60 protein-coding genes and 1 riboswitch (2 of these 61 only partly in view) are annotated in these 55,854 nt (G+C 69.4%); of the genes, 26 read left to right on the plus strand and 34 right to left on the minus strand.

Annotated features, from left to right (window positions below; all coding sequences use genetic code 11):
• The 6 genes from H5398_RS03920 to pstB form a co-directional block, all read left to right on the plus strand.
• On the plus strand, positions 1–848 hold the 3' end of the coding sequence (locus tag H5398_RS03920; protein ID WP_182782188.1) for an RNA degradosome polyphosphate kinase. It extends 1,231 nt beyond the left edge of the window; only the last 848 of its 2,079 coding nucleotides appear in the window; the start codon falls outside the window, past its left edge; its stop codon occupies positions 846–848.
• On the plus strand, positions 845–1,717 hold the full coding sequence (locus tag H5398_RS03925) for an NUDIX hydrolase (protein ID WP_182799091.1): 873 nt from the start codon (positions 845–847) through the stop codon (positions 1,715–1,717). Before H5398_RS03920 ends, H5398_RS03925 begins: the two co-directional genes overlap by 4 nt.
• Before the next feature lie 201 nt (positions 1,718–1,918).
• The gene (pstS, locus tag H5398_RS03930; protein ID WP_182799092.1) at positions 1,919–3,016 is read left to right on the plus strand and encodes a phosphate ABC transporter substrate-binding protein PstS; all 1,098 of its coding nucleotides are present in this window, start codon (positions 1,919–1,921) and stop codon (positions 3,014–3,016) included.
• Between the two features lie 107 nt (positions 3,017–3,123).
• Positions 3,124–4,128 carry a phosphate ABC transporter permease subunit PstC gene (gene pstC / locus H5398_RS03935; RefSeq protein WP_182782185.1) on the plus strand — a complete coding sequence of 335 codons (1,005 nt, stop codon included), beginning with the start codon at positions 3,124–3,126 and terminating at the stop codon, positions 4,126–4,128.
• Positions 4,128–5,192, plus strand: coding sequence for a phosphate ABC transporter permease PstA (pstA, locus tag H5398_RS03940; RefSeq protein ID WP_182799093.1), 1,065 nt, complete (start codon positions 4,128–4,130; stop codon positions 5,190–5,192). The genes pstC and pstA overlap by 1 nt, the downstream gene beginning before the upstream one ends.
• An 18-nt stretch (positions 5,193–5,210) precedes the next feature.
• On the plus strand, positions 5,211–5,990 hold the full coding sequence (gene pstB / locus H5398_RS03945; RefSeq protein ID WP_182782183.1) for a phosphate ABC transporter ATP-binding protein PstB: 780 nt from the start codon (positions 5,211–5,213) through the stop codon (positions 5,988–5,990).
• Between the two features lie 778 nt (positions 5,991–6,768).
• On the opposite strand, the gene H5398_RS03950 is transcribed toward pstB, so the two are convergent.
• Genes H5398_RS03950 through H5398_RS03960 form a run of 3 tightly spaced genes read right to left on the minus strand, consistent with a single transcriptional unit; the run spans position 6,769 to position 10,311 of the window.
• Complete coding sequence (locus H5398_RS03950) at positions 6,769–7,653, minus strand: sucrase ferredoxin (RefSeq protein ID WP_182799094.1); 885 nt, start codon at positions 7,651–7,653, stop codon at positions 6,769–6,771.
• A gap of 36 nt (positions 7,654–7,689) precedes the next feature.
• Positions 7,690–8,904 (minus strand): glycoside hydrolase family 3 protein, encoded by a 1,215-nt coding sequence (locus H5398_RS03955; RefSeq protein WP_182799095.1) that lies wholly within the window; start codon positions 8,902–8,904, stop codon positions 7,690–7,692.
• Entirely contained in the window at positions 8,905–10,311 is a 1,407-nt protein-coding gene (locus tag H5398_RS03960) for a mycothione reductase (protein ID WP_182799096.1), read from the minus strand.
• An 89-nt stretch (positions 10,312–10,400) separates the two neighbouring features.
• Between H5398_RS03960 and H5398_RS03965 the strand changes: the two genes are divergently transcribed.
• Positions 10,401–11,162 (plus strand): SDR family oxidoreductase, encoded by a 762-nt coding sequence (locus H5398_RS03965; RefSeq protein WP_220489119.1) that lies wholly within the window; start codon positions 10,401–10,403, stop codon positions 11,160–11,162.
• A gap of 604 nt (positions 11,163–11,766) precedes the next feature.
• Here H5398_RS03965 and H5398_RS03970 read toward each other — a convergent pair.
• The 11 genes from H5398_RS03970 to H5398_RS04020 form a co-directional block, all read right to left on the minus strand.
• A complete protein-coding gene (locus H5398_RS03970) occupies positions 11,767–13,221 on the minus strand; it encodes a hypothetical protein (RefSeq protein ID WP_182799097.1) in 1,455 nt (484 codons plus the stop codon).
• A 3-nt stretch (positions 13,222–13,224) separates the two neighbouring features.
• Complete coding sequence (gene ccsB / locus H5398_RS03975) at positions 13,225–14,136, minus strand: c-type cytochrome biogenesis protein CcsB (protein WP_370586044.1); 912 nt, start codon at positions 14,134–14,136, stop codon at positions 13,225–13,227.
• The gene (locus H5398_RS03980; protein WP_182799098.1) at positions 14,133–15,722 is read right to left on the minus strand and encodes a cytochrome c biogenesis protein ResB; all 1,590 of its coding nucleotides are present in this window, start codon (positions 15,720–15,722) and stop codon (positions 14,133–14,135) included. Before H5398_RS03980 ends, ccsB begins: the two co-directional genes overlap by 4 nt.
• A complete protein-coding gene (locus tag H5398_RS03985) occupies positions 15,692–16,402 on the minus strand; it encodes a cytochrome c biogenesis CcdA family protein (protein WP_182799273.1) in 711 nt (236 codons plus the stop codon). Before H5398_RS03985 ends, H5398_RS03980 begins: the two co-directional genes overlap by 31 nt.
• Before the next feature lie 41 nt (positions 16,403–16,443).
• Complete coding sequence (locus tag H5398_RS03990) at positions 16,444–16,995, minus strand: TlpA disulfide reductase family protein (protein WP_182782177.1); 552 nt, start codon at positions 16,993–16,995, stop codon at positions 16,444–16,446.
• Entirely contained in the window at positions 16,992–17,654 is a 663-nt protein-coding gene (locus H5398_RS03995) for a histidine phosphatase family protein (protein ID WP_182782176.1), read from the minus strand. The genes H5398_RS03990 and H5398_RS03995 overlap by 4 nt, the downstream gene beginning before the upstream one ends.
• A gap of 4 nt (positions 17,655–17,658) precedes the next feature.
• Positions 17,659–19,257, minus strand: coding sequence for a uroporphyrinogen-III synthase (locus H5398_RS04000; RefSeq protein ID WP_182799099.1), 1,599 nt, complete (start codon positions 19,255–19,257; stop codon positions 17,659–17,661).
• 15 nt (positions 19,258–19,272) lie between these two features.
• Positions 19,273–19,572, minus strand: a complete 300-nt coding sequence (locus H5398_RS04005) for a glutaredoxin family protein (RefSeq protein ID WP_182782174.1) — start codon at positions 19,570–19,572, stop codon at positions 19,273–19,275.
• Positions 19,572–19,673, minus strand: a complete 102-nt coding sequence (locus H5398_RS04010; RefSeq protein WP_002550589.1) for a 30S ribosomal protein bS22 — start codon at positions 19,671–19,673, stop codon at positions 19,572–19,574. Before H5398_RS04010 ends, H5398_RS04005 begins: the two co-directional genes overlap by 1 nt.
• 106 nt (positions 19,674–19,779) lie before the next feature.
• Positions 19,780–20,577, minus strand: coding sequence for a pyrroline-5-carboxylate reductase (gene proC, locus H5398_RS04015; RefSeq protein ID WP_182782173.1), 798 nt, complete (start codon positions 20,575–20,577; stop codon positions 19,780–19,782).
• Entirely contained in the window at positions 20,574–21,593 is a 1,020-nt protein-coding gene (locus H5398_RS04020) for an aspartate-semialdehyde dehydrogenase (protein ID WP_182782172.1), read from the minus strand. The genes proC and H5398_RS04020 overlap by 4 nt, the downstream gene beginning before the upstream one ends.
• Before the next feature lie 117 nt (positions 21,594–21,710).
• On the opposite strand from H5398_RS04020, the gene H5398_RS04025 reads away from it, so the two are divergent.
• From H5398_RS04025 to H5398_RS04035, 3 genes are read left to right on the plus strand one after another with little or no spacing between them, the layout of a single operon-like run.
• Complete coding sequence (locus tag H5398_RS04025) at positions 21,711–22,250, plus strand: universal stress protein (protein WP_182782171.1); 540 nt, start codon at positions 21,711–21,713, stop codon at positions 22,248–22,250.
• Entirely contained in the window at positions 22,247–22,687 is a 441-nt protein-coding gene (locus tag H5398_RS04030) for a CrcB family protein (RefSeq protein WP_220489120.1), read from the plus strand. Before H5398_RS04025 ends, H5398_RS04030 begins: the two co-directional genes overlap by 4 nt.
• Positions 22,684–23,049: a CrcB family protein gene (locus H5398_RS04035; protein WP_182782169.1), complete on the plus strand. Its 366-nt coding sequence runs from the start codon at positions 22,684–22,686 to the stop codon at positions 23,047–23,049. Before H5398_RS04030 ends, H5398_RS04035 begins: the two co-directional genes overlap by 4 nt.
• A gap of 11 nt (positions 23,050–23,060) precedes the next feature.
• Here H5398_RS04035 and H5398_RS04040 read toward each other — a convergent pair whose 3' ends face one another.
• The 3 genes from H5398_RS04040 to H5398_RS04050 are packed head-to-tail and all read right to left on the minus strand — an operon-like array spanning position 23,061 to position 25,559.
• A complete protein-coding gene (locus H5398_RS04040) occupies positions 23,061–23,855 on the minus strand; it encodes a CPBP family intramembrane glutamic endopeptidase (protein ID WP_370586045.1) in 795 nt (264 codons plus the stop codon).
• Positions 23,852–24,760 carry a proline dehydrogenase family protein gene (locus H5398_RS04045; RefSeq protein WP_182799100.1) on the minus strand — a complete coding sequence of 303 codons (909 nt, stop codon included), beginning with the start codon at positions 24,758–24,760 and terminating at the stop codon, positions 23,852–23,854. Before H5398_RS04045 ends, H5398_RS04040 begins: the two co-directional genes overlap by 4 nt.
• Positions 24,747–25,559 (minus strand): sugar phosphate isomerase/epimerase, encoded by an 813-nt coding sequence (locus H5398_RS04050; protein WP_182799101.1) that lies wholly within the window; start codon positions 25,557–25,559, stop codon positions 24,747–24,749. Before H5398_RS04050 ends, H5398_RS04045 begins: the two co-directional genes overlap by 14 nt.
• Before the next feature lie 80 nt (positions 25,560–25,639).
• On the opposite strand from H5398_RS04050, the gene H5398_RS04055 reads away from it, so the two are divergent.
• The 3 genes from H5398_RS04055 to H5398_RS04065 are packed head-to-tail and all read left to right on the plus strand — an operon-like array spanning position 25,640 to position 28,828.
• A complete protein-coding gene (locus H5398_RS04055; RefSeq protein WP_182782166.1) occupies positions 25,640–26,275 on the plus strand; it encodes a VOC family protein in 636 nt (211 codons plus the stop codon).
• 35 nt (positions 26,276–26,310) lie between these two features.
• Positions 26,311–27,696: a DNA repair protein RadA gene (gene radA, locus H5398_RS04060; RefSeq protein WP_182782165.1), complete on the plus strand. Its 1,386-nt coding sequence runs from the start codon at positions 26,311–26,313 to the stop codon at positions 27,694–27,696.
• A gap of 7 nt (positions 27,697–27,703) precedes the next feature.
• A complete protein-coding gene (locus H5398_RS04065) occupies positions 27,704–28,828 on the plus strand; it encodes a HEAT repeat domain-containing protein (RefSeq protein ID WP_182782164.1) in 1,125 nt (374 codons plus the stop codon).
• On the opposite strand, the gene H5398_RS04070 is transcribed toward H5398_RS04065, so the two are convergent.
• Positions 28,771–29,538 (minus strand): HEAT repeat domain-containing protein, encoded by a 768-nt coding sequence (locus H5398_RS04070; protein WP_182782163.1) that lies wholly within the window; start codon positions 29,536–29,538, stop codon positions 28,771–28,773. The two genes, H5398_RS04065 and H5398_RS04070, sit on opposite strands and share 58 nt — an antisense overlap.
• Before the next feature lie 132 nt (positions 29,539–29,670).
• Between H5398_RS04070 and H5398_RS04075 the strand changes: the two genes are divergently transcribed.
• From H5398_RS04075 to H5398_RS04095, 5 genes are all read left to right on the plus strand, one after another.
• Positions 29,671–31,356, plus strand: coding sequence for an AarF/ABC1/UbiB kinase family protein (locus tag H5398_RS04075; protein WP_182799102.1), 1,686 nt, complete (start codon positions 29,671–29,673; stop codon positions 31,354–31,356).
• A gap of 26 nt (positions 31,357–31,382) precedes the next feature.
• Complete coding sequence (gene disA, locus H5398_RS04080; RefSeq protein ID WP_182799103.1) at positions 31,383–32,420, plus strand: DNA integrity scanning diadenylate cyclase DisA; 1,038 nt, start codon at positions 31,383–31,385, stop codon at positions 32,418–32,420.
• A 52-nt stretch (positions 32,421–32,472) separates the two neighbouring features.
• Positions 32,473–32,578: riboswitch (TPP riboswitch) on the plus strand.
• Positions 32,579–32,608: 30 nt separating this feature from the next.
• Positions 32,609–33,655 (plus strand): thiamine ABC transporter substrate binding subunit, encoded by a 1,047-nt coding sequence (locus H5398_RS04085; RefSeq protein ID WP_182799104.1) that lies wholly within the window; start codon positions 32,609–32,611, stop codon positions 33,653–33,655.
• Entirely contained in the window at positions 33,634–35,298 is a 1,665-nt protein-coding gene (locus H5398_RS04090) for an iron ABC transporter permease (RefSeq protein ID WP_182799105.1), read from the plus strand. Before H5398_RS04085 ends, H5398_RS04090 begins: the two co-directional genes overlap by 22 nt.
• On the plus strand, positions 35,292–36,263 hold the full coding sequence (locus tag H5398_RS04095) for an ABC transporter ATP-binding protein (RefSeq protein ID WP_182799106.1): 972 nt from the start codon (positions 35,292–35,294) through the stop codon (positions 36,261–36,263). Before H5398_RS04090 ends, H5398_RS04095 begins: the two co-directional genes overlap by 7 nt.
• Before the next feature lie 14 nt (positions 36,264–36,277).
• Here the strand turns inward: H5398_RS04095 and pgsA are convergent, their stop codons facing one another.
• Entirely contained in the window at positions 36,278–36,880 is a 603-nt protein-coding gene (gene pgsA / locus H5398_RS04100; RefSeq protein WP_182782157.1) for a phosphatidylinositol phosphate synthase, read from the minus strand.
• 150 nt (positions 36,881–37,030) lie between these two features.
• On the opposite strand from pgsA, the gene H5398_RS04105 reads away from it, so the two are divergent.
• Positions 37,031–38,539 (plus strand): IS1634 family transposase, encoded by a 1,509-nt coding sequence (locus H5398_RS04105; protein ID WP_182799107.1) that lies wholly within the window; start codon positions 37,031–37,033, stop codon positions 38,537–38,539.
• A 955-nt stretch (positions 38,540–39,494) separates the two neighbouring features.
• Here H5398_RS04105 and H5398_RS04110 read toward each other — a convergent pair.
• From H5398_RS04110 to H5398_RS04120, 3 genes are read right to left on the minus strand one after another with little or no spacing between them, the layout of a single operon-like run.
• Complete coding sequence (locus H5398_RS04110; protein WP_182799108.1) at positions 39,495–39,986, minus strand: histidine phosphatase family protein; 492 nt, start codon at positions 39,984–39,986, stop codon at positions 39,495–39,497.
• 56 nt (positions 39,987–40,042) lie between these two features.
• Complete coding sequence (locus H5398_RS04115; protein WP_182799109.1) at positions 40,043–40,387, minus strand: hypothetical protein; 345 nt, start codon at positions 40,385–40,387, stop codon at positions 40,043–40,045.
• The gene (locus tag H5398_RS04120; protein ID WP_182799110.1) at positions 40,288–41,307 is read right to left on the minus strand and encodes a hypothetical protein; all 1,020 of its coding nucleotides are present in this window, start codon (positions 41,305–41,307) and stop codon (positions 40,288–40,290) included. The genes H5398_RS04115 and H5398_RS04120 overlap by 100 nt, the downstream gene beginning before the upstream one ends.
• Positions 41,308–41,345: 38 nt before the next feature.
• On the opposite strand from H5398_RS04120, the gene H5398_RS04125 reads away from it, so the two are divergent.
• Positions 41,346–41,945 carry an O-methyltransferase gene (locus tag H5398_RS04125; protein WP_182799111.1) on the plus strand — a complete coding sequence of 200 codons (600 nt, stop codon included), beginning with the start codon at positions 41,346–41,348 and terminating at the stop codon, positions 41,943–41,945.
• Position 41,946: 1 nt separating this feature from the next.
• On the opposite strand, the gene H5398_RS04130 is transcribed toward H5398_RS04125, so the two are convergent.
• Entirely contained in the window at positions 41,947–42,366 is a 420-nt protein-coding gene (locus H5398_RS04130) for a VOC family protein (RefSeq protein ID WP_182799112.1), read from the minus strand.
• Positions 42,367–42,554: 188 nt separating this feature from the next.
• Here H5398_RS04130 and H5398_RS04135 point away from each other — a divergent pair, with 188 nt between their 5' ends.
• A complete protein-coding gene (locus H5398_RS04135; protein ID WP_182799113.1) occupies positions 42,555–44,480 on the plus strand; it encodes a cation-translocating P-type ATPase in 1,926 nt (641 codons plus the stop codon).
• Between the two features lie 78 nt (positions 44,481–44,558).
• A complete protein-coding gene (locus H5398_RS04140; RefSeq protein ID WP_182799114.1) occupies positions 44,559–44,792 on the plus strand; it encodes a heavy-metal-associated domain-containing protein in 234 nt (77 codons plus the stop codon).
• Positions 44,793–44,850: 58 nt separating this feature from the next.
• On the opposite strand, the gene H5398_RS04145 is transcribed toward H5398_RS04140, so the two are convergent.
• On the minus strand, positions 44,851–45,675 hold the full coding sequence (locus H5398_RS04145; protein WP_182799115.1) for a cyclopropane-fatty-acyl-phospholipid synthase family protein: 825 nt from the start codon (positions 45,673–45,675) through the stop codon (positions 44,851–44,853).
• Between the two features lie 93 nt (positions 45,676–45,768).
• On the opposite strand from H5398_RS04145, the gene H5398_RS04150 reads away from it, so the two are divergent.
• Positions 45,769–46,134, plus strand: a complete 366-nt coding sequence (locus H5398_RS04150) for a VOC family protein (protein WP_182799116.1) — start codon at positions 45,769–45,771, stop codon at positions 46,132–46,134.
• Positions 46,135–46,548: 414 nt separating this feature from the next.
• Here H5398_RS04150 and H5398_RS04155 read toward each other — a convergent pair whose 3' ends face one another.
• A complete protein-coding gene (locus H5398_RS04155; protein WP_182799117.1) occupies positions 46,549–46,950 on the minus strand; it encodes a cytochrome P450 in 402 nt (133 codons plus the stop codon).
• Between the two features lie 135 nt (positions 46,951–47,085).
• Here H5398_RS04155 and H5398_RS04160 point away from each other — a divergent pair, with 135 nt between their 5' ends.
• Both H5398_RS04160 and H5398_RS04165 read left to right on the plus strand, forming a co-directional pair.
• A complete protein-coding gene (locus H5398_RS04160) occupies positions 47,086–47,448 on the plus strand; it encodes a DUF202 domain-containing protein (RefSeq protein ID WP_182782156.1) in 363 nt (120 codons plus the stop codon).
• Positions 47,445–47,786: a DUF202 domain-containing protein gene (locus H5398_RS04165; protein ID WP_182782155.1), complete on the plus strand. Its 342-nt coding sequence runs from the start codon at positions 47,445–47,447 to the stop codon at positions 47,784–47,786. Before H5398_RS04160 ends, H5398_RS04165 begins: the two co-directional genes overlap by 4 nt.
• Before the next feature lie 133 nt (positions 47,787–47,919).
• On the opposite strand, the gene H5398_RS04170 is transcribed toward H5398_RS04165, so the two are convergent.
• Positions 47,920–50,430, minus strand: a complete 2,511-nt coding sequence (locus tag H5398_RS04170; RefSeq protein WP_182782154.1) for an ATP-dependent Clp protease ATP-binding subunit — start codon at positions 50,428–50,430, stop codon at positions 47,920–47,922.
• Between the two features lie 110 nt (positions 50,431–50,540).
• A complete protein-coding gene (locus H5398_RS04175) occupies positions 50,541–50,861 on the minus strand; it encodes an Lsr2 family protein (RefSeq protein ID WP_182782153.1) in 321 nt (106 codons plus the stop codon).
• 88 nt (positions 50,862–50,949) lie between these two features.
• Here H5398_RS04175 and H5398_RS04180 point away from each other — a divergent pair, with 88 nt between their 5' ends.
• Positions 50,950–52,050, plus strand: coding sequence for an NADH-quinone oxidoreductase subunit D (locus tag H5398_RS04180; RefSeq protein ID WP_182799118.1), 1,101 nt, complete (start codon positions 50,950–50,952; stop codon positions 52,048–52,050).
• 11 nt (positions 52,051–52,061) lie between these two features.
• Here the strand turns inward: H5398_RS04180 and H5398_RS04185 are convergent, their stop codons facing one another.
• The 7 genes in view from H5398_RS04185 to ftsH are tightly spaced (at most 58 nt apart) and all read right to left on the minus strand, a layout consistent with a single transcriptional unit that may run on beyond the window.
• Positions 52,062–52,667 carry a hypothetical protein gene (locus tag H5398_RS04185; RefSeq protein WP_182782151.1) on the minus strand — a complete coding sequence of 202 codons (606 nt, stop codon included), beginning with the start codon at positions 52,665–52,667 and terminating at the stop codon, positions 52,062–52,064.
• A gap of 58 nt (positions 52,668–52,725) precedes the next feature.
• Positions 52,726–53,217, minus strand: coding sequence for a DUF3180 domain-containing protein (locus H5398_RS04190; RefSeq protein WP_182782150.1), 492 nt, complete (start codon positions 53,215–53,217; stop codon positions 52,726–52,728).
• The gene (gene folK / locus H5398_RS04195; RefSeq protein WP_182799119.1) at positions 53,214–53,777 is read right to left on the minus strand and encodes a 2-amino-4-hydroxy-6-hydroxymethyldihydropteridine diphosphokinase; all 564 of its coding nucleotides are present in this window, start codon (positions 53,775–53,777) and stop codon (positions 53,214–53,216) included. The genes H5398_RS04190 and folK overlap by 4 nt, the downstream gene beginning before the upstream one ends.
• Positions 53,770–54,294, minus strand: coding sequence for a dihydroneopterin aldolase (gene folB, locus H5398_RS04200; protein ID WP_370586046.1), 525 nt, complete (start codon positions 54,292–54,294; stop codon positions 53,770–53,772). Before folB ends, folK begins: the two co-directional genes overlap by 8 nt.
• The gene (gene folP / locus H5398_RS04205; RefSeq protein WP_182782147.1) at positions 54,197–55,006 is read right to left on the minus strand and encodes a dihydropteroate synthase; all 810 of its coding nucleotides are present in this window, start codon (positions 55,004–55,006) and stop codon (positions 54,197–54,199) included. The genes folB and folP overlap by 98 nt, the downstream gene beginning before the upstream one ends.
• A 4-nt stretch (positions 55,007–55,010) precedes the next feature.
• Positions 55,011–55,577 (minus strand): GTP cyclohydrolase I FolE, encoded by a 567-nt coding sequence (gene folE, locus H5398_RS04210; RefSeq protein ID WP_182799121.1) that lies wholly within the window; start codon positions 55,575–55,577, stop codon positions 55,011–55,013.
• Between the two features lies 1 nt (position 55,578).
• On the minus strand, positions 55,579–55,854 hold the 3' portion of the coding sequence (gene ftsH / locus H5398_RS04215) for an ATP-dependent zinc metalloprotease FtsH (protein WP_182799274.1). 1,755 nt of this gene lie beyond the right edge of the window; 276 of the gene's 2,031 nt are visible here — the last part of the coding sequence; the start codon falls outside the window, past its right edge; its stop codon occupies positions 55,579–55,581.

The following is a 55,854-nucleotide window of genomic DNA, read 5'->3' on the forward strand; positions in this document are numbered from 1 at the left end:
AGCAGGCCAATATCGGCTGGGCCCGCAAGCTCGAGAAGTCGGGGGTGCATGTCGTCTACGGCATGCTGGGCCTGAAGACACATTGCAAGCTCTCCCTGGTGGTGCGCGAGGAGTCCGACGGGCTGCGCCGGTATGCCCACATCGGCACCGGGAACTACAACCCGAAGACCGCGCGACAGTACGAGGACATGGGACTGCTGACGTCCAACCCCGTCATCAGCGACGACGTGGCCCGGCTCTTCAACCACCTCTCCGGCATGACGCAGGAGACCAACTACCGCCGTCTGCTGGTGGCGCCCCACGGCATCCGCCAGGGGCTGCTCGCCTACGTCGACGGGGAGATCGCCAACCACCTCGCCGGCAAGGTCTCCGGCATCAAGATCAAGGTCAACTCGTTGGTCGACGAGGCTCTCATCGACGCTCTGTACCGCGCCTCTCAGATCGGCGTTCCCGTGGATATCTGGGTGCGGGGCATCTGTACCATTCGCCCGGGTGTCCCCGGCCTGAGCGACAACATCCGCGTCCGCTCCATCCTCGGCCGGTTCCTGGAGCACTCGCGGGTGCTGTGGTTTGCGGGGGGTGGCAGACCGATCGTCGGCATCGGGTCCGCGGACATGATGCACCGCAACCTGGACCGCCGGGTGGAAGCGATCGTCGGCATCAGCAACCCGGCCCACGTGAAGCAGGTGGAGGACCTCTTCGAGATGGCGTTCGCGGACAGCACCGTCCACTGGGAGCTGACCGACGCAACCTGGACGGCGCACACCACTGACGACGCGGGTACCCCGCTCCTGGACCTCCAGGAGTGGCTCATCCAGCAGACAGCGGCCCGACGCTCCTCGCGATGACCAAGAGAGCCAAGATCCGGGCCGCCGGAGCCGTCGTCCTGCGCGGCTCCGGCGATGACTCCGAAGTCCTGCTGATCCACCGCCCCCGCTACGACGACTGGTCGCTGCCGAAGGGCAAGGGCGAGGCCGACGAGTTGGCGCCGCAGACGGCAGTGCGGGAGGTCTTTGAGGAGACCGGAGTGGTGATCCGGCTGGGCCTACGGCTGCCGACGATCCGATACCAGCTCCAGAAGGGGCCCAAGTCCGTCGAGTACTGGCGCGCCGAGGTGCTGGAGGAGATGCCACGCGAACCCGATGCCGAGGTGGACAGGGTGCGTTGGTTCCGGATCGACAAGGCGATGCGGCGGCTCACCTACGCCGACGAGCGCAGGGTCCTCTCGGCCGCCCTCCTCACGCAGCGCACCACCCCGCTCCTCCTGGTCAGGCACGCCAAGGCCATGCTTCGCAAGGATTGGACAGGCCCGGACCAGGAGCGACGGTTGGCCGGTCGCGGCAGGCGCCAGGCGAAGGAACTCGCCCAGCTGTTCTCGGCGTACGGCATCGAGAGCCTGGTGTCGTCGTCCTCGACGCGCTGCGTGGACACGTTGAGGCCCTACGCGGATCAGCGTGGCCTCACCATCGAGACCCTCGATGTGCTGACCGAGGAGAAGGGCACCGTGCACCCGGACGAGGTCACCTCCTACACTCGTGAGCTGTTCCGGACCTTTGAGGTGCCCACCGCGCTGTGCGGGCACCGGCCGGTCCTCCCGGCGATGTTCAGCGGCGTGGATCTCTCGCCGCGGCCAATGGTGGTCGCGGAGGTGGTCGTGGTGCACCGCGACGACGCCGGCGACAAGGTGGCCGTCGAGATCCACAAGCCCACCGCTTGACGGCATCCCGCGACCCCCCCCCAATTACCCGATCGTGGGGTTCGCCGCGTGAGAACTCGACCACCGTTCATCTTCTGTTAACCGAACTGGACTCATCGCGTTACTTCGATTCTTTACCGTCCGATGCAGGAACGAACCGAAACACATCGAGTTCCGGGGCCGCACGCAAGCCCCACCCCCCTCTCGGAAGGCACTCCCCGAATGAAGATTCGTCTGACCGCTGCTCTCGGCCTCTCTGCCGCGCTCCTCCTGTCGGCCTGCGCGGCCAACGAGGGCACCACCACGCCGGACACCACTGATTCCGCCACCGCCGATTCCTCGGCCGTCTCCACCCTCGAGGGCACCCTCGCCGGCAAGGGCTCCTCCGCCATGAACTCCGCGCAGACCACCTGGATCGCGAAGTTCCAGGACGCCAACCCGGGCATGACCGTCAACTACGCGCCCGACGGTTCCGGCGCCGGCCGCGAGGCCTTCATGGGCGCAGGCGTGGACTTCGCCGGCTCTGACCGCGCCTTCACCCTTGAGGAGAACGTGGCCGGCGCCTCGTCGCTGTGCGCCGATGACTCCATCGCCTACAACCTCCCGATCTACGTCTCACCCATCGCTGTGATCTTCAACCTCGAGGGTGTCACTGAGCTCAACCTCAACCCCGACACGCTGGCCGGCATCTTCAACGGCTCCATCACCAAGTGGAATGACCCGGGCATCGTCGCCACCAACGAGGGCGTCGAGCTCCCGGACATGGACATCACCCCCGTGCACCGCTCGGATGACTCGGGCACCACCGAGAACTTCACCGACTACCTCAACAAGACCGCCCCCTCCGTGTGGACCAACGAGGCCGACGGCGAGTGGACCTACGAGGGCGGCGAGGCCGCCAAGGGCACCTCCGGCGTCGTCGCAGCCGTCACCGGCGGCACCGGCACCATCGGCTACGCCGACTCCTCGCAGGCCGGGGAGCTCGCCGTCGCCAAGATCGGTGACGACAACTTCTACGGCCCCACCGCTGAGGACGCCGCCGCCGCGGTGGACGTCTCCCCGATGGAGGAGGGTCGCGAGGCCAACGACCTCGCGATCAACCTCGACCGCAGCGCCGAGGGCTACGGCATCGTGCTGGTCGCCTACGGCATGGCGTGCGCGGAGTACGCGGATCCGGCCAAGGCCGAACTGGTGAAGGCGTACCTCGGGTACGTCGCCTCCGAGCAGGGCCAGCTCGACGCGGCCGAGGGTGCGGGCTCCGCTCCCCTGGCCCCCGCCCTGCGCGACAAGGTGCTTGCCGCCATCGACTCGATCAAGTGATCGTAGGATCCCAGTAATCCCAGGAGTCGCGCCTCTCGTTTGCGGGAGGCGCGACTCTTAGGGCTCAGGGCAGCCGCCCGGCCCCATCGGTCAACAGCAGGAGAACCATGTCGACGACGGACGCGGAGGCGCCCACCACGCCGCAGAAGGACTCGCTCCCCCACCGGGAGGACGAGAGTCACGCCCTCCACCACAGCAGCAAGCGATTCGGGGACAAGCTCTACAAGGCGATCTCCACCGGATCCGGCACCCTGATCCTCGTGATCCTCGCCGCCGTCGCCACGTTCCTCGTCGGGTTGTCGATCCCGGCGCTGACCGCAGACGCCGAGGACCTGCAGTACGGCGAGTTCTGGAGCTACGCGCTCCCCTTCGCTTTCGGCACCGTCTGGGCCGCCTCGCTGGCGATGGTGTTCGCTGTTCCCGTGGCGATCGGGATCGCGCTGTTCATCAGCCACTACGCCCCACGGAGGCTCGCAGCCGGTCTCGGCTACATCATCGACCTGTTGGCAGCAGTGCCGTCGGTGGTCTTCGGCCTGTGGGGCATCAACACCCTGGCCCCGCTGATGCGCCCCATGTACGTATGGCTGGCGGACAATTTGGGACCGCTTCCCGTCTTCGGCTGGTTCTTCTCCGGTCCGGTCTCCGGCACGGGTCGCACCGTTCTGACGGCTGCCGTCGTGCTGGCAGTCATGGTGCTGCCCATCATCACGGCCATCTCACGCGAGGTGTTCCTGCAGACCCCGCGGCTTCACGAGGAGGCGTCACTCGCCCTGGGCGCCACCCGCTGGGAGATGATCCGCCAGGCGGTGATCCCGTTCGGGACGCCCGGAATCGTCTCTGCGTGCATGCTCGGGCTCGGTCGCGCCCTCGGCGAGACGATGGCTATCGCCATGGTGCTCTCGCCCGCGGCGATCATCCACTTCCAGATGCTGACCTCCAGCAACCCCAACACCATCGCGGGCAACATCGCGCTCGCCTTCCCAGAGGCCTTCGGCCTGGGCATCAACCAGCTGATCGCGACAGGCCTCGTGCTGTTCGTCATCACCCTGGCCGTGAACATGACGGCGCGCTGGGTCCTGTCCCTGCGCAAGGAATTCTCGGGAGCCAACTGATGAGCGCCACCACATTGACCACGCGCACCAGCGAGTTGACCGCCGGCCAGCTGCCCCGCTTCACCACGCCCGCGATGCTCGTCGTCGCCTTCGCGGTCACGTCGGCGGTCCTGGCCCTCTTCAGCGCCGCGGGCATCGGCAGCGTCCTGATCATCGGCGTACTCGTCTTCCTGGTCGCCATGTTCGCGCTGTCCTGGTCGGTCGAGGGCATGCGCAAGGCCAAGGACCGCAACGCGCGCCACATCGTCACCGGCGCCTTCCTGATCGCCCTGTTCCCCCTGGTCTCCCTGATCTGGCAGACAGTGGCCAAGGGCCTCGAGCGGATGGACATCAACTTCTTCACCTACTCGATGCGCAGCGTCATCGGTGAAGGCGGCGGGGCTGTGCACGCCATCTGGGGCACGCTGATCGTCACCGGCATCGCCAGCCTGATCTCCGTTCCGATCGGGCTGTTCACAGCCATCTACCTCGTCGAGTACAGCGCAGGCAGCAAGCTGGCCTCGGCGATCCGTTTCTTCGTCGACGTGATGACCGGCATCCCGTCGATCGTCGCGGGGCTGTTCGCCTACACCGTCTTCAGCCTGATCTTCGGGCCTGGCACCAACAACGGCGTCTCCGGAGCGGTAGCCCTGTCGGTGTTGATGATCCCGACCGTGGTGCGCTCCACGGAAGAGATGCTGAGGTTGGTGCCCAACGAGCTGCGCGAGGCCTCGTACGCGCTGGGGGTGCCGAAGTGGCGCACCATCGCCAAGGTGGTGCTTCCCACCGCCCTGGCCGGCATCGTCACAGGCGTGGTGCTGTCCGTCGCACGCGTCATCGGCGAGACCGCCCCGCTGCTGGTCACCGCCGGCATCACGGCGTCGATGAACGTCAACCCGTTCTCCAACCCGATGGCCACGCTGCCCGTGTTCGTGTACTACCAGTACGTGACCCCCGGCATCCCCCAGGATCCCTTCTACGCCCGCGCCTGGGCAGGGGCCCTCACCCTCATTCTCATCGTCATGGGCCTCAACGCGATCGGTCGACTCATCGCGTGGAAATTCGCCCCCAAGTCCGGCCGCTGATCAGGAAGACGCAGGAAAATGTCCAAGCGAATTGAGCTCAAGGATCTCGACATCTACTACGGCAAGTTCCACGCCGTGAAGTCGGTCAGCATGACCATCGAGCCGCGCGCCGTGACGGCCTTCATCGGCTCGTCCGGGTGTGGCAAATCCACGGTGCTGCGGTCCATCAACCGCATGCACGAGGTGATCGACGGCGCCTACGTCGACGGCCAGGTGCTGCTCGACGGGGTGGACCTGTACGACAAGTCGGTGGATCCGGTGCGCGTGCGCCGCCACATCGGCATGGTTTTCCAGCGCCCGAACCCCTTCCCCACCATGTCGATCAAGGAAAACATCCTGGCCGGCGTGCGACTCAACAACGACAGGATGAGCAAGTCGGAGTCCGATGACCTGGTGGAGCAGTCCCTGAAGGGGGCCAACCTCTGGAACGAGGTGAAGGACCGCCTGGACAAGCCGGGATCCGGCCTCTCCGGCGGGCAGCAGCAGCGCCTCTGCATCGCCCGCGCGATCGCGGTGTCGCCGGATGTGCTGCTGATGGACGAGCCCTGCTCCGCCCTCGACCCCATCTCGACGCTGGCCATCGAGGACCTGATCAAGGAGTTGAAGGAGACGTACACCGTCGTGATCGTCACCCACAACATGCAGCAGGCCGCGCGCGTCTCGGACCAGACGGCGTTCTTCAACCTCAAGGCGCACGGGCAGCCGGGCGAGCTGATCGAGTACGGGCCCACCGAGAAGATCTTCCACAACCCGGATCAGAAGTCCACTGAGGATTACATCACCGGCCGCTTCGGCTGATCCCCTACCGCTCCGCCCACAGGTGTGAGCGTCGTGACGTTCCGCTGTCCTAGCCCCATGGTCGGGGGCCGCGTGTGCGGGGATCCGGGATCCGATGCCCGGACGGCCCGTGGTGGTCGAGTGAGTAGGGTCTCCGCGACTGACGAGGTGGTCGGGGCCTGCGGCGCTTCTGAGGGCCGCCCGGGCATCGGATCCCGGTTCCCCGCAGACTCCTTCTGTGGCGTGGCCGGGTCCGGGCGCCACTGGTCGGGGCGGCCTTGGGTCGGGATGGTCCTGGGCGGCATGCCAGCTGGGTGATCCTCGAGTTGGGCACCGCTGCGCAGTGCCGCCCCGACCACCGTCCCCCTGACGCAGAGGGCAACGCGCGCTCGCTGAGCTTCCGCGCTTCATCGTGGGGTCGATGGCGCCGATCGCCGATTTGAGATCCAGCGAAGGGCTGGCCACGCGAAGCGCCGACGAAGGCTTCGACGCGGTCGGCGGCGCTCCGCGCCCGACCCGCTCACCCACGGGCACGCGAGGTGTGCGCCAGGCGGCGGGGGGGGGGGGGCGGGGCCGGGTGGGGGGGGGGGGGTTGAGGGGCCCCCCCCCCGCGCCCCCCCCCCCCCCCCCCACCGGCCCCCCCCCCCCCCCCCCCCCCCCCGCCAACCCGACCACGACAGGCGACTCCGGCCAACCCGACCACGACACCCGACCACCGGCCAACCCGGCCCCACCACAGGCCCGCCGAACCGGGGCACGGCCACCGAACCCGACCACACGCCGGGCCTGCAGGTTGGGGCTAGTCCTGGACCGGCTCGACGGACCAGTACGTCATCGGCTCCGACTCCTTGCCGCAGCTCAGCGGCGCCTCGTCGCCCATGTCGATCCGCGACACCCGCACGATGACGCGACGCTCACCGTGGCGCACCTCCACCGCGTCTCCCTCAATCCGGCTGCCGAGGTCCTGAGAGCGAGCCGCTCCGAACCGGGCCAGCGCCCACGCCTCCGCCGCCTGCCGTTCCGGGGGCAGGTGGCTGCGTCCCCTGTCGCGGCGCTCACCGCCGGGCCAGAGCAGCCCGACGCCCGCGTCCCGGTACGCCGCGAGGGCCTCCCCCGCGACCATCCTCCCGAGCACCTGCCCCGTCGGCAGGAGGAGTGCGGTGGGCGCGAACCGGTGACCCCCCAGGTGGGAGCACTCCCACAACGACTCCACTCCCAGCTCCCCTTCGAGTTCCTCGAGGATGGGGCGGCCCTCCAGCGCGCAGCACCGGTCCCGCTTGGCGTGCGTGCACACGAGCAGCACCGGCTCAGCGACGGTGTCCTGTGGCGATGGCATGCCCGCCTGCCGCCAGCTGTCCAGCCACTCGACGAGTCCCTTGGCATCGCCCACCTCGAACCGCGTGAGCCAGCCCTCCTCGTCGAATCCTCCGGAGACGAGGACCGTGAGGGGGTCGTCGCCGACGGTGTTGCGCGCTGCCTGGCGGATCAGCAGCAGGCGGCCGCCCATCTCTTCGATCAGCCGCTCGAGCCGCGCCCCCACCGCCGGGTCAAGCGCTCGGGCGCTGGTGGCGGCCTTGGCGCCCCAGGGGCCGGGTGCCTCGAGGCAGACCCAGAAGTCCGCGCGGGCCGCGGTGCCCCAGGCGGGGAGACCGGCGGCGGACCACAGCACGGAGCAGCGCGACATGACCGTCAGCCTAGCCGTCGACGACGGGCGGGACGGTCAGCCGCAGTCGACGAGCCCCACTGAGGCCTTGAGCCGCAGGACCCGTTCGGCGGAGTCCAGCACGCGTTCACTGAAGTCCTCGTCTGTGGCCTCCCTGGCCGCGGTGGCGTCGATCATGGCGCTCATCAGGGTGGGATCGGCGTTGATGACGAGGTCACCGCCGGCGTCGAGGAAGCGCACCGCCCGGTCTGCCGGCGTGACCCCCGCCACGGATCGGGCGGCGCCGAGATCATCGGCGATGACCACGCCGTCGAAGCCCAGGTCGGAGCGCAACAGCTCCGAGATGATCACCTGGCTGAAGACGCCCTCCACGCCGGGGTCGAGCTGGGTGAACACCGCGGAGGAGATCATCACGGAGCTCGCGCCCGCCTCGATGCCCGCACGGAACGGCTCCAAGGAGGGGTGGTCGGCGGTGATGTCGTCGTCCGTGGCGGCGCCGAAGTCCGTGTTGGTGACCACCTCACCCAAACCGGGGAAGTGTTTGAGGGAGGTGGCGATTCCAGCCTCCCCCATCCCCTCGACGAACTCGACGACGGAGCGCGAGACCGTCGGTGCATCGTTGCCGTAGTTGCGAGACAGGAGCCCGATCGGCTCGTTGCTGCGCTGCTTGTCCGCCGGGACGACGTCTGCCACGGGCGCGAGGTTGTAGTGGACGCCTGCGATGCTCAACTGATCCCCCCACAGGCTGCTGGCGGCCCTCAGCTCGCCCTCGCTGAGCTCGCCCTGATCCGTGGCGGCCGGTATCGCATCGAACCCTTGGCCCCGGAGCCGTTGCACCTGTCCGCCCTCCTGGTCGACGGCGATCATCAGCGGGAGCTCGGCGGTGCCGAGGCTGCCCAGCTCTGCGGTCAAGGCGCGGATCCCGTCGACACCAGAAGTGGTGTTCCCCAGCAGCACCACTGACCCCACCCGGCCCAGCGAAATGGCGGAGCGGGTGGTCTGGTCCAGGCCGCCGGTCGAGACGCCCACCATGAAGAGCTGGCCCACCCTGGTGGGCCCGTCGAGGCCCTCGGCGATGCTGCGGCAGCTGGTGAGCGTGGGTGTGGGTTCAGGGGTGGGGGGCGGGGGCGACGCCTCTGTGGCCTGGGATGCGGCCGCCGGGGAGGCCTGGGTGGTTGTCATCGACGGCGGCAGCGTGGGGCCGGGTGCGCAACCGGCGGCGGCGAGAGCCGCCGCGCAGACCAGCGACAGCCGCAGAGATGGGGCCGGCATTCAGCGGTCCAGGTAGATGGGGTGGTGCGAGTCCACCAGACCCAGCAGCGCGTTCTCAACCACCTCGGGCAGCGCAGGATGGATCCAGTACTGTCCCCGCGACATCTGGGTCACCGGTAGCCCGAAGCTCATGGCCTGGATGAGGGGCTGGAGCAGTGTCGGCGCCTGGGGGCCGAGGATGTGCGCGCCGAGGAGGTGCCAGGTGTGGGGGTCCGCAAGAAGCTTCACGAAGTGGCCCTCGTCCTCCATGGCCCAGCCGTAGGCCACGTCCGCGTATCGCTGGCGCGCCACCACGAAGGGCACGCCCCATGCCTTCAGCTGCTCCTCCGTGGCGCCCACGCTGGCGATCTGGGGGTCGCTGAACACGGCGTGCGGCACGTAGCGGTGGTCGGTCTCGACGAGGTTGTCGGGGTGCAGGAGGTTGTGCTGGACGGTGCGCATCTCGGCGTTGGCGACGTGCTTGAGCAGGTAGTCCGACGATGCGTCACCCATCGCCCAGACGCCTCGCACGTTGGTGCGCTGCTGGGCGTCGACCTGAATCTGTCCATCCGCCCTGACGTTGATGCCGGCCGCGGCCAGGTCCAGCGCGTCCGCATTGCGCACCCGCCCGACGGCCAGCAGGAGTGCGTCTGCGAAGTACTCGTACTCGACGCCGTTGCGGTCCTTGGTGATCACAGTCATGGCCCCGTGACCGGCGGCCTCCAGGGAGCTGAGCTGCTGGTTGAGGCGCACATGCACCCGCCGCGACAGCTGGGCGGCGAAGTGTTCCGCCACTTCCCTGTCGTGATGGCGCAGCAGGACGTCCGAGCGGTTGATGAGGGTGACGTCTGTGCCGAGCGCTGAGAAGATGTGCGCGAATTCTGCCGCGATGTAGCCGCCGCCCACGATCACGAGGCGACGTGGCCGTTCGTCGATCCGCATGATGGTGTCCGACGTGTGGACCAGCCCCGCGACGTCATCGAGGCCAGGCACGTCGACGGTTCGCGGTCGTGATCCGGTGGCGATGACGATGTGGTCCGCGCTGATCCGGTCCTCTCCCACCTGCAGGGTCTGCGGTCCGACGAACCGGGCCTCGCCGTGGAAGACCGTGACGTTGCCGGAGCGCTCACGCCACTGCAGCCCACCGGCCGAGATGGGGTCGATGCGCCCGAAGATGCGGTCGCGGATGGCCTTCCAATCCGAGCCGCGGTACTGGAGATCGACGCCGAGGCGCCGTGCGTCGGAGGGCGCGGCGGCGTGGTCCGCCGGCAGCACGAACATCTTGGTGGGGATGCAGCCGCGATTCAGGCAGGTGCCTCCAAAAGTCTCGTCACGCTCGATCAATGCCACGTTCCAGGTGGCGAAGCGCTCGTCGATCAGCGAGTTCCCTGAGCCTGAACCGATGACCACCAGATCAAAATGCTGCATGGCGCCATTGTTCCATGGACGGGCCGTGGAGCAGTGGGTGCCGCCGCGCGCCGGGGTGGGGGTCGATCCCGGCCCGTAAGCTGGGGGCCATGAGCAGATCCTGGGCAGTGGTCACCGGTGCGTCGAGCGGTCTCGGGGTGGGGTACGCCGAGAGGTTGGCGGCCGAAGGCAACAACGTCCTTCTGGTGGCACGCCGACGTGACCTGCTCGAATCCGTGGCCTCCTCCATCCGGGCCACTTCGGGGGTGGCGGCGGAGATCTGGCCGGCGGATCTGACGGATCGGGATGAGCGCGCCAAGCTCGCGGCGCGGATGGCAGAGCTGGACGTGAGCCATCTGGTCAACAACGCAGGCTTCGGGACCATGGGCCACTTCAAGGACGCCTCCCCGGATCGGGTCAGCGACGAGATGGAACTCAACATGGTGGCTCTGACTGAGCTGACCAGGTCCGTTCTCCCCCACATGGTGGCGCGCGGCGCCGGGGCGATCATCAATGTGGCCTCCACCGCGGCCTTCCAGCCCATCCCCACCATGGCTGTGTACGCCGCCTCGAAGGCCTATGTGATGCGGTTCACGATCGCGCTCTGGGAGGAGCTGTACTCGACGGGGGTCCGCGCCATCGTGATCTGCCCCGGCCCCACGGACACCGAGTTCTTCGCCAACGCCGGCGACGACGGGGTCATGCGGCGTCGCCGGACCATCTCCCAGGTGGTGGAGACCACCTTTGCTGGGTTGCGTGCGCATCGGCCTTTGGTGGTCGACGGGCCACAGAACGCGGCGATGGCGTTGGCCACCCGTCTGGTCCCGGTGCATCTCCAGGCGCGGTTCGCGCGGATGGTGGCCACCAGCTGAACGGCTGGTCATCGGTGAGCCCCACCTGGGGGCTGCCTGTCCGAGCCAAGTGATCCCGTCGAGACAGCAAGGGTGGGGGACGGCAGGGCGGCACTGCGCAGCGGTGCCCAACCCGACGACCACCCAACCGGCATCCCGCCCAAGCAGACCCGGCCCCAACGCCGCCCTGCCGGCCCGCACCCGGGACAAGGCAACGCCACATGAGGACCGAGTGCGGGGAGACGGGAGGCGATGCCCGGGCGGCCTCACCACCCGACCACCGACCCGGCTGACCGGAACATCGAGACCATGGACAACGGCCGCCCGGGCATCGACTCCCGGCTCACCGCACCCGACCACAAGAACTGCGTCAAGGTGGCAGTCACGACCCTTCGAGACGGTCCACGCCGCTCCGCGGGCGGCCCTCCTCAGGGAGCGAAAGGGGACGGTCCTCGCCGCTCCGCGGGCGGCCCTCCTCAGGGAGCGAAACAGACAGGGCACGCCGCTCCGCGGGCGGCCCTCCTCAGGGAGCGAAACAGACGGTCCACGCCGCTCCGCGGGCGGCCCCCCTCAGGGAGCGAAGGGACGGGCGGCCCTCCTCAGGGGACGATGGGCTCGGGCCGCGCTAGCGAACGCGGATGGACTTGTTCTCCGAGGAAACCGTCGGAGGGGTACCGCCCCGCACGCTGGCGCTCAGATCGTAGTCGCCCGGCTGCAGCTGAAGGCTGACCGACCACACCCGCCAGCCGTCGGAGTTCACGCCGGTCGAGGTCTGAGCGGAGGTCTCGGCCACGACCCGGTCGGTGTCGATGTCCGTGATGCGGACCACCGGGACTCCCCAGCCGGGCTTGACGGTGCCGACGATCACCACCGGTCCGGGCGCGAGCCGGGCGGCGTTCTTCGGTGAGGTGATCCACAGCGACGGCATCGGGCCGAGTCCCGTGCGGGTGAAGCCGGCCTCGCTGATGAGCTCGGCGGGGGGCGGTCCGCCGTCAGAGAGGAACTGGACCCTCAGCTCGGGGTCCCCCATGATCTCCGAGGCCGTGTACACGACCTGGTTGCGGGCCCTGGCCGTGAGTTCCGGGGAGGTCAGGTCCGCGAACGCATCGCCGGAGAGATCCACGATGAGCGTCTCCCCGGACATCTCGGTGCCGATGAGCTGGCCGGGACCCCAGGCGGACTCGTAGTCGGGATCGAGCGGCGCGAGGGTCAGGAGCGCCGTGAGCGCACCCTCCACCAGGTTGGGGCTGGCTGGAAGATCCCGGAGCTCCTGGAACAGCTTCCCGTCCTGGCGGTCCACGTAGTAGAGCGGAACGCCGCGGACCTGCGCCGGCAGCGACGCGGCGGCCGCCGCCGTCGGGGACACTGTGGGGGCCGGGGAGCCGGCCTCGGTGGTGGCTGCGGTGGGGCGCGTCAGCGCCGCCAGCCCCAGGCCCGACAGCACGGCCACCATCGTGATCAGCGCCACCACCTTCGGGCCGAGGCCCGAGGTGCGCAGCGAGGTCAGGTTCAGCAGCTCACCCTCGAGGGTGTCGGTTCCGGGCGCCTGGACGAGGCGGGCGGCTGACCGGAGTGCGGCCGTGACCTCCTGGGACAGCGACTCGAGCACTCCGGGGAAGGTTCCCGGCGCAGGGTCGCCCACGCGGGCCCGCAGCGTCTCCAAAGCCACCTCAAGCCGCTGGTTGCACCCATTCACCGACATCCGCATGATTCCGGCCAGCTCGGGGCCGAAGACGGACAGGTAGTGGCTGACGATGAGGAGCTCGGCCATCCGCGGGGGCATCGCCGAGATGGCGCGGAGGACCTCCTGTTGCCTGGCCTCCGCGACGTCTGGAAGCTGGATGGGCGCCTGCGCGGGCCGGACGGCGTGGGCAAGGTGGACCACGTGCTCGTGCAGGAACTCGACGCGCTCCACCGGATCGATGAGCCGGTGACCCCGCCGGTGGAGGGCCAGCAGAGCACTGCGCACGATCCGCCCGGACTGTTCTTCGGCGTCGAGGAGCACGACGAGACGGTGCAGGGTGGCCCCCTGCTCCTCGTACACCCGGACGAGCCAGTCCAGGTCCTCCTCAGACGCCACGGCTCAGATGCCCGCGTACGAGTGGAGGCCACTGAACAGGAGGTTGACCCCGATGAAGTTGAACCAGAAGGTGACCAGCCCGAGGAGCGCGATGATGGCGACGGGGCGGCCTCGCCACCCGGCCGTCGCGCGCGCATGCAGGTAGGCGACGTAGACGATCCAGGTGATGAAGGACCACGTCTCCTTGGGGTCCCAGTTCCAGAACCGTCCCCACGCGTACTGCGCCCAGATGGCGCCCGCGGCGATGGTGAACGTCCACAACGGCACGGCGAAGGCGTGCAGTCGGTAGGAGATCAGGTCCAGCTTCTGGGCGGTGGGCACCTTGGCGAGGTAGCCGTTGATCACGGTCCCCCGGGCGGCGGCCCGCCGCTCCGCTGCGTCTCGGACGAGGAAGAGAGCGGACGCGACGGCTCCCACGTTGAACGCCGCGCCGGAGATGGCTGCAGCCACGATGTGGATGACGAACCACACGCTGTGCAGCGCGGGCACCAGCGGCGACACCTCGACGTAGAACTGGGTCACGGCCAGGCCGAGGCCGACCGTGAAGAGCAGGGTGAGCCCGAGCCCGAGCCAGCGCATGCCGAAACGGGCGACGCAGAACAGGTAGATGATCACCGCGAACGCGAGGGCGGAGGTGACGAACTCGTACATGTTGCCCCACGGTGGGCGCTCCGCGGCGACACCGCGCAGGACCACCGCGCCCACGTGCAGCAGGGCTGAGATCACTGTGGCTGCTACCGCCAACCGCCCCCACAGGTCCACCCTCGTGCGTTGGGTGTCCTCAGAACCATCGGCTGGCCTGGCGGGTGCGAGCCCTCGGGCCGACGCCCACTCCAGCGCATGGAGGGCGAAGGCGAGGAGGTACCCGACGGCCGCGTAGACCATCGCGGTGTAGGACCATTCGGACAACGTCACGTCTCGGGTCCCTCCTTCATCTGCTGGCTGGGCGCGCCCCCATTGTGCACACGATCTGTCACGGAGGCCAACACGCCGGCCACCTCGTCGTCGAGTCCGCTGGCCGCGTCCGCGCGGTCCAGGCCACCTGCGAGCGCCTCGCCGTCGACGATTCTGACGAACAGGCGACGGGGCCGGACGATGAGCGACACCGACAGGCCTGCCACCCCCACGATCAGCGAGATGAGCGTCATGGTGTTGCCTGGTGTCTGGCTGACCTGCAGCTTCACCCAGCGGTCCCAGCCGTCGAAACTGATGGATCCCAGCCCCTCCGGCAGCGCGAATCCGGCGCCCGGCAGCATCCTGGCCCGCAGCACCTCTCCGTCGTCTCCCTGCACGGGGGCGAGGCCGGTGGTGGTCAATGTGTAGACGCTCTCGGGAACACCGGTCTCCTCCGCGGGGGGCCCGGACCAGGCGTTGAGGTAGACCTCCGGGCTGAGCGCGTCGGGGAAGACCGAGTGGGGGCCGGTCTCGTCCAGCACGGCCGTCGGGAAGAAGAAGGCCTCGAACGCCAACCGCTGAGGGCGGGCGTCGGGCACCTTGATTACGCCCACCGACGCGAAGTTGCCGTCCTGGGGCAGGAAGACCACCGGGCCGCTGAAGGCCACGTCCCCGTTGCCGTCGGTGACCGTGAAGGCGGGTGCGTAGCCGTGTCCGATCAGGTTGACCTGCGTCCCACCGCTGGTGATGAGCGGCTCGTTGACTGTCAGCAGCGCGTCGCGGGCGCCGGAGGAATCCTCCAGCACCACGTCCGCGTCGAACTGACGGGCCGCCCCCCGCTGCACCTCACCGGTCTCGAAGGCGACGCGGAACTGCTCGATGCCGACCGAGAAGGGCTCCAGCCCGTCGGTGTCCACCAGGGAGCCGGAGGTGAAGTCGTCGTACTGGGTGATGACGTTGGCGAAGGCGCGGCCTTCGACCACGACGACGGTGCCGTGGAATCCCCACAGGTTGGACCAGGCCATGCCGATCAGCATCGCCACCAGGGATATGTGGAAGATGAGGTTGCCGGCCTCGCGGATGTAGCCGCGTTCGGCCGACAGCCCGTCATCGAAGCGCCGGACCCGGTACCGCTTGGACCGCAACCACTGTTCCCCGGCGTCGAGCGCCTGAGCGGTGGGTGCCTCGAGGGTGCCACGGCCGGTGGCGGGAAGCCTCTCGATCCGCGCGGGCAGCGACGGCGGCGGCTTGCGCACAGCGTCCAGGTACTTGCTGATCCGCGGGAGGATGCACCCGATCAGCGAGACGAAGAGAAGCAGATAGACGGCTGAGAAGGCAGGCGAGGTGTAGACGTCGTAGAACCCCAATGGCTCGAAGATCGAGTCCCAGAACGGGTTGGCGCGCTTGAAGTCCAGCACTGAGATGGGGGAGGCGCTCTGTTGGGGGATCATGGAGCCCGGGATGGCGGCCAGGGCCAGCAGGAAGAGCATCATGAGGGCGGTCCGCATCGAGGTCAACTGCCCCCAAGCCCACCTCACCAGCTCCACCGGGCCCAGCGCCTTGCGCGACCCCTCAGTCACAGGATGGTTCCGAAGCTCGAAGCCCATTGGCGCAGCACCGCGATGAGCGCGTCCCACCAACCCACCACCATGGCGAGACCCACCACCATCATCGCGACGCCGCCCAACCGCTGCAGCAGCTGCCCGTGGCGCTTCATCCACTCGAAGCGGGGCGCCAGCGCGGTGAACGCGACGGCGAAGGCGAGGAAGGGGATGCCCAGGCCAAGCGCATATGCGAAGGCCAGGATCCCGCCTCTGGCCGCAGACCCCTCGTTGAGGGCCAGGGTCAACACCACCGAGAGCGCGGGGCCGATGCACGGCGTCCAGCCCAACCCGAAGACCATCCCCAGGAGGGGCGATGCCCACACCCCGAACCTGGGCGCCACGCTCGGGCGCCATCCGCTGGGGACCGGTAGCCAGCCCGCGAACCCCGCGCCGAGCACCATGATGATCACGCCGAGCGCCACCGTGATGGCCCTGGCGTTGGTCAGCAGGGCGGCCCCGACGCCCCCGATGAGAGCACCGGTGAGGACGAAGACAATTGAGAAACCCAGAATGAAGCCGAGTGTTCCACCCACGAGGAGCCGCTTGGATGCGGTTCCTCCCGTGATTTGGGCCGAGCCCAGGCCTGAGGCGTAGGACAGGTAGCCGGGGAGCAGCGGCAGCACGCAGGGGGACGCGAACGACACCAGCCCGGCCAGCATCGCCACCGGGATGGCCACCAGCATGGACGACGTCAGGGCAGTCCCCGCCCAGGACTCGAGGAGGATCACCCGCCGGCCTCCACATCGGCGACGATACCCGTGAGCGTGGTGGCGTCCACCTCACCCAGCACCCGGGCCGCGACACGCCCCTCGGAGTCGATGACCACGGTGCTGGGGATGGCCTTGGGAGGCAGCTGCCCGAATCCGAGCAGCAGTTCACCGTCCGGATCGAAGATGCTGGGGTAGGTGAGGCCGAAAGCCCGTTCGAAGGCCTGCGCCGGGGCCACATCGAGGTCACGGGTGTTGAGGCCGATGAAGGAGACGTCCTCGCCCAACTCCCGTGCGGCCTCCACCAGCTCGGGCGCCTCGGCCCGGCACGGGGCGCACCAGGACCCCCACACGTTGACCACGATGATCTTCCCGGTGTGGTCCGCCGTCGAGACCTCAGTCCCGTCAAGGGCCGTCCCGGCGAGTGTGGGCGCCGGTTGGCGCGCCTCTGCGGGCACGATCGTGACCGTGCCGTCGCCGCCCTCGAAGCCGACTCCGTCAGAGGATCCCTGCGCGCCACAGCCCGCCAGGAGCACGGTGGCGGCCCCTGCGACGAGGAGAAGCCTCACGTGCCGACCTTGAACCGCCGACCACGCACGGCGGGCAGGAGGTGCGCGACAGGCTCGGCGTAGTCCACCGCCGTCACGACGCCGTCGCGGAGCGTGAAGCTGGTCACGGAGCACAGGGTGCACTGCCGGCGGCGCGGGTCGTGGACCAACGGCCGGCCCTCCGCGTCGCTGCGGGCGATCCAGATGGGCAGCTGGTGGCTCACCACGAGCGCCTGCCCACCGGGGCCGGCGGCGAGGGCGGCATCGGAGATGGCGGCCCTCATCCGGGCGACGACCTGCGTGTACGGCTCGCCCCAGCTGGGCTGCAGCGGGTTGCGCATGTGCCAGAACATCCTGGGGTCCCGAAGTGCGCGGTTCCCCTTGCCGAACACCATGCCCTCGAACTTGTTGTCTGCCTCGATCACCCGCTCGTCTGTGGTGACGTCCAGCGCGGGAAAGAGTGCGGCGGTGGGAGCCATGGTCTCCTGCGCACGCTGGAGGGGCGAACAGCGCAGATGGGTCAAGGGCACGTCTCGCCAGTGTTGCGCCATCCGGGCCGCCATCCGTTGCCCGAGCTCTGAGAGCCCGAAGCCAGGGAGGCGCCCGTAGAGGACGGCGCCGGGATTCTCCACCTGTCCGTGCCGCATGACGTGCACGATCGTTGCGTCTGCCACGCCCATCACCCTAGTCTGCCGGGGCAACTACCTTGCGCCGCTTGCGGCGCTTGCGCTGCGAGGGCTTGCTGACCGGGAGACCGGCCGCCAGCTGATCCGCGCGCCTGCGGTCCGCGAAGCGGGCAAGCGCCTCAGCCAGTGATTCGAAGGTGGGCGCGTCTGCGATCACGTCCACGCGGAGCCCGTGCATCTCGCAGGCCGCGGCGGTGGCGGGGCCGATCGCCGCCACCACCGTGGCCGGGTGCGGCTTGCCGGCGATGCCGATCATGTTGCGCACGGCCGTGGCGGAGGTGAAGACGACGGCGTCGTACATGCCCGTCTTGATGTCGTCGCGGACCTCAGGCGGCGGCGGGGCGGCCCGGACCGTGCGATAGGCGGTGACCTCCTCCACCTCCCAGCCCAGGCGGCTCAGACCGACGAGGAGGGGCTCCACCGAGACGTCGGCCGAAGGAACCAGGACCCGGTTGAGTGGGTCGATGAGATCGTCGTAGGCGGGGAACTCGTTGGCCAGCGCGCCGGTGGTGTTCTCGACGACCGGGGTGAGGTCCGCCACCAGGCCCAGCCGGCCGAGCGCCTCCACCGTGCCCCTGCCGACGGCGGCGAGGCTGATCCCGGACAGGGCGCGGGAGTCCAGGCCGTACTCAGTCAGCCGCTCGGCGATGGCGGCGACGGCGTGCGGCGAAGTGAGCACCAGCCACAGGTAGCGGCCGTCCACCAGCCCGCGAACGGCCTTCTCCATGCCCTGCTCGGCGCGGGGCGGCTCGATGGACATGGTGGCCACCAGCTCGGTGGCGGCACCGTAGTGCGCCAGTTCCTCGGTGAGCGAGGACAGATCGTCCTTGGTTCGGGGGGCGATGACCCGCCAGTCGAACAGGGGCTTGCCCTCGAACCAGGCGTAGCGCTGGCGGCGCGCCTCCTCGATCCCGGGCCCGACGATGAAATAGCACTCGGCGGCGGCGACGTGGTCCACCTCACCCCAGGTGAGCACCTCGCTGACCTGCGCCGTCGTGCCGACACCCACGAGGCTGAGGCACTGCCCGTCGCGCCCGTACCGCGTGGCGGCCTGCTCGGCCACGGCGCGCGCCAGGGAACCGGCGGCGCGCACGATCAGCGTCTTGGCCGAGGGCCAGTCATCGATGTGTGGGACTTCCACCCTGGCGTCCAGGGCGGCGAACGCGGCGGTGGCGGTGACGCCGCCGAACGACAGCGCGGCGCTCCAGCGGTTGACGCCAGGCACCACGTTCGCGCGGATGCCGGCCGTGGCAAGGACCTCCGGAAGGACGCCACCGGCGTCGGCATCGGTGAAGTAGTCCCCGGCGTGCAGCCGCACCACGCGACGCCCCCGCGCGACGGCGCCGAGGATCTCGGCAACCTCGTCGTCTCCCCCTGCCAGCCGCACTTCGGCGTGCGCCGGAACCATGGCCTTGATCTGCTCAACGTCCGCGGCGGGGTCCACGATGAGGAGGTCCGCGAAACGCATCGCCCGCGACCCGGACAGCGTGAGTAGACCAAGGTCAGCGGGGCCCGAGCCGACGAACGTGACCGACCCACCGGTCGGTTCGAACTCCGGCGGACTTGCCGGCGAGGTCGGTTCCAGGGAATCGGTCACTTCGATCATTTCCGTTCAGGGCTGGTCGGCGAGCGACGAGATCCAATCGACTGGCGTGTCCCGGGGAGTACGCGAGGCGAGAGCCACACGCAGTGCGTCGTCGTCGACGAACCAGTAGCTGAGTAGCTCCCGGTCCACGAATGTGACGGGCACATGGTCTGTGAATCTGGCTTGGAGTGAGCCGATGGAATCTATGTCCACGGCACGCCAGGCCACCCCGAGGTCCTCGCAGGCGCTGCGCACGACCGCTTCGGCATCCACGCAGAGGTGGCATCCGGAGCGGGTCAGCAGCAGAACCCGTGAGGGTGCTGCCACTACTTGCCGGCGCGACGACGCTGGATGCGGGTCTTCTTCAGGAGCTTGCGGTGCTTCTTCTTGGCCATGCGCTTGCGACGCTTCTTGATGACAGAGCCCACTGTGTGCCTTTCATTACCGGATGATCCGGGTGCCTTCGATGTGCCTGGCCACGTTGGGCCAGACTCTGAATCTTAACCGCTCTTGGGGAGTATCGACCAATCCCTCTCAGCGGGCCATGGCGCGGCCGCGCTCGGCGCAGGCCTCCATCGCCGCCAGGAACGCCGCGCGGACCCCGCGATCATCCAGCACTCGGAGCGCGGCGGCGGTGGTACCGGCGGGCGAGGTGACCTGTTCGCGCAGCTCGACGGCCCGCGACCCTGTGGCGAGCAGGGCCGCCGATCCGACGAAGGTCTGCACCACCAGCTCACTTGACTGCTGGCGCGTGAGGCCCTGGTGGACCCCCGCCTCGATCATCGCGTCCGCCACGTAGAAGAGGTAGGCCGGGCCGGAGCCTGAGACGGCGGTGAGCGCGTCGATCTGGGTCTCCGGAATGACGATGCTGCGTCCAACCGCGTCCATCAGCGCGGAGACCGCCTCAACCTGCTCCGCCGAGGCGTGGTGCCCGGGCACCACCCCGGCCATCCCCTGCCCCACGAGCGCGGGCGTGTTGGGCATCACGCGGACGACGGCGGCCCCCTCGGGCAGGCCGGCCTCGAGCTGCGCGATCGGCGTGCCGGCGGCGATCGAGACCACCAGTGGCACGTTCCCCCGCACCTCGATGCGGCTCGACAGCTCCTCCAGCACCCCGTCGATCTGGTGCGGCTTGACCGCCAGCACCACGACATCGGCGACGGCGGCCTCGGACAGCGGGACCGCCCGGACCCCGTGTGCGGCGGTGACCGCGGCGGCCCGCTCCGCGGAGGGCTCGACGACGGAGAGGTCCGCCGGCCGATGCCCTGCGGCGAGCCATCCCGCGAGCAGCGCCTCGCCCATCGCCCCTGCGCCGATCAGAGTCAGCTTCATCGGATCAGCAGCTCAGCGATCTGGATGGCGTTGAGGGCAGCGCCCTTGCGCAGGTTGTCGTTGCTGATGAACAGCACCAGACCGCGCCTGCTCTCCACGCTCTGGTCCTGACGGATCCGGCCGACGAACGAGGCGTCAGCGCCCGCGGCCTGCAGCGGGGTGGGCACATCCACGAGCGTCACTCCCGGCGCCTTCACCAGCGCCGCGCGGGCCTCCTCGGGGGTGATGTCCGCGGCGAAACGGGCGTGCACCGACAGCGAGTGGCCAGAGAAGACGGGGACGCGCACGCAGGTGCCGGCAACCCGCAGCTGCGGCAGGTGCAGGATCTTCCGGGACTCGTTGCGCAGCTTCTTCTCCTCGTCCGTCTCACCCTCGCCGTCGTCGACGAGGCTGCCGGCCAGCGGCACCACGTTGTAGGCGATGGGGGCGACATAGGGGGCCACATCTGATGGGTGGAATGCCGCGCCGTCGTGGGCGAGGACGCGGGGGTCCTCGATCTGGCCCAGCTGCGAGGCGAGCGCCTCGACGCCCTTCACTCCCGACCCGGAGACGGCCTGGAAGGTGGTCACCTGCAGCGACTCGAGGCCCGCTGCGTCGTGGAGTGCCTTGAGGACCGGCATGGCGGCCATCGTGGTGCAGTTGGGGTTGGCGATGATGCCGAGCTCCGCCTGCCCGACGTCCTCCGGGTTGACCTCGGAGACCACAAGCGGGACCCGCGGATCCATCCGCCAGGCCGACGAGTTGTCCACGACGGTGGCGCCGGCCTCGGCCACGCGCGGCGCCCACAGCTTCGAGGTCGACCCACCGGCCGAGAACAGGGCCACGTCCAGGCCGGCGAAGTCCGCCGTCTCGATGTCCTCGACGACCACCTCTCCCGCACCCCAGGGCAGCGCCCTGCCCGCCGACCTCGCCGAGGCGAAGTAACGGATCTGCTCAACCGGGACATTGCGCTCCGCCAGGAGGCGACGCATGACGCCGCCCACCTGCCCGGTCGCGCCGAAGACTCCAACACGCATGGGCGGAAGTCTACGACGACACCGCCTGAGCGCGACATGTCGTGTCCAGTGCCTCGCCATTCCCGCCTGTCCACTGGGTAGTGTTCGCCTCGTCGGGTCTGAGAGAAGAGGTCGACGATGAAGCAGGTTCCCCAACCACATCCGTCGCGCATCACGCCCTTCAGCAACCATTGCGTCGTCGTCGGAGTGACGCCGGAGCAGCCGGCGGTGGTGCTGTTGACCGCCGCTGAGCTGGCCCGGGCGCAGGGAGGTGTCCTGTACTGCGCCTATGCGGACCCCGGCCGGGTCGTCGAACGCGAGTTCCCCGATGGCACCGTGGAGCACAGCGACATGGACCCGGACATGTCCGACGACGAGGAGTGGCGGCGGCGCCAGGAGACGCTGCTGGCCGCGGTCGGGGAATCGATGGCCGGCAGCGATGTGCGCTGGGAGTTCCGGTACCTGGCCGGCCGCGCGGATCGGGCGCTGACCCATCTCGCCAGGGCGGTCGACGCAGCGGTGATCGTCGTCGGCACCGGGCGTCCCGGGCGGAGCGGGCGTTTCCATGGCCTGCTCGACGCCGCCGTCGGCACGCACCTCGTCCACCACCAGCACCGCCCGGTGCTCACGGTGCCCACTTCGGTGGTGGACTGGAAGACACCGCTGGAGTGGCGGTGACCCCACCCTCCTCGTCGCTGCCCGCCTACCTGCGGCCCTCCCTCCTCGGTCTGGTCACCCTCGGCGGCGCGGCCGGCACGACGCTACGCTCCGCCCTGGAGTCCGCCTTCGGGGCGGGCGCCGGCGAGTTCCCGTGGGCCACGTTCGCCATCAACGTCTCGGGCGCGCTGATCCTCGGCGCCCTCCTCGAGGCGCTTGCCCTGGTGACGGCTGACAGCGGGCGAAGGAGGGCGCTGCAGCTCGCGCTGGGCACCGGGCTCCTCGGCGGTTACACCACCTACAGCACCTTCATCCTGGAGGCGGTCGCGCTGGGGCGCGGTGGAGACCTGCCCCTGGCCATGGCCTATGCCGGTGCCAGCGTCGCCGCCGGGTTCCTGGCCGCCAGCGCGTCGATGGCGCTCGTGCGCCGGGCGGTCGCGGCTGGGCGGCGGGCATGATTCCGCTCTGGGTGGCCCTGGTCGGCGGCCTGGGCGCGGCGGCACGCTTCATGCTCGACGGGGTCATCACGGCAAGGCTGAGCCGCTCGCTACCCACCGCCACGCTCATCATCAACGTGACCGGCTCGTTCCTGCTGGGCGTCGTGACTGGGTGGGCCGCCGGAGGGGCCGAGGCCGTGCGCGCCGTCGCGGGGATCGGCTTCCTGGGCGGCTTCACCACCTTCTCCACCGCCAGCGTCGAGCTGGTGCGCGTGGTGCGCGTGGGCCGCGCCCCCGCGGCGGTGGCGCTGGGGGTCGCGATGCTCCTGTTCAGCGTCGCGGCCGCCCTGATCGGCCTGGCCGTCGGCGCGGCCATCCGCTGAGCGCCAGAGGGTCAGCGGCCGATCCAGGCGAGCAGTACGGGCAGCAGGGGGGCGCCGACGAAGGCGACGATGTCCAGCAGCGAGTGCGTGATCACCAGCGGCATCACGCGCCTGATCTTCAGGTACAGCCATCCGAAGGCCAGGCCCATCACCAGGTTGCCCACGAAGCCGCCGAAGCCCTGGTAGAGGTGGTAGCCGCCGCGGATGAAGGCGCTGACCACGACGATGACCCACATCCGGCCGCCCGTCTGGGCCCACCTGGTGAAGAGGTAGCCGATCATCAGCACCTCCTCCAGCACGCCGTTCATCACAGCCCGGAGCACAAGCACGGGAACGGTCCACCAGTTCGCGGCCAGGTTGGCCGTGCTCACCTGGGTGTTGATGCCGATCTCGACGGCGAACACGTAGAACGCCAGCCCCGCGACCCCGATCACGGCGAACACGCCGAACCCCCAGGCCAGGTCGAAGCCGGGGCGCCGCAGGTCGAAGCCCATCACGCGCCAGGGCCCCTCCTCCGGGCGGTGCTGCGTGGCGAGCAGGTACAGCGCCAACGCCACCGGCACCAGCGGAAACGTCATCCACGCGAGCTGGTAGGCGAGGTCCAGCCAGGGCCTGTCCGGAGTCGCGCTGTTGTTGATGGAGGTGGTCTGCTGGTTGAGCGGGATGGGCCTGGTGAGCTTCTCGATGATCGAGAGCAGGGCGTAGATCGCCGACTGCCCCAGCGAGAGCAGCAGCACGATGACCATCTCGGTGCGCAGGAGGCGGCGGGTGGACGGCTCGACCGCGAGCGCCGAGTGCGCCGTCACCGCTTGTCCGAGATGGCCCGCAGGTAGCTGTACAGCGTCCTCGGCCGGGCGGCGATCCGCGTGGTGAGGTACTCGAACCAGGCCGGCCCGAACGGCACGTAGGTGCGGGAGCGGTAGCCAATGTCCGTGAGGCGGCGCTGCTCGAGCGGGCGGACGCCGTAGAACATCTGGAACTCGAAGCCGTCCCGGCCGACGGCGTTGCGTCGGGCCAGGTCCTGCGTGATGGCGATCATCGTCGGGTCGTGGGACGCCACCATGGCGTAGGCGTGGTCCTCCATGGCGCGGCGAACGCACCTCACCAGGGCCAACGACTTCTCGTGCTCATGGCGGTAGCCCTCGGCCTTCGGCACCGGATAGGACCCGACGCAGAGCCGCACCCGTGCCCCGTCGGCGCCGATCCGCTCCAGGTCACGTTCGGAACGCCGGATGTCGGCGGGCAGGGTCAGCCCGATCCGGTCGCAGCCGGCGCGGGCGGCGCTCCACAGCCGCAGGGTCTCGTCGTATCCCTCGGTGCCCTGCATCTCCAGGGTGACGACGGCACCGCTGGCCGTGGTGACGCGGCAGAGATCCTCGAGGCGGGCGCGGGCGCTGGCTGGACTGTCGCGGAGTCCGAGCGAGGACGGCTTCACGGAGATCTCGACGCCTTCGGCGCCCTCCCCCAGCGCGTCCAGGGCCCGGCAGAGCATGTCCGTGGTCTCCGCCTCGTCGTCGGAGCTGGGAAGGTAGGCCAGCGATACCAGCAGCCCCTGCCCCTGGAGCCGCCGCGTCACGGCCACCGCGTCGTCGATGGCCTCACCCGCCACGTAGGAGCTGGCGAAATCCAGCGCCGCCCCGGAGGCCATGGCGGACTCCTGCACCCGCCGAGACCTGATCACACCCCGTACCGCGCTGTTAAGACGCGACATCGACCCTCCTGGCAGAGCCCTTCGCCAGCACCTTCCGGATGGAGGCCAGCGAATCCGCCAACATCTCCTCCCGTTCGTGCCGCGACCGCGCCCGGCGGCTGGAGATCTCCAGCACGATATGGCCCGGGAACCCCTGTGCCGCGAGTTCCTCCACGAGGGTCCACGCGTGCTGATCGCCCTCCCCCGGCAGGAGGTGCTCGTCCTTGAGGGAGCCTCGACCGTCGGTGAGATGCACGTGAGCCAGCCGATCCCCCCACGCGTGCATGAGGTCCAGCGACTGGCGCTGCGACGTGGACGCGTGGCTGAGGTCCAGCGTCAGGTGGTCGTAGTCATAGACAGTTGGGTCCCAGCCGGGGAGATAGGCCTGGAAGTGGCCGGCGGGCGTCCGCCACGGGTACATGTTCTCGACGGCGAACTTCACCGGGGACTCCGCGTTGAGGCGCTTGATGCCGGTCACGAACTCGGCGCCATACTCGCGCTGCCAGCGGAACGGCGGGTGGACCACGACGGTGTCTCCGCCGAGACGCTGCACCGCCTCACCGGAGCGCCTCAGCTTGTCCCACGGGTCCGAGCCCCAGGTGCTCTGGGTGACCAGGAGGGTGGGGGCATGCACGGACAGCACGGGCACCCCGTGGTAGGCGGAGAGTTTCTCGACGGCGTCGACATCGGTGGAGAGGGCATCGACGCCGACCATGAGCTCGACGCCGTCGTAGCCGAGCGACGCGGCCAGCTCGAACGCGCTGGCAGAAGCCTCCGGAAAGACGGAGGTGGTCGAGAGCAGGACCTTCGACGTGGACACACCGCAACACTACCCGCCGGAGCCCCGGACCGGCTGAGCCCGATTAGTTGTTTAGCACTGGTCAGGGCAAGAATGGGCCCATGCACGTCGACCATCTGATCTTTGCGACAGGCCCCGACGGCCTCAAGGCTGAGGCATCGCGGCTCGCCGATGCACTGGGTACGGAGTACAAGGACGGCGGTTTCCATCCGCGTTTCGGTACCCGCAACCACATCATCCCGCTGGCTGACGCCCGCTACATCGAGGTGGTCGAGGTCCTGGACCACCCGGCCGCAGACAAGGCCGCCTTCGGGCAGGCCGTTCGGGCCCGCTCAGAGATGGGCGGCGGATGGATGGGCTGGGTGATCAGCGTTCCGGACATCGCGCCCTACGAGCAGCGCCTCAACCGCTCCGCCGTGCCAGGTCTGCGCCACTTCCCGGACGGACGCCGTCTGGAGTGGGTCCAGATCGGGATCCGCGGTCTCATCGCGGACCCGCAGCTGCCGTACTTCCTTGAGTGGAAGAGCGACGACTCGCTCCGCCCTGCCGCGCTCCGCGGCGAGGTGCGCCTGACGTCGCTGCAGATCTCGGGCTCCGCGGATCGCCTCTCGGAGTGGCTGGCGATGCCGGTGGCCGACGAGATCGACGGCATCAGCCTGGACCTCGTGGCCCCGCACGGCACGCCCGGAATCTCCAACGTGACGTTCGAAACTCCCCAGGGCACCGTCACCATCTGACCCGATGTGTCGGAGGGGGCACCTAAGCTCTCAGCGTGGCAAAAAAGCAGGACACCTATCACTGCACCGAGTGCGGATGGACGAGCGTGCGCTGGGTCGGCAAGTGTGGTGAATGCCAGGCCTGGGGCACGGTGGCCGAGCGCGGGGCACCCAAGCTGAAGCAGGTGTCGTCCTCCGTTCCCATGGACGCGGCCGTGCCCATTTCGCAGGTACCCACGGACACGGCCCAGAGACGCCTCACCACTATCGCCGAGCTGGACCGGGTGCTCGGCGACGGCATCGTGCCGGGATCGGTGATTCTGCTGGCAGGCGAACCCGGGGTCGGCAAGTCCACGCTGCTGCTGGACGTGGCGGCCAAGTGGGCAAGGTCCGGACAGCGCACTCTGTACATCTCGGGTGAGGAGTCGGCCTCCCAGGTGCGGCTGCGGGCCGAGCGCACGGGATCCGTCGCGGACGAGCTCTACCTGGCCTCCGAGACGGATCTGGGCACGGTGCTCGGCCACGTGGAGAGCGTCCGTCCCAGCCTGCTCGTGGTGGACTCGGTCCAGACCATCGCCACGGCTGAGGCCGAGGGAGCGCCCGGCGGCCCCGCGCAGGTGCGGGAGGTCACGGGCGCGCTGGGCAGGGTGGCCAAGCGCGAGGACATGGCCGTGATCCTGGTGGGACACGTCACCAAGGACGGCGCCATCGCCGGCCCGCGCACCCTCGAGCACCTGGTGGACGTGGTCCTCACCTTCGACGGGGACAGGCATTCGGGGTTCCGGATGGTGCGGGCCACGAAGAACCGCTTCGGCCCCGCGGACGAGGTGGGGTGCTTCGAGATGAGCGAGAGGGGCATCGTCGAGGTACCGGACCCGTCCGGGCTGTTCACCACAGAGCACAACGAGCCGACGCCGGGCACCTGCGTCACGGTGACCATGGAAGGCAGGAGGCCGCTGCTCGCCGAGATCCAGGCGCTGGTGGCGCCGTCGCCCTACCAGTCCTCCCCGCGGCGCACCACCCACGGCCTGGACAGCTCGAGGATCGCCATGGTGCTGGCGGTGCTGGAGCGGAAGGTTCGCCTCCCGCTGTCCCAGCACGACGTCTACGTCTCCACCGTCGGCGGGGCGCGGGTCACGGACCCCTCTCTGGACCTCGCAGCCGCGATCGCGATCGCCTCGGCCGCCGTGGACTGGCAGTACCCACGCAGGCTGATCGCGCTGGGCGAGGTGGGACTCGCGGGTGACCTGCGGAGGGTGCCGGGCGTGGAGCGGCGGCTCGCCGAGGCGGCCAGGCTGGGCTTCGAGCTCGCCCTGGTACCGAGGGGCTCACGGGACGTGACGGTCAAGGTCCCCCGGCTAGGCGGGTTGAAGGTGACCGAGGTGGGCTCTCTGGCGGAGGCGATCGAGACGCTGGCCCTTCACGTCTCCGGGCAGGGTTGAGGCCGAGGTGGAGGCGCTGCGGATCGGGGAGATTGCCCGGCGCACGGGGTTGTCGCCCCGGACGCTGCGCCACTACGACCAGCTCGGCCTGCTGGTCCCCAGCCAACGGTCGACGGGTGACTACCGGCTGTACTCCCATGAGGACCTCGTGCGGCTCCTGGCCATCGCGCACCTCAAGTCGCTCGGGCTCTCACTCACCGAGGTGCGCAGCGCCCTGGACGATCCGGCCTTCGACGCGGCGACCCTCCTCCAGCAGCACATCGAGGCTCTCGAGCGCAGGATCGTGGCCGAGCAGGAGCTGCTCGCCAGGCTGAGGGGGCTGACGACGGCGGCCGAGGCCGGCTGGGACGAGGTGCTGGATGCCATCGCATTGAGCGAACGGTTACGGCATCCGGATGCGGCGGTCCGCTTCCGAGCGGCGCTGTCCAGCCACGAGGCCGCCCCCCTGGAAGACCTCGTCGAGATCCTGCGCAGCGATCCGGAGCCCGGCGTCCGTGAGGCCGCCACCTGGGCGATCACCCAACGCGGGCAGGGCTCGTCGGCCAAGCTGAGCGAGGCCCTGGCCACCGGAGACCGGGACGCCCGCCTGTCCCTGGCGCACGTCCTGGGCAAGCTCCGGGACCCGGGGGCGGTGTCGATGCTGGCCGGGCTGCTGGAAGACGAGGACGCCACCGTGGCGGCCAAGGCCGCGTTCAGCCTGGGACAGGTGGCCGGGCCTGGCGCGGTGGACGCGCTGACCAGGGCCCTCGCCGACCCCAGAGCCGCCGTCAGGGATGAGGTCGCGGCCTCGCTGGCCCGCCTCGCGGGCGCGGTGGAGCCGCTTCTGGCAGCCACGTCGGATCCCGCACCATTGGTCAGGGCGCTGGCGGCCGAGACGCTGGGCCTGATCCGGGCGCCCGCGAGCGTCGGGGCGCTGGCGGCCCTCCTCTCGGACCCGGACCGGGAGGTGCGCTTCGCGGCCCTGCTGGCGCTCGGTCAAATCGACGGTCAGGAGGCCGGGCGCGCCGTCGCGGGTGAGTTGGACTCACCGGATCAGCGCGCCCGGCTCCTCGCTCGGCGCCTCATGGCGGACCGTCAGGCCTTCGCCTTGGCGGACTCGGAACGGGCGGCCAGGAAGCGACCAGCCACCTGAGCGAGCAGTGCGTCACCGCCGTCGGCGATACGCGCCAGGGCGCCGTCGGACACCTCGCTGAGCTGCCCCAGTGCAGACACCGCATGCAGCGCGACGGTGGTGTCGCCGTCGTCGGCGGAGGCCTCCAAGGCGTCCACCGCTGGGTCGGCATGCGGTCCGCCGAGGTGGCCGAGCGCCTCCGCGGCGTGGGCCCGCACCTCGGCGTCGGGATCACCGAGGGCGGCCGTCAGCGCGGGAACGGCCTTCTCCCCCAGGCGGTGCATCGCGGTGGTGAGGGCGTCGCGTTGCAGCGCATCACCATCGCCCAGACGCTCGGCCAGCGCACCGGCCGCCTCGTGGCGCCCGGTGTTGGCCACAGCGCGGTAGGCCTTGATCGCCACGTCGGCGTGCTCGTCGCCGACGAGCGGACGGAGGCTCTCGAAGTGGGCAGGGTCGCCGATCTTGCTGAGCACGTGCGCACCGGCGCGTCGCTGGTCCGCCTCCGGGCTGGTCAGCATGGCCAGCAGGTCCGCCTCCGCCTCGTCGGCGTGCTGGACAAGGGCCCAGGTGAGGTCCTCGCGGACGCGGGGGTCGCGTTCGATCCGCAGCCGATCCAGGAGGGCCGGCGCGGCCGCGGCGTCCCGCGTGGCACCCAGGGCGAGGGCGGCGTGGCGCCGGGCGGTGCCATCGGTGCTGGCGAGGGTCTGGATAAGTGTCTGAACATCGGTCATGGCTCGACGCTAATCCTTGACGCTGCGTGAAGGTCAAAACGGTTCGCTGACGGAGGATTCCGTAGCCGGTTCACCCCGACCGGGGGGCCAGTCAGCAGTAGCGTGGAGCCAGACCGCCGCTCTCAGGAGAAAATGCCAGACCTCGCCATGATGACCCAGCTCGGCGGACTGCTCATCCGGCACCTCAAGGCGTTCAACACCGACGCTTCTCCGCTACCCGGCGAGTCCCCCGACGCCACACAGGCCGAGGACGCCGTGAAGTTCACCGAGGGGCTGGAGAAGCTCGGACCAACCTTCATCAAGTTCGGCCAGCTGCTGTCCACCCGCCAGGACCTGCTGCCCACCTCCTACACCGAGGCGCTCACCCGGCTGCAGGACAACGTCGATGCCGTCCCCGTCGAGGAGATCCGGCAGCGCATCGAGGACTCCCTGGGCGCCCCCGTTTCGACGCTGTTCGCGGAGTTCGACGACGTCCCGCTCGCCTCAGCCTCGCTCGCCCAGGCCCATCGGGCCGTCACCCGCACCGGCCGCGACGTGGTGGTCAAGGTGCTGCGTCCGGGCGTCCGGGAACGCGTGCGCAGCGACCTGGCCTCGCTGGCCGAGCTGGCGGACTTCGCCGACGCCAACACCGCCATCGGCCCCCGCCTGGGGGCGGCCAAGATGCTCGCTCAGTTCCGCCGGTCCATGGCCGACGAGTTGGACTACCGCAAGGAGGCCGCCAACCTCGACACCTTCCTGGAGCTCGTCGAGGACGAACCGGACCTCGTGGTCCCCGCCTACATCGCGGATTACTCCACCGACGACGTCCTGACCATGGAGTTCGTCCCCGGCAAGAAGATCACGGACGTCGGCCCGCTGGCGATGCTCGATGTCGACGGCGCCCGGCTGGCCGCCTCCCTGTTCCGCTTCATGCTCAGCGCCATGCTGATCGACGGCATCCTGCACGCCGACCCTCACCCGGGCAACCTGTTCCTCACGCCGGATCATCGGGTGGCGATCCTCGATGTCGGCATGGTGGTGCGGCTTCCACGGCGGCTCCGGAGCGCCATGGTCAAGCTGCTGGTCTCCATCGGTGAAGGCGACGGCGAGGGCGCCGCGACCATCCTGGCCGACATGTGTCACCCCACCGACGAGTACGACGCGGCGGCCTTCCGCGACGACGTCTCGCACCTGGTATCGGCGACGCTGTCCATGGGAGCAGACCTCCAGGCGGGCAGCGTGCTGATGCAGCTGGCCCGCGTCTCCGGCGTGCACGGCCTCCGCCCACCCGCGGAGATGACCCTGGTGGCCAAGGCACTGCTCAACCTGGACCAGGCCACGCAGCACCTGGACCCGCGCTTCACCCCCATCGAGGCCATCCAGGCAAACCTCCCCACCATCCTCACCGCCGGCCTGAAGCCCAGCGCCGGGCAGACCCTGCTCGGCACCATCGAGGGCAAGGAGTTCCTGGAGCGGCTCCCCCGCCGCGCCAACCGCCTGCTGGATTCCCTGACGGAGGGGGAGCTGGCGTTCACCGTCAACGCCTTCGACGAGAACCGCGTCCTGATGGTGCTGCAGCAGGTGGCCAACCGGCTGTCCACGGCCCTCATCCTGGCGGCCATCACGATCGCGGCCGCCCTCCTGATGTTCGCCGACGTCGGCCCGCGGCTCCTCGGATACCCGGCGCTCGGGATGGTCTTCTTCCTGCTCGCCGCCGTCGGTGGCCTCGTGATGGTGGCCACCATCCTGTGGCACGATCGGCCCTTCCGCCGCACGGTCAAGCGGACCGACCGGAGGGCTCGCCTCTCCGACGACGCGGGTGGCCCCTCGCGCACCTAGACTGGGCTGATCCACAAGGAGGTGTGTTGGCCAAGTCCACCGTTCGCCGCTACCTGAAGCTCCTCGCGCCCGGCACTCCACTGCGCGCCGGACTGGACCGCATCCTGCTGGGTCGCACGGGCGCACTGATCGTGCTGGGCAACAACTCCAAGGTGACGCAGGTGTGCTCGGGCGGGTTCCAGATCGGTGTGGAATGCACCGAGCAGGCGCTGCGGGAGCTGGCCAAGCTCGACGGCGCCATCATCCTCTCCACGGACCTCACCCGGATCATCGCGGCCGGGGTGCACCTGGTGCCGGCGGGTGACCTGCCCACCGCGGAGACCGGAACCCGGCACCGCTCGGCGGACCGCACCGCGCAGGCCGCCGGGGTGCCGGTGGTGACGGTGTCGGCCTCGATGTCGACCGTGTCGCTCTTCCTCGACGGCCGGCGCCACGTCGTCGAAACCGTCTCCCAGGTGATCAGCAGGGCGAACCAGACGCTGGCCACGTTGTCTCGGGTGGTCGCCCGGCTGGGTGACCTGATGGATCAGTTCACGGCCCTGGAGATCGGGGAGCAGGTGACCCTGCGCGATCTCGCCCACGTGGTCCACCGCCTGGAGCTGACCCGCCGGCTGTCCTCGGAGATGCAGTTCCACGCCGACGTCCTGGGGGTCGAGGGCCGGATGGTGGCGATGCAGCACGCCGAGCTCGCCTCCGCCTTCGACGGCGTGGCCGATCTGCTGACGGAGGACTACGCGCACAACCTGGAGGATCCCGCCGAGTTCGATCTGGCCCGCCTGCACAACTTCTCCACCGAGGAGCTGTTCAGTGGGGCGCTGGTCGCGCAGCGACTCGGCTTCGGGCCCAACCCCAACATGGAGCAGGCGGTCGCCACACGAGGTGTCCGCCTGTTGACCAAGGTGGGGCGCCTGCCGGCGCCCCTGGTGACCAGGCTCGTGGACCGCTTCACCATCCAGGAACTGTTCGCCGCCCCGCTGAGCGCGCTGCTCGAGGTGGAGGGCATCGGGCAGCTGCGGGCACGCCAGGTCCGCGACGCGATGTCGAGGATCGCCGAGATCAACTGACTGCACACGGCCGCGGACCAGTGGAGGAGCCCCCTGCCGCCGGTATAGGCTGGGGGCAACACAGGGGAGCGCCACGGGGCGCTGAGAGTGCGGGAAGTCCGCAGACCCTCAAACCTGATCCGGTTAGCACCGGCGTAGGGAGTGAGATCTCCTCGGCCCGGCCGAGCCTCCGAAAGGAGACAACCACCATGATCAGCACCAGCCGCGCCCTCGCAGCCGGGGCAGCCGTCCTGGCGCTCAGCGCCTGCGCAGGCGGCGAGCCCGCCACCACCGGAGCGCCGACGGCCACCACCACCGAGACCAGCTCACTGACCGTGTTCACCCACGACGCCTTCACCCTGCCCGACGAGCTGAAGGCCCGCTTCGCCGAGGAGACCGGCTACGAGGTCACCTACACCACCCCGGGCGACGCTGGCGCCCTGGTCAACCAGCTGATCCTCACCAAGGACTCCCCGCTCGGGGACGTGGTGGTGGGCGTGGACAACACGTTCGCGTCGCGGGCCTCCGAGGCGGGGGTCCTCGCCCCCTACACCTCCCCGGCATCCGCGTCGCTGCCCGAGGAGTTCCTCGCCACGGACCTCACCCCCTTCGACTACGGCGACGTCTGCATCAACGCGGACACCGTCTGGTTCGAGGCCAACGACCTCCTCCTACCGGTGACCCTCGACGACCTGGCCGAGCCCGCCTACAAGGACCTGCTGACGGTCACGAACCCGGCCTCGTCGTCGCCGGGCCTGGCCTTCCTCATCGCCACGGTCGGCGCCAAGGGCGACGGCTACCTGGATTATTGGCGGGCGCTGATGGACAACGGCGCCAAGGTGGCCTCGGGCTGGACGGAGGCCTACTACACGGACTTCTCCGGCGCCGACGGCAAGGGGCCACGGCCCCTCGTGCTGTCCTACGCCACCTCACCGGCCTTCACTGTCGCGGGGGACGAGTCCACCACCGTCGCGCTCCTGGAGACCTGCTTCCGGCAGGTCGAGTACGCGGGCGTGATCGCTGGGGCTGAGAACGCGGTGGGGGCCGGAAAGTTCATCGACTTCCTGCTCACCCCCGAGGTGCAGGCCGCGATCCCCGAGAACCTCTACATGTTCCCCGTCGTCCCTGGCACTCCCCTCCCCGAGCAGTGGGAGAAGTTCGCGGTGCTCCCCGACGAGCCCATCGACGTCCCGCAGTCCGAGATCGGAGCCAACCGCGACGAGTGGATCAGGGCGTGGACCGACGCCACCAGTTGAGCCGCGGGCTTTGGTGGGCGGGCTGGACGGTCGCGGCGGGGGTGCCGGCCGCCTTCCTGGCCGTCTTCTTCGCGTGGCCGGCCGCCAGCCTCGTCGCCCGCGGCCTCCACGACGGCTCGGCCTGGACGCTTGAGGGCTTCGCGTCGGTCTTCGGCTCCCCCCGCACGTGGGGGGCAGTGGGCTTCACGCTCGGCTCGGCGTCCCTATCGACGGTGCTCTGCCTCGCGCTCGGTCTTCCCGGCGCGCACCTGCTGTACCGTCGCCGCTTCCGCGGCCGAGACACGCTCCGCGCGCTGGTGACCATCCCCTTCGTGTTGCCGACGGTGGTGGTGGGCGTGGCGTTCGGGTCGCTGTTGCGCCCCGACGGGCTGCTCGGCTGGCTGGGCCTCGGCGGGACCGCCTCCGCGATCCTCGCCGCGATGGTCTTCTTCAACTACTCGGTGGTGGTGCGCACCGTCGGTACCTTCTGGGCCCGCGTCGACCCCCGGCTCACGCAGGCCGCTGCCACCCTCGGCGCGTCCCCGGCGCGGGTGCTGGTGACGGTGACCCTCCCCACCCTGGCGCCCGCGCTGCTGTCGTCGGCCTCGCTGGTGTTCCTGTTCAGCGCCTCCTCCTACGGGATCGTGATGGTGCTGGGCGAGACCCGGTTCCGCACGATCGAAACGGAGATCTGGTTCCTCACCACTCAACTGCTGGACCTCCCGGCGGCGGCGGCCCTGTCCGTGGCGCAGCTCGTGATCGTCACCGCGACACTCTGGCTCAGCGCCCGGGCGCAGGCCCGCATGACGCGGGCGCTGCGCCTGCAGCCCGACGTGGTGACGGCCCGCCCGCTCGCGCTGCGCACAGACTGGCCGGCGGCCGCCCTCACGCTGGCCGTCGCCGTCGTGCTGCTGGGCCTCCCGCTGGCCAACCTGCTCTGGCGCTCCCTGCATGTCGGCGGGCAGCTCAGCCTCGGCAACTTTGCGCTCCTGGGCGACACCGGCGGACCCGGGGCCGGGGTGTGGGGTGCGCTGCGCACCACCGTCATGACCGCGCTCACCGCCACGGCCATCGCCCTGACGCTCGGCATGCTCGTGGCGTTGGTGGCCTCCAGGCGCCCGCGCCGCCGCCGCGGTCGGCACGCCCTGGCCGCCCTGGAGGGGCTGTTCCTGCTGCCCTTGGGGGTCTCCGCGGTCACAGTCGGCTTCGGCTACCTGATCACGCTGAACCGGCCGCCGCTGGACCTGCGTTCGAGCATCGTGCTGATCCCCATCGCCCAGGCCGTGGTGGCCCTCCCCCTCGTGGTGCGGACGCTGCTGCCCACCCTGCGCGCCATCGATCCCCGGCAGCTGGAGGCCGCCGCGACACTCGGCTCCACGCCTCTCCAGGTGCTGCGACGGATCGAGCTGCCCCACCTGGCGCGGGGGCTCGGGCTGGCCACCGGGTTCGCGTTCGCCACGTCGCTGGGCGAGTTCGGGGCCACCTCCTTCCTGGCGCGTCCCGACAATCCCACCCTGCCGGTGCTGATCTTCAGGGCCTTCGGCCGCCCGGGCGCCGAGAACTACGGCCTCGCCCTGGCCGCCTCGGTGCTCCTGGCAGTATTGGCGGGAATCACCATGGCGCTCGCGGAACGCGTGCGGCCGAAGGAGGTAGCCACGTGGTAGCACTCGAGGTTCGAGACGCCGTCGTGCGCTACGGCGACACGGTCGCGGTCGACGGCGTATCCGTGGCGGTGCCGCGGGGAAGCGTGGTCGGCCTCCTGGGGCCGTCGGGGTCCGGGAAGTCGACCCTCCTGCGCGCCATCGCGGGGCTCGAGCCGCTCGTGGCCGGTTCGGTGTCCTGGGAGGGGCAGGATCTCGCCGGCACCAAGGTGCACCAGCGCAACTTCGGGCTCGTCTTCCAGGACGCGCAGCTGTTCCCCACCATGACGGTGGGCAGGAACATCGCCTACGGGCTGGGGCGGCTGGCACGCGAGGAACAGCGCGCGAGGGTGGCGGAGATGCTGGAGCTGGTGGGGTTGCCCGGTTACGAGCAGCGCCGCCCCACCGAGCTGTCCGGGGGCCAGGCCCAGCGGGTGGCGCTGGCCCGCTCGTTGGCGCCGTCGCCGCGCGCCCTACTCCTCGACGAGCCGCTCTCTGCGCTGGATACCGGGCTGCGCCGTCGCCTGGCCGACGATCTGGCCAGGATTCTGCGCGAAACCCACACCACCGCGGTCTACGTGACCCACGACCATCAGGAGGCCTACACCATCGCCGATTCGGTGGCGGTGCTGCACGAGGGCAGGCTCCTGCAGATGGCCGACCCCGAGGCGCTGCGCAGCGCGCCCTCCTCCAAACAGGTGGCGGCGTTCCTGGGCTACCGCGCGTTCGTGACCGAGCACCAGGCGCGGGAGTTGGGATGGCACGGCTCGCTGCCGGTGGGCTTCGTGCTCGGCGTGGGGCCGAGCTCGTTGGTGCTGGACGACTCGGGCGTGGACGTGGAGGTCGTGGATCAGGGGTACACCGTCGACGACGTCGAGATCGGGGTGCGCCTCCCTGACGGTCAGCGGGCCACCGTGTCCTCGCCCGATCGGATCCACGAGCCGACGGTGCGGGTTCGCCTCATCGGCGGCGCCGTCACCCCGGCCTGACCGCCGCCACTGCCTCAGCTGCCGGCCGAGGCCACCCACGCCGCCCGGACGCGCTGCCCCACCGTGACGGCGCTTCCCGCCGCCACGGCCGCCAGCCCCGCCGCCAACACCCACGACGGCGCGCCGAGCCCGACTGCCAGGGTCGCGGCGCCCGCCACCACGAGCCTGTCGCTGCGCTCGAAGATGCCCACCGCCATCTCCCAGCCCTCCGCCTCTCCACGGGCCCGGGAGTAGGACACCGCGAAGCCGAAGACGAGGCAGGCCAACGCCAGCCAGAGGATAGTCGGCTCGGCGTTGGCCGCCGCCCAGATCACGAGCCCGGCGAAGACCGCGCCGTCTGCCACGCGGTCCGCCGTGGAGTCCAGGAACGCCCCGAAGCGGGTGACCCTGCCTCCCTGGCGAGCCATGGTTCCGTCGAGGCCATCGGCGAGCAGCAGCACTCCGACGACGATCACCCCGAGCACCAGGTCGCCCTTGGGGAGGAACCAAAGCGCGGCCGCGCAGACCCCTACGGTGCCGCCGACGGTGACCGCCGTCGGCGAGACGCCGAGCCTGAGGAGCAGCCGGGCCAGTGGGGTCAGGGCGCGCCCGTAGGCACCGCGGAGGAAGGACAGCACCCCACCAGACTAGTGAGGTCCGCACCACCCGAACCCGCGGCACCCACTGACCTGACTTCCACAACTACTCCTGATCGGCCGGGCTGAGGGGCTTGTCGGGGCTGGTTTGGGTGCCGGTTTTGGGGCACTAATCGGGGGTAGAGTGCGGGTGTGAGTCCGTTCGTGCGGAAGGTGAAGACCGCGTCGGGGGCGACAGCGGTCCAGATCGTCGAGAAACGTAACGGCCGCCGGCGGATCTTGGAGCATGTCGGTTCGGCTCACGACGAGGCCGAGCTCGCGGTGCTACTCAGCGCCGCCCAGCAGCGTGTCCATGGAGTCCAGGACGACATGCTGCAGTTCGAACAGCCCGGGCGGGAGCCTGCGGGGCCGGTGGTGGAACGCACCTCCAGCGAGTTGCTGTGGCCGGTGCTGACCGACGCTTACGAACGGCTGGGCTTCGACCAGATCAACGACGAAGTGTTCAAAGCGCTAGTCACAGCGCGGATCATCGAGCCGACCTCGAAGCAGGACACGCTGCGCGTGTTGGGTGACTTGGGTCTGCCGGTGCCGCACTTGAATACCCTCTACAACTGTCTGCGGCGGTGCGTGGAGCGTGACTACCGCAGCCGTGTCGCCGCCTCCTGCTGGGCTCACGCGACCGCCCGGGGGCCGGTGGCTCTGGTGATGTACGACCTGACCACACTGCATTTCGAGGTCACCAACGAAGACCGGCTCCGGAAGGTCGGGATGAGTAAGGAACGCCGCGTCGACCCGCAGGTCACGGTCGGGCTGCTGGTCACCGGCGACGGGTTCCCGCTCGAGGTGGCGCTTTTCGAGGGCAACAAGGCAGAGACCAAGACCTTGATCCCGGTGATCGAGCAGTTCAAGACCCGCCACGGCATCAACGAGCTGGTCGTGGTCGCCGACGCCGGGATGCTGTCGGCGGACAACCTCAACGGCCTCGAAGACGCCGGATGCCGCTTCATCGTGGCCTCCCGCCAGTCGCACGTGCCCTACGACCTGGGCGACCACTTCGAACGCCACGGCAACTACACCCCCGACGACTCCACGATCGAGACCACCCGCGACATGGGCACTGGCCGGCAGCGACGGACCCGCCGGGTGGTGTATCACTACTCCTTTAAGCGGCATAAGCGAGACGACAAGACCATCAACGCCCAGGTCGTCAAGGCCGAGAAGGTCGCCGACGGGCTGAGACCCGTCGCCCGGGACCGGTTCGTGACGGTCACCACCGACGCCGACGGGAAGAAGGCCGAGGTCAACTGGGACGTCATCGAACGGGCCAGGTTCTGCGCCGGCTCAAGGGCTACGTCACCAACATCGGACCCGACCTCATGGGCGGCGCAGCGGTGGTGGCCGCCTACCGGGACCTGTGGCACGTCGAAGAGTCCTTCCGGATGGCCAAGGGAGACCTCCAAGCCAGACCGATCTTCCACCGCAAACGCGAACCGATCGAGGCCCACCTCACCATCGTGTTCGCCGCCCTCGCGGTCGCCCGGCACCTCCAGGACCAGACAGGGGTCAGCATCAAGCGCCTCGTGCAGACACTTCGACCCCTCCGAACGGTCACGATCACCATCGCCGGCGTCCTCTCACGCACGGGCCGCTGGTCGACCGCGACGATCGCAAAAAAGCACGGCTGGACGGTTCCGCTGGTGATGCGCACCCGTCGAGCTTTGGCACAGATCGCCGGCCTGGAGCAGCTGGGCCGCTCATGGGCTCCTGACCCAATCGGCAAGGTCGCGGTCATCCCTGTGTGGAATGGCCGAACCCGTTGGCTGATGGGCGTCTCGATCGAGCTTCACAGCGCCAAGGGCAAGGCCGCCATCGACCACCACAAGTCGAGCAGGCCCCTGGTAATGAAGGTTGCCCGAGCAGACGCCAATACCGCTGACGGCCGCACTGGACGAGGAGTTCGCACCTCACATGAGACAGTTGCCCGGAAACTCGGAGTGAGCCGTGACGCCGTGCGCCATGCCCGCTACGTCCTCGAAGCGATCGGCATGTCTGTCACCGTCGTGCAGGGCCGGTACCTGACCGCTGGGGAACGGGCAACCGCCCACGCCCACCACGGCGGCAGACAGCGTCGAATCGCCTCCACACGGCACCTCACCATGCCCCGCGGGATGGCTCAGATCGTGGCCCGCCACCTACCACGTAGTGGTTCAGGTAGACCTACTTCTCTAGAGAGTTCTAACTCACCTAGACGCGCAGGAAGCTCGAAAAAGCGACACCACCTTGCCCCTATCCCGCTGCCATGGCAGAAACTCGCTGGGCAAGTCGTCTCAGAGCTCCCCCATCTGGGGGATCGGCACATCGGAAACCTCAGCCGCGGCCTCATGAGGCTCCCCATCAACCCCTCCAGCTGGACCGGCCGACGCCTAGTGCGACTGATCGAGCTGTCCAACCGCCAGCGTCGAATGACCCAACCCCAGTTCACGCACAGCAACCTCGGACTGTTCTTCCACCAGATCCGAACTGCCCTGGCTACGCCAGCCCTAACAACGAAGTGAGGGCGCCCCTGCTGGAACAGGGACGCCCTCGATGAACTGCTCAACTCGTGAACTGAGGTTCTTGTGTCCCCGCCTATCTGGGGCTCGGGGGTGGCGCTAGCTCACTCGACCGACCACTGGTCGTCGGCGGGGCGCCCGGCCGCGACCACCCCGGCAGTGCCCTCGGCGACCTGGGACCAGCTGTCCAGCTCCAGCACCGCCAGCGCCGACGTCGGCATCGGCAGGAACCGCCCCGTCGCGAGGTGGATCAACTCCTCCATCGCCGGGTTGTGTCCCACCAGCACCACCGACGACGCCGACTCGGGCAGCCCCGCGACCAGGTCCGCGAGGTCGTCGCCGTCGAACGTGTAGGCGTCCTCGGCGTCGCGCACCTCGGCCGCGGACAGGTGCCGCGAGACCAGCTCCCACGTCTCCCGCGCCCGCGCCGCCACCGACACGACGGCGAGGTCGACGTCGCCGAACCGGCCAGCCAGCCACTCACCCGTTTCAGGCGCTTGGCTACGGCCCCGGCCGTTGAGCGGGCGGTCGCGGTCGGAGACCCCCGCATTCCAGTTGGACTTCGCGTGACGGATGAGGATGAGGCGTACTCCCATGATGGAACCCTAGCCACGCAGCGCCGCCGACGTGCCTGCCAGACCGGAGTGCGACGTCAGCGTCGGGCGCGCAACTCCGCCCGGACGAGCTCCAGGAGCCGTCCGATCCAGTTGCGGCCTCCGCGGTAGCTGGTCCAGAAGCCGTCGATGCCGTTGGCGTACTCGATGCGGCCGTCGGTGGCGAGCAGCGCCTTCGCCAGGTCCTTGTGTTGCGTGTACTTGGCGCGCAGGGCTGCCGCCATGAGCGCGAGGTTGGCATCGGGCCCGGCGCCCGGGCCCTGCAGCGCGTGGAACGCCGCCGTCACCGTCGGGTACGGCTGGCCGTCGACGACGATCTGCCGCGGGAAGTTGTTGTGCAGCACCTCCGGCGCCGGCGGCTGGGGCCAGTACTCGTCGCGCACGAACACCTTCTCGATGACGGTGGGAGTCCCCGTGAACTCGTGGAACTCGCGCTCCTTGTGGGCTTCCCACCGGTGCGGTCGGCCCGGCGCTCGCGGAAGTACTCGATCGCCTGCGCCTGGACCTTCTCCGTGACGGTGACGCCCTCGGCCGTCGATCCGCCCAGAGGCGTCAGGAGAACCCGGATCGGCTGGTCCTTCACGTCCATGTCCGAGAGGACGTACGGCCGCAGGTGGGCCGGTACCCGCAGATACGCCTCCTGCATCACCAACCAGCGTTCGTGGCTCGGTTCCTCGGCGAAGGCCTCGGCGGCGTCGCGGCAGAGTTCGCGGGACGTGGGCCGACCGTTGAGGCGCTCGATCTGGTCGGCGACCTCCCTGACGAAGTCCTCGTCAGCCACCGGCGGGCCCGACGGCGTGGCCGCAGTCATCCGGGCGGTGAGGCCCAGCGTCACCGTGGTCCCCTCGGCCACGTTCAGGGCGATCCGGTTCACCGACAACGCCTGGCGCAACCCGTCCAGATCCATCCGCCCGAAGTCGCACAGGATGGAACCGTCCGCGTACACCTCGAGGTTCGTGACGCCGAAGTAGTGCCCGCCCCTCGAGTCACGGCGGCCGAGGACGTGAGTGACGACGCCGTCGACGCGCTCACCCTCGACAGGTCGGTACGTTCGCGTCCAGGTGCTCATGCGCCCAAGGTAGCGCCCGGGTGGTTCCCCGACTTCAGGACAGCCGCCGGTGCCGAGGTCGAGCGCGCTGGTCGCCGTCGCCAGCGCCTCGCGGCAGTCGCCCTCGAGGTCCCACCAGGGCTCGTCCGCGGTCATTCGCCCGTCGAGTCGGGAGAAGTCCCAGCCCACCATCGACGCCGCCGCGTGCGCGCGGTGCCACCGCGCCAGCGCGTCGTCGGCCGTCGAGTCGTTCACGGGCCCATCTTGCCCACACCCTGTGCTTGGATGCACGCATGAGCTCCACCACTCGACCCACGCCCGACGGCTCCTCGCTCCGCCAGACCCTGGCCGCGCTGACCGCAGCGGCGGAGGACCTGGGCTTCGTGCAGTCCTCCGAGGGCGACCTCGGCCGGCTGCTTCGACTCCTGGTCGCGTCGCGCCCGGGCGGCAGTTTCCTCGAGCTCGGCACCGGCGTCGGTTACGGGGCGGCATGGCTGCTCGACGGCATGGACGCCGACTCACGACTGGTCTCGGTGGAACTCGAGGACGACCTGCAGCGGATCGCGCGCGCCACCTTCGACGACGACCCCCGCGTCGAGTGGGTGCTGGGAGACGGCTCGGAGTGGCTCCGCGAGGCGGTCGCCCGCCCGGAGCGGTTCGACGTCGTCTTCGCCGACACCTGGCCCGGCAAGTACCACGACCGCGACCTCGCCATGGAACTGGTGAAGCCGCACGGCTGGTTCGTCCTCGACGACCTGTACCCGCAGCCGGGCTGGCCCGACGGCCATCAAGCCAACGTCGACCGCCTCATCGCCGACATGCAGTCAGTCGACGGCTGGCGCACCGAGTTCCTGCCGTGGGGCTCGGGACTCATGCTGTGCGTGCGCGACTGAGTCACACCACGCAGAACTCGCTGCCCTCCGGGTCCTCCATCACGATCCACTCGCCCTGAGGGGGCTGCCGGAACTCCTCCACGACGTCGGCACCCGCGGCGACCAGCTTGGCCGCCTTGGCGCGCATCACGTCCCAGTCCTTCGGCTGGTCGGGGCCGCCGGCGTTGCTGTGGACGTCGATGTGCAACCGGTTCTTGGCGGTCTTGGGCTCGGGCACCTTCTGGATGAAGATCCGCGGGCCGTCTCCGACGATCGCGTAGGCGTCGTTCCAGCGCTCCTCGGGAAGACCCCAACTCGTCAGCGCCTCCTCCCACGTGGCGAAGTTCCCCGGCGGGTCCTCGGGCCGGTAACCGAGCGCCAGCGCCCAGAAGTCACCCAGCCGCCTGGGATCGGCGGCATCTATGGTCAGCGTGAAGGTCATGACCCATCGTCGCACCGAAGGGCGTTTTCGGTGATGGATCTGGTGCCAATGTTGGCACTAGATCCATCACTGGAAACGCCCCCCTCCTCACCCCTCCATCAGCCCGCTTCAGAACTTGACGTGCGTCAAGGAACGGGGCGCCGATCGCGCGTAATTTCAAGGTCAAGATCACCCCCGAAGGACGCATCATGAACAAGATCCACACTTGGCTCCACGGCCGCTGGGCCGTGCCCGCCATCTCCGGCGTCGCCATCGTCGCCTCCCTCATCGCCGACAAGCTGGGCGCGACCACCGTCGGCAACATCCTCATGCTGGCGGCCGCCGTCGTCGCCGGCCTGCCCATCGCCATCAAGGCCTTCCGCTCGCTGATGGTCAAGCACATCAGCATCGACCTGTTGGTCTCCGTCGCCGCCATCGGCGCGATCCTCGTCGGCAACTTCTGGGAGGCCGCGGCGGTCACGTTCCTGTTCGCCGTCGGCGGCGCCCTCGAGGCCGCGACCCTCAACAAGACCCGTTCCGCGTTGGCCGAGCTCGTGGCCGTCGCCCCCGACACCGCGATCGTCCTCCGCGATGGCCAGCAGGTGGAGATCTCCGCCTACGAGGTCAAGCCGGGCGAGACCGTCCTCGTGAAGAACGGCGCCAAGGTGCCCGTCGACGGCGTCGTCATCGGCGGCAACGGCGCCATCAACGAGGCGTCCATCACCGGCGAGTCCATCCCGGCCGAGAAGAGCGACGGCGACCAAGTGTTCGCCGGCACGATCTCCACGGGCGGCTTCCTCCAGGTCGAGGCACGCGGCGTCGGCGCCGACACCACGCTGGCGCGCATCATCCACCGCGTCGAGGAGGCGCAGGACGCCAAGGCCAAGACCCAGAAGTTCATGGACCGCTTCTCGAAGTGGTACACCCCCGGGATCATGGTGCTGGCGCTGGTCGTCGGGCTCATCACCCGCGACGTGACCCTCGCCCTGACGCTCCTGGTCATCGGCTGCCCCGGCGCCCTGGTCATCTCGATCCCCGTGTCGATCGTCGCCGGCATCGGCCGCGGCGCCCGCGACGGCATCCTCATCAAGGGCGGCGAGTTCCTCGAGACCTCCGCCAAGATCACCGCCGTCGCCCTCGACAAGACCGGCACCCTCACCGAGGGCAAGCCCAAGCTGACCGACGTCGTCGTCCTCGACCCGTCCCTTTCCTCCGACGAACTCCTCACCATCGCGGCCCGCGCCGAGGCCGGGTCCGAACATCCGCTCGCCCGCCCGATCATCGACGGCGCCATCGCCCGCGGCCTCGAGGTGGGCGGCCTCCCCACCCACACCGAGCCGGTCGCCGGCCAGGGCATCGTCGTCGAACTCGATGGCCAGCGCGTCGCCATCGGCAACACCCGCCTGCTCGACGCCGAAGGCGTCGAGGCCCCGACCTCCGTGCTCGACGACCTGTCCGCCCAGGGTCGCACCCCGATGGCGATCGCCATCGACGGCCGGCTCGCCGGCGTGGTCGCCGTCGCCGACAAGATCCGCGACGACGCCGCCGAGATGATCCGCCGCCTGCACGCCAACGGCGTGAAGAAGGTCGTCATGCTGACGGGCGACAACCAGCGCGTGGCCGACGCCGTCGGCGCCCAGGTGGGGGTCGACGAGGTGCACGCGGGCCTGCTGCCCGAGGACAAGCTCGACATCGTCGCCAAGCTCCAGCGCGAGGGCCATGTCGTCGCGATGGTGGGCGACGGCGTCAACGACGCCCCCGCCCTGGCCACCGCGGACATTGGCGTGGCCATGGGTGCCGCGGGTACCGGGGTCGCGATCGAGACCGCCGACATCGCGCTCATGAAGGACGACCTGCTGAAGCTCCCCCAGGCGGTCCGCCTCGCCCGCCGCACCGTCGCCAACATGAAGCAGAACATCACGGTGGCCTTGGTGGTCGTCGCGACGCTGCTCGCCGGCGTCCTCTTCGGCGGCGTCACGATGGCGATCGGCATGCTCGTGCACGAGGCCTCCGTGCTGGTGGTCATCGTCAACGCGATGCGCCTCCTCCGCCGCGAGAACCCGCGTCGCCCGAAGGCCGCCAGCCCGGCGAAGACCGTTGTCAGCCCCGATCGCGAGCTCGTCAACCAGCCCTGATCCGAACTTGATCCAGATCAAGGAACGCAACCCCGCAACTCCGTACAGTCACAGACATCAGCCACGAAAGGACACACCATGACCGCGCAGACCACCACCCACACCATCCTTCGCGCCGAGGGCTTCTCCTGCCCCTCGTGCGTCACCAAGATCGAGAAGCAGGTTGGCCAGCTCGCCGGCGTCGAAAACGTGAAGGTGCACTTCGCCTCGTCCCGCATCGAGGTTGACCACGACGCCGAGCGCACCAGCGCGCAGGACCTGGTCGACACCGTCGCCAAGGCCGGCTACAAGTCGAAGGTCTCCGCCTTCTGAGCCAGCCCCCACCAACCCACGAGCCCCCGGCCAGCCACACCCGGGGGCTCGTTGTCGTCTATCCGACGGCGCGCGCCACGACGGCGAACGTCGGCGACGCCGCGTCGAAGGGACCGCCGGCCGCGTCGCCGACGACCTGCTCCACCTCGAAGCCAACCGCATTGAGCTCCGCCTCGACCTCCGCCACGGTGCGGCAGTGGGTCCAGTTCCAGAACTCCCGCACGTGGCCGTCGCGCTCGATGACGTAGCGGTCGAGCATCAGCCGCAGGTGTGGGTAGGTCCACCGCTCATGCACGCCTCGGTACGGGCTGGGCGCCCAGAAGCCGCGCTGCAGGTCGGCCTCCTCGCGCCGGAACTCGGTGGGATCGAAGCGGGCCGCGGAGGTGACGTCGAACGCCAGGCGACCTCCGGGTCGGAGTGCCTCCCGAACGCGCCGCAGCAACACGGCCCGCTGAGAGGGGCTGAGGACGCAGTAGTCCCCGTAGATGAGGATGGCGGCGTCGTGGCCCGACCCGAGGTCGGCCTCGAGGTAGCTACCCTCGAGAGTCCGCACGGGCAGATCCTCGGCAGCGGCAGCGGCGCGCAGGTGCTCGAGCGAGAGCGGGGCGACATCGACGGCGAGCACCTCAACGCCTCGACGCGCGAGGCGAATCGCGTAGAGGCCGGGGCCGGAGCCCAGGTCCAGAAGGCGGGCGCCGTCGCTCAGTTGGAGCGCGGAGAACAACCACTCGGCGGAGCGGTCGATGAACTCGTGCCGACGGGACGACGCGTTGGTGTCGGGGTCCAGGTGGTGGGTGAGCATGCGCGCGGAGATGTGCGGGTCGGCCCAGAACTCCGGCGTGGTGTAGACGCTGAACGGCTCGGGTCGTCCGGTGGCGGTCATGCGTCGACATTACCCACCGACGGCGGTCCCGCGGCCTCTTCCAAAGGAGGGTCCCGAGACGTAGCGTTGGACTCCCGACCCCAGGAGGTCCCCATGCACGGCGACATCACCCACATCGACATCCCGGTCAGCGACCACGTCAAGGCCCGCGAGTTCTACGGCGAGCTCTTCGGCTGGCAGTTCAACGAGTACCCCGGCTTCGAGGGCTACCCCATGTGGCAGGCGCCCAACAAGATCAGCGGCGGCGGACTGGCCCCGCGCGACGAGTCCTTCACGCAGCCGCGTTCGTACGTCGAGGTGGACTCGATCCACGACACCCTGGCCAAGGTCGAGGCGAACGGCGGCACGGTGATCATGCCCAAGACCGCGATCTCCGAGACGAGCTGGTTCGCCTTCTTCGAGGACCTCGACGGCAACGTGCTGGGCCTCTACGAGGGAAAGACGGACACCTCCGCCTAGCCGGGTCCCTGAGCCTGAGCCGCGAGGGACGAGCGGCGATGGACGAAGGGCCTCCGTAGCCGGTCCGTGGACTCAACCCCCTTCTCGGGTTGGTCCTTCAGAGTCGGGCTGCAGGGTTTCGCCCGTGGCGTGGTTGGCCTTGGGCGGTGCGGAGCGTGACGGCCCCTGGGCTGGGTTGGTCCTACGGGGGAGGCCAGTCTCTGCGCACGGACCTTGTCTGCATGCCCCCTGGCCGTCCCGCTCCTCCCGCGCCCCGCGTTCGGCCGCCCGTCCGCTCGCCGCACACCCTCGCAGGGCTTTGGTCTTCGTCGCAGGGCTTCTGGCCGACCAACGGGCTGCGAGGACGACGGATGCCCTGCGAAGGTGCAGCTCAAGCGACCACAGGGCTGCGGCGGCCGTGCGCGACGCTCAGGCTCAGGGGCCGAGCGTGATCCGCACGCCGTCCTTCGGGCGCATGGACGTGATCCCGACCGCGCGCACCTTCTGCGGCTCCAACCGGAACTCCCCGCGCGCCAACAGTGTGGCGAGCATGACGGACAGCTCCGTCGTCGCCATTACGTGGCCCAGACACCGGTGCGCGCCGCCGCCGAAGGCGACGAACTCACCCCGATTGGGCTGGAAGCCCTCCTCCAACCATCGCTCGGGGCGGAACTCCTCGGGGCGGTCGTACACCTCGGGCATCCGGTGCGTCGCATAGGGCGAGAAGATCACCATCGTGCCCGGCTTGATCCGGTGGCCGCGGAACGCGAGTTCGCGCTCGACGTACCTCGGCACGATCGCGGCCGGCCAGCCAATCCAGGCCCAACCACGCCTCACCCCCGAAGCCGAAGCCATCCTCACCAAGATCCCTGGTCGAGCGGGGCACTAAATCAGGCCCGAATTGTTGAACTCAGGACTGAGCGGCCCCGCGCCGACTGATGCCGGCGTGGTCGACGGCGCTACGGTGGTCCCGTGGCCCGAGAACGATTCCCCCGATCCGTCTACGCGGCCGGCGACGAGCCGGACCCCCGGTTCACGCTGGCCAACGAGCGCACCTACCTCGCGTGGATCCGGACCTCGCTGGCCCTGCTGGCCGGCGGCATCGCCCTTGAGGTGCTGGGGCTGGGAATTCAGGAGTCGTTTCGGATCGCCGCATCGGTGCTGCTGATGGTCACCGGCATCGCCGCCGCCCCCTTCGCCTGGTGGGGATGGGCGCGCTACGAGCGGGCGCTGCGCAGCGGCACCCCCCTGCCGTCGTCGCTGTTCGCCCTGCCTGTCGCGGTGGCCGTGACGGTCAGCGGAATGCTCGTGTTCGTCGGCTTCCTGGTGCGATGAACGAACGGCCCTCAGACCCCGGCCTGGCAGCCGAGCGCACGATCCTGAGTTGGCAGCGCACGGCACTCTCCATCGGCGCAGGAGCCCTGGTCTTCGCCCGCATCGAGGCCACTGCCCTGGGGCTGTGGTCGTGGGCGTTCGCCGCCGCTGGGTTGGCTCTGGCTGCCCTCATCGGTGTCTGGTCCAGGCGGAGGTACTCCTACACCCACCGGACGCTGGTCGGCGGTGGCCGGCAACTCGCCGACGGCCTGCTGCCCGCCGTCGTCGCAGTGTCGGTCGCGGCGGCGGGAACCGTCGCCCTCATCCTGTCCCTTGTCAGCGACGCTCCGCGTCTGTGAGTGACGACCAGGTCCGCCATTGTCAGCAGGCGCGTGCGGCGTGAGGCAACTCTGCGGTGGGGCGCCCAGCCCGAGGTCGGGAGGAAGCGAACGGGGCCGACCCGTTGGTCGGCCCCGTTCGTCGTGGGTGGCGTCAGGCCGTGGCCGCGCCGTCGGTCCCCGGTGCCACAGCCAGCTCAGGCAGATCCGCCTTCGCCACGCCGGTGAACTTGAACGGCAGCTCCGCGCCCTCCTCAGTGACGTCGACCTGGACGATCTGGCCCGCCTGCAGCTCACCGAAGAGAATCTTCTCGGCGAGGAGATCCTCGATGTCACGCTGAAGCGCCCGACGCAGCGGGCGCGCACCCAACACCGGATCGAATCCGCGCTTGGCGATCAGTGTCTTGGCCGCGGGCGTGAGCTCGATGCCCATGTCCTTGTCCTTCAGCCTGGACTCGATCTGCGCAACCATGAGGTCAACAATCCGTTCGATGTCGGCCTGCGAGAGTTGGTGGAACACCACGATCTCGTCCACGCGGTTGAGGAACTCCGGACGGAAATGCTGCTTCAACTCGTCCGAGACCTTCGCCTTCATCTTCTCGTAGCTCGACTCGGCATCCCCCGAACGGGTGAATCCGAGATTGACGCTCTTCGAGATGTCACGCGAACCCAGGTTGGTGGTCATCACGATGACGGTGTTCTTGAAGTCCACCACTCGACCCTGGGCGTCCGTCAGCCGGCCTTCATCCAGAATCTGCAACAGCGAGTTGAAGATGTCCGGGTGAGCCTTTTCGATTTCGTCGAACAGGACCACCGAGAACGGCTTGCGCCGCACCTTCTCCGTGAGCTGACCGCCCTCTTCGTAGCCGATGTATCCCGGGGGGGAGCCGAACATCCGCGACGCGGTGTGCTTCTCCGAGTATTCGCTCATGTCCAGGGTGATCAGGGCATTCTCGTCGCCGAACAGAAACTCGGTGAGCGCCTTGGTCAGCTCGGTCTTTCCGACCCCGGAAGGGCCGGCGAAGATGAACGAGCCGCTTGGACGCTTGGGATCCTTCAACCCGGCGCGGGTGCGGCGGATGGAGCGGGAGAGCGCCTTGACCGCATCGTGCTGACCGATGTACCGCTTCCCCAGTTCCTCCTCCATGCGGAGCAGCCGCTGGGACTCCTCCTCCGTGAGCTTGAAGACGGGGATGCCGGTGGAGCCGGACAACACGATGGCGATCTCCTCCTCACCCACAACGGCAGGAATGTCGGAATCGCCCTGCTTCCAGGCCTCCTCCTTCTCTGCCCTCTGGGCTCGGAGCTTCTGCTCCTCGTCGCGGAGGCGCGCGGCCCGCTCGAAGTCCTGCGCGTCGATGGCCGCATCCTTCTCGAGCTTGTTGGCGGCGATCATGTCGTCGAACTCGCGCAGGTCCGGCGGCGCGGTCATGCGCTGGATCCGCAGGCGTGCGCCTGCCTCGTCGATCAGGTCGATGGCCTTGTCCGGCAGGAAGCGGTCCTGGATGTAGCGGTCCGCCATGGTGGCCGCCGCGACGAGCGCCTCGTCCGTGATGGTGATGCGGTGGTGGGCCTCGTACCGGTCCCGGAGGCCCTTGAGGATGTCCACCGTGAGCGCGACTGACGGTTCGGCCACCTGGATGGGCTGGAAGCGACGCTCCAGCGCGGCGTCCTTCTCGATGTGCTTGCGGTACTCGTCCAGGGTGGTGGCACCGATGGTCTGCAGCTCGCCTCGGGCCAGCATGGGCTTGAGGATGCTCGCGGCATCGATGGCGCCCTCGGCGGCGCCGGCCCCGACGAGGGTGTGGATCTCGTCGATGAACAGCATGATGTCACCGCGGGTCTTGATCTCCTTGAGCACCTTCTTCAGGCGTTCCTCGAAGTCGCCGCGGTACCGGGAGCCCGCAACGAGGGCGCCCAGGTCCAGGGTGTAGATCTGCTTGTCGCGGAGCGTCTCGGGCACGTCGCCCCGGACGATGGCCTGGGCGAGGCCCTCCACCACGGCTGTCTTTCCGACGCCGGGCTCACCGATCAGCACCGGGTTGTTCTTGGTGCGACGGCTGAGCACCGTCATGACGCGCTCGATCTCGTGCGCGCGGCCGATGACCGGATCCAGCTGGTTCTCGCGCGCGGCCTGCGTGAGGTTGCGGCCGAACTGGTCCAGAACCTGCGAGGTGCCCTTCTCGGGGCCGGTCTCCGGGGCGCCAGACATCGAAGCCTCGCGTCCCTGATAGCCGGTGATGAGCTGAAGCACGGTATTGCGGACGCGGTTGAGATCCGCGCCCAACTTGATCAGCACCTGAGCCGCGACACCCTCTCCCTCGCGGATGAGGCCGAGCAGGATGTGCTCGGTGCCGATGTAGTTGTGGTTCATCTGGAGCGCCTCGCGCAGCGAGAGCTCCAGCACCTTCTTGGCGCGCGGCGTGAAGGGGATGTGCCCCGTCGGAACCTGCTGCCCCTGGCCGATGATCTCCTCGACCTGCTCGCGCACCGCTTCCAATGCGATCCCGAGCGATTCGAGCGCCTTCGCGGCCACGCCCTCACCCTCGTGGATGAGGCCGAGCAGGATGTGCTCGGTGCCAATGAAGTTGTGGTTGAGCAGCTTCGCCTCGTCCTGCGCCAGGACGATGACGCGCCGGGCGCGGTCCGTGAACCGTTCGAACATGTGATTTCCCTCCTGCGGCCCGGCGACGTGCGCCGAGCAACCACCTCTAGCTTACTGACGTACCCGAGGGAACCAATGCTCCACGGTTCACCGGCCGCGAACGTGGACGGTCAGTGCGCCGCTTCGTAGGCCGCGAGCACCTGAGCCGGGATGCGGCCGCGGTCCGAGACCTGGACGTCGTTGGCCCGCGCCCATTCCCGGATGGCGTTGGTGTCGCGGCTTCCGGGCCGCGCGGCCTGCTTCCGGGCGGCCTTGCGACCCGTCCTGGTCGCCTTCTCGATGTAGGGGGCGAGCGCCGCCTCCAACTTGCTGGCATTCTTCTCGGAGAGATCGATCGTGTAAGCGTCCCTCCCCAGAGAGAACTCGACCGTGCGGGCGTCGCTCGACCCGTCGATGTCGTCAACGAGGATGACGTGAACCTGCTTTGCCATGATTACTCCTATTTCGGGGGGGTGAAGAGTCCTCAAAGAGATTACCGCCTCAGGGCCCGTGACGGAAGGAGGGAATAGAATGCCGCCGATGAACTCATTCACCATTGGCGGACTTTCCCTGGCCGGGCACACTCCCCTATCGTTGGGGCTGAGGCATCCCACCTCCGTGGGACTGATCACCCTGGCCGCAGATATCGAGGCCGGCGTCATTGTCCATGCTGACGTGACCTCAGGATTCGGGCATCGGGCTGCCGAGAAACTATTTGAGGTCCGCGATTATCGCGCCATGATCATGCTCGCGGACCGGCACGATTGGCTGGCGGCCTTCAGCGGCGAATTGAGCCTGGTGCTCACCATCGAGAATTCCATGCGGTTGACTCCCCCGGCGCGCGCCACCATCCTCCGCACGCTGCTGGCTGAATGCGCCCGCCTGCACAGTCACCTGTCCTTCCTCAGCTATCTCGCCGACGGGGAACTCGGCTCACGACTGTGGACGGTGGTGGACGCATTGCGTGACCACATGCTCAGCTGGACCGGAAACCGCGTCCATCCGATGCTCTGCAGAGTGGGCGGGCTGGCCGCCGACGTCCCGCCCGGCTGGCTGGCCGGCCTCACGCCACTGCTCGACGACGTGGCCCGCCTGGCCGGCGACCTCGCCGCCGCGCTGTCGCGCACCACGCGGTTCTCCGGCCTGGCGGTCCTGGACCGGAACGCGTGCCTCGGGTACGGGCTGTCGGGGCCGGTGGCGAGGGCCGCCGGAGTGGATCTCGACCGCCGCCGGTCGGGCTACCTTGCCTACGGCACCCTCTTCGTCCCAGCGCCCACCCGGCACGCCGGCGACGGCCGGGCGCGTCTCGCGGTGCTCATCGACGAGCTGGACACCAGCGTCGCCATGATCCGGAGCGCGCGGTCGCTGGCCGATCAGACCCCCGGCACCGTGGGGATCAAGCTGTCACGCAGGCTGAAGGTGCCGGAGGGGGAGCATTCGACGGACCTTGAGGCGCCATGGGGAGTCGCATCGTGCCTGATGGTCTCGCGAGGTGGTCAGACGCCGTGGCGGGTTGCGTTGCGCACCCCGTCGTTCAGCAACCTCTCCGCGCTGGGGCGGGCACTCGAAGGGGTGCCAACAGACAGCATCGCCGACGTCGTAGCCACACTGGGCTACACCGTCGGCGATGCGGACAAGTGAAGGCGTCAACCTCAGGCGTGGCGGCGCAGCTCCGGCAGGCCGTCGAGGTTGAGCTTGGCCAGGTCCACCATGGTGGGGTGCTCGTCCTGGCCCCACACGTCGTAGATGCTGGGTGAGACCCGGCGGGGCAGGTCGACGATGTTGGCCGTGTCCTCAGCCTCGAGCTCCGCGATCCGCGACTCCAACGCCTCGATGCGGGCCTGGCGCTCAGCCACCTCCGCCCTCAGCCAGACGGCGTTGCCGCGCATGGAGCTCAGCTCGGCCTTCGCGGCACCCAGCTGGCTGCGCAGCTTGGCGATCACGAGTTGCAGGTTCTCCGCCCGGGCGTTGAAGCGGCCGATCATGGCCACAGACTCCTCGTGGAAGCGTGCCGCCTGCTGCGAGCGGAGGCCCACCTCATGCTTCATCTCCACAGCGTGCCGCTCCCGCTCCGCACTCAGCTCCCGCCAGGCGGTCCAGACCGCGGCGAACGCCATCACGACGGCGACCAGCACACCCGCACGGACAACCCACAGGTCCCCCGCCAGGGAGGCCAGGGAGGCGGCGGTACCGACGCCGAGGATCGTGAGCGCAAGGGTGCGCTCGGTGGACTTTCGAGAAGCGCGTCGACCAGACATGCGGCCACAGTATTGCCCAGCCTGTCCGCTTCCGGGCAGGCTGGTGGGCGTGTCGGGATCACGCCGGCGAGGCAACCCCCGGCGAAGGATCGTCGTCGTCATCCTTGTCCTGCACCACACAGGCACGCTCCAGCAGCGCCCCCGCAGCGGCCAACAGCAGGGCAGCCACGATCGTGGCGACGCCCTGAATCACGCGCGCCGACGGAAGGGGTGCGTCGAAGAGCTGCACGAAGCGCGCCACATAGACCACGTGCCCCCCGGCAAGGAGGGCGCCGGTCATGATCATGGACTTGCCGATGGCCAGAGCCGCAACCGACTCCTGCGACTGCACGCGGTGCTCCTCGATGCGCTTCGGCAGAAGTCGCGCGTAGACCGCGACACCCACTGCCAGCACCACCGTCAGGATGGGCACTGACCACGGAACGACGGGAGGAAACGTGCCCGCGGCCTCGAAGGCGAGCAACAGCAGTCCGGACACGGCGGCGCCAGAAAGCACCGAGATGACGGCCTGACGGGCGGTGGTCAGGCCGAGGCGCGGCCCCTGGCTCAAAATCCTGTGACGGCCGTGACCACGACATCGTCGCGGCGGGTCACCGTCGACGTGTCCAGTTCCTCGACGAGGTCCGCGATGGGCCCGTGCCCCGCGATCTCCGCGTTCGGGTCGATGTCCAGCCACGGCACCAGCACGAAGGCTCGCTCGTGCGCGCGGGGATGGGGCAACTCGATGCTGTCCTCCGAGATCCGCTTGCCCACCATGATGATGTCGATGTCCAGCGTCCGCGGGCCGTGACGAAGCTCGCGGGTGCGGCCGAAGTTCTCCTCGATGGCCTGTGCCCGGTCCAGGATGGTGAGCGGCTCCAAGGTGGATTCCGCCACGACGACCAGGTTGAGGAAATCGTCCTGGTCCTGAACATCGCCGTGCGGCTTGGTCTCATAGACCGGCGAGACATCGACCAGGATGAGGTCCGGGGTCTCGGCGAGGTAATCGACGGCCTCCTGCAGGATGGCGGCCGAATCCCCCATGTTGGATCCGAGGCTCAGTACCACCTTCGCGATGGGGCGAAGGTTACCCAGCGTGTCGACATCGATATCGAAAGGGCCGTTAGACATCTCTACTCCTGCTGATCGTGACGGCAACATCCGCAAAGTGCTGGCTGAGGGGCGCACGCGGCTTGTGCACGGTGACCGTGACGCCCACCACTCTGCCATGCTCCAGGCACCTCGTCGCAATCTCCCCAGCCACCGTCTCAATAAGATTGCGTGGCTCCCCGGTGATCACCGACTCCACCATGGTCGCGACGTCCGCGTAGCTCACGGTGTCGTCCAACTCATCCGAGGACGTCTCGAGGGGAAGCTCCAGAATGACGTCAACGACGAAGGGCTGACCTTCGCGGCGCTCATGGGGAAAGACCCCATGGAAGCCTATCGCGGTCACTCCTGTGAGCGTGATGCGGTCGATTGTCGTGCTCCCTCCGGTTGTGCCGACCCTACCGCACGGGCTCCCTCGGCCGACGGCCCGGGCCCGTCGTTCAGCTGATCCTGAGCGGCGCCTCATGCCGGAGCCTGCGGGCCACCGCGACCGCGTCGCTCTGCGTGAGGACGTCGTGGGTGCGCACCGCCCACACATCGTGCAGGGCTGACCAGAACGAGACAGCCGCGGTGGCGCCGTCCCTCCCCTGGGGCTCTCTCCCGCCCAGCAGCTCTCCGAGGAAGGCCTTGCGGGAGGCGCCGATGAGCAGCCTGTGCCCCAGGTCCTGGAAACGGTCGAGGTGCCTCAGCAGCGTCCAGTTGTGGTCCCAGGACTTCGAGAACCCCAGCCCGGGATCGAGGATGATGCGCTCGGCAGGGATGCCCGCGGCGAGCGCGGCGTCCCGCTGGACGAGCAGCTCGGCGATCACGTCACTGACCACATCGGCGTAGACGGCGTGCTGCTGCATGCCGACGGAGTGCTCGCGCCAGTGCATCACGACGAAGTCGGCCCCGGAATCGGCCACCACGGCCACCATGTCCGGGTCCGCCTGCCCGCCCGAGACGTCGTTGACGATGGCGGCTCCGGCCGAGATGGCGGCCAGGGCCACGCTGGCGCGCATGGTGTCCACTGAGACCCGGATCCCGTCGGCGGCCAGCGCCTGCACCACCGGCACCACTCTGGCCCGCTCCGCATCCTCGGTCACCCGTTGTGCGCCCGGCCTGGTGGACTCGCCGCCCACGTCGATCAGCGAGGCACCCTCGGCGAGCAGCCGCCTCGCGTGCACGACCGCCTGCTCGGGATCCAGGTAGCGCCCGCCGTCGGAGAACGAATCAGGGGTGACGTTGACGATCCCCATCACCAGCGTCATCGGGTCACCTGCCGATGATGAGGCTCATCGCCTCCGCCCGCGTGGCGGGATGACGCAGAAGCCCGCGCACGGCCGAGGTCACGGTCCGGCTGCCGGGCTTACGCACCCCGCGCATGGTCATGCAGGTGTGCTCGGCCTCCACCACGACGATGACCCCCCGGGCATCCAGGTGCTCGACCAGCGCGTCCGCGATCTGGGTGGTGAGCCGCTCCTGCACCTGCAGGCGCCGCGCGTAGATGTCCACCAGCCGGGCGAGCTTCGACAGCCCGGTCACGCGGCCGTTCTCCGAGGGGATGTAGCCCACGTGGGCCACACCGGTGAAGGGCAGGAGGTGGTGCTCGCAGGTGCTGACCAGTTCGATGTCCTTGACCAGCACCATCTCGTCGTGGGCGATGTCAAAGGTCTTGCCCAGGACGCCGGAGGCGTCCACGCCGTGGCCGTCCAGCAGCTCCCCCCACGCCCGCGCCACCCGGTCCGGGGTCTCCAGCAGCCCGTCACGTTCAGGGTCTTCTCCGATTGCGATGAGCAGCTCTCGCACCGCGGCCGCGGCGCGGCCATGATCCACGGCCATATCAGTGCCCTGCCGGCGGGATGGGCGGGCCCCAGGGCGAGGGCCCCGTCTCGGGCGGCTGCGGCGTCGAGCCCCCGGGCTGAAAGTCCGGGCCGATCGCCGGCGGTGAGGGCGGCGAGGTGAGGACCGGTGGCCTGTCGGGTGGGGCCTCGGGCGCCGGCGGAACGTCGACGGGGGGCACGTCGGAGGGTTGCCGCAGGTCCGAGCCCGTCCAGGCCGGCCGCTTGTCCCGGCGGCGCAGCGGTTTGAAGACCTCCGCCACGTCGGCCTTGTTGAG

This window comes from Tessaracoccus sp. MC1679, from assembly GCF_014164775.1.
GTDB lineage: Bacteria > Actinomycetota > Actinomycetes > Propionibacteriales > Propionibacteriaceae > Arachnia.

Coding starts and splice junctions, on each gene's coding strand:
- H5398_RS03925 (WP_182799091.1), top strand. CDS start 845: ATGACCAAGAGAGCCAAGATCCGGGCCGCCGGAGCCGTCGTCCTGCGC.
- pstS (WP_182799092.1), top strand. CDS start 1,919: ATGAAGATTCGTCTGACCGCTGCTCTCGGCCTCTCTGCCGCGCTCCTC.
- pstC (WP_182782185.1), top strand. CDS start 3,124: ATGTCGACGACGGACGCGGAGGCGCCCACCACGCCGCAGAAGGACTCG.
- pstA (WP_182799093.1), top strand. CDS start 4,128: ATGAGCGCCACCACATTGACCACGCGCACCAGCGAGTTGACCGCCGGC.
- pstB (WP_182782183.1), top strand. CDS start 5,211: ATGTCCAAGCGAATTGAGCTCAAGGATCTCGACATCTACTACGGCAAG.
- H5398_RS03950 (WP_182799094.1), bottom strand. CDS start 7,653: ATGTCGCGCTGCTCCGTGCTGTGGTCCGCCGCCGGTCTCCCCGCCTGG.
- H5398_RS03955 (WP_182799095.1), bottom strand. CDS start 8,904: ATGCCGGCCCCATCTCTGCGGCTGTCGCTGGTCTGCGCGGCGGCTCTC.
- H5398_RS03960 (WP_182799096.1), bottom strand. CDS start 10,311: ATGCAGCATTTTGATCTGGTGGTCATCGGTTCAGGCTCAGGGAACTCG.
- H5398_RS03965 (WP_220489119.1), top strand. CDS start 10,401: ATGAGCAGATCCTGGGCAGTGGTCACCGGTGCGTCGAGCGGTCTCGGG.
- H5398_RS03980 (WP_182799098.1), bottom strand. CDS start 15,722: ATGGGCTTCGAGCTTCGGAACCATCCTGTGACTGAGGGGTCGCGCAAG.
- H5398_RS03985 (WP_182799273.1), bottom strand. CDS start 16,402: ATGCTGGTGGCCATCCCGGTGGCGATGCTGGCCGGGCTGGTGTCGTTC.
- H5398_RS03995 (WP_182782176.1), bottom strand. CDS start 17,654: ATGGGCGTGGCAGACGCAACGATCGTGCACGTCATGCGGCACGGACAG.
- proC (WP_182782173.1), bottom strand. CDS start 20,577: ATGAAGCTGACTCTGATCGGCGCAGGGGCGATGGGCGAGGCGCTGCTC.
- H5398_RS04020 (WP_182782172.1), bottom strand. CDS start 21,593: ATGCGTGTTGGAGTCTTCGGCGCGACCGGGCAGGTGGGCGGCGTCATG.
- H5398_RS04025 (WP_182782171.1), top strand. CDS start 21,711: ATGAAGCAGGTTCCCCAACCACATCCGTCGCGCATCACGCCCTTCAGC.
- H5398_RS04035 (WP_182782169.1), top strand. CDS start 22,684: ATGATTCCGCTCTGGGTGGCCCTGGTCGGCGGCCTGGGCGCGGCGGCA.
- H5398_RS04045 (WP_182799100.1), bottom strand. CDS start 24,760: ATGTCGCGTCTTAACAGCGCGGTACGGGGTGTGATCAGGTCTCGGCGG.
- H5398_RS04055 (WP_182782166.1), top strand. CDS start 25,640: ATGCACGTCGACCATCTGATCTTTGCGACAGGCCCCGACGGCCTCAAG.
- H5398_RS04070 (WP_182782163.1), bottom strand. CDS start 29,538: ATGACCGATGTTCAGACACTTATCCAGACCCTCGCCAGCACCGATGGC.
- H5398_RS04075 (WP_182799102.1), top strand. CDS start 29,671: ATGCCAGACCTCGCCATGATGACCCAGCTCGGCGGACTGCTCATCCGG.
- H5398_RS04085 (WP_182799104.1), top strand. CDS start 32,609: ATGATCAGCACCAGCCGCGCCCTCGCAGCCGGGGCAGCCGTCCTGGCG.
- H5398_RS04110 (WP_182799108.1), bottom strand. CDS start 39,986: ATGGGAGTACGCCTCATCCTCATCCGTCACGCGAAGTCCAACTGGAAT.
- H5398_RS04125 (WP_182799111.1), top strand. CDS start 41,346: ATGAGCTCCACCACTCGACCCACGCCCGACGGCTCCTCGCTCCGCCAG.
- H5398_RS04130 (WP_182799112.1), bottom strand. CDS start 42,366: ATGACCTTCACGCTGACCATAGATGCCGCCGATCCCAGGCGGCTGGGT.
- H5398_RS04135 (WP_182799113.1), top strand. CDS start 42,555: ATGAACAAGATCCACACTTGGCTCCACGGCCGCTGGGCCGTGCCCGCC.
- H5398_RS04140 (WP_182799114.1), top strand. CDS start 44,559: ATGACCGCGCAGACCACCACCCACACCATCCTTCGCGCCGAGGGCTTC.
- H5398_RS04145 (WP_182799115.1), bottom strand. CDS start 45,675: ATGACCGCCACCGGACGACCCGAGCCGTTCAGCGTCTACACCACGCCG.
- H5398_RS04150 (WP_182799116.1), top strand. CDS start 45,769: ATGCACGGCGACATCACCCACATCGACATCCCGGTCAGCGACCACGTC.
- H5398_RS04165 (WP_182782155.1), top strand. CDS start 47,445: ATGAACGAACGGCCCTCAGACCCCGGCCTGGCAGCCGAGCGCACGATC.
- H5398_RS04170 (WP_182782154.1), bottom strand. CDS start 50,430: ATGTTCGAACGGTTCACGGACCGCGCCCGGCGCGTCATCGTCCTGGCG.
- H5398_RS04175 (WP_182782153.1), bottom strand. CDS start 50,861: ATGGCAAAGCAGGTTCACGTCATCCTCGTTGACGACATCGACGGGTCG.
- H5398_RS04180 (WP_182799118.1), top strand. CDS start 50,950: ATGAACTCATTCACCATTGGCGGACTTTCCCTGGCCGGGCACACTCCC.
- H5398_RS04185 (WP_182782151.1), bottom strand. CDS start 52,667: ATGTCTGGTCGACGCGCTTCTCGAAAGTCCACCGAGCGCACCCTTGCG.
- folK (WP_182799119.1), bottom strand. CDS start 53,777: ATGTCTAACGGCCCTTTCGATATCGATGTCGACACGCTGGGTAACCTT.
- folB (WP_370586046.1), bottom strand. CDS start 54,294: ATGTGTGGGCGGTGCGCACCCACGACGTCCTCACGCAGAGCGACGCGG.
- folP (WP_182782147.1), bottom strand. CDS start 55,006: ATGACGCTGGTGATGGGGATCGTCAACGTCACCCCTGATTCGTTCTCC.
- folE (WP_182799121.1), bottom strand. CDS start 55,577: ATGGCCGTGGATCATGGCCGCGCCGCGGCCGCGGTGCGAGAGCTGCTC.